The sequence below is a fragment of the Pseudomonas putida genome, assembly GCF_002025705.1.
GTDB classification, from domain to species: domain Bacteria; phylum Pseudomonadota; class Gammaproteobacteria; order Pseudomonadales; family Pseudomonadaceae; genus Aquipseudomonas; species Aquipseudomonas putida_J.
In genome coordinates, this window is the sequence record NZ_CP018846.1 from 487501 (window position 1) to 543940 (window position 56440).

Sequence of the window (56440 nt, forward strand, 5' to 3'; positions counted from 1 at the left end):
AGATGTAACGGGGCTCAAACCATGCACCGAAGCTACGGGTATCACCTTTAGGTGATGCGGTAGAGGAGCGTTCTGTAAGCCTGTGAAGGTGAGTTGAGAAGCTTGCTGGAGGTATCAGAAGTGCGAATGCTGACATGAGTAACGACAATGCGAGTGAAAAACTCGCACGCCGAAAGACCAAGGTTTCCTGCGCAACGTTAATCGACGCAGGGTTAGTCGGTCCCTAAGGCGAGGCTGAAAAGCGTAGTCGATGGAAAACAGGTTAATATTCCTGTACTTCCAGTTATTGCGATGGAGGGACGGAGAAGGCTAGGCCAGCTTGGCGTTGGTTGTCCAAGTTTAAGGTGGTAGGCTGAGATCTTAGGCAAATCCGGGATCTCAAGGCCGAGAGCTGATGACGAGTGCTCATTAGAGCGCGAAGTGGTTGATGCCATGCTTCCAAGAAAAGCTCCTAAGCTTCAGATAACTGGGAACCGTACCCCAAACCGACACAGGTGGTTAGGTAGAGAATACCAAGGCGCTTGAGAGAACTCGGGTGAAGGAACTAGGCAAAATGGCACCGTAACTTCGGGAGAAGGTGCGCCGGCGAGGGTTAAGGACTTGCTCCGTAAGCCCATGCCGGTCGAAGATACCAGGCCGCTGCGACTGTTTATTAAAAACACAGCACTCTGCAAACACGAAAGTGGACGTATAGGGTGTGACGCCTGCCCGGTGCCGGAAGGTTAATTGATGGGGTTAGCGCAAGCGAAGCTCTTGATCGAAGCCCCGGTAAACGGCGGCCGTAACTATAACGGTCCTAAGGTAGCGAAATTCCTTGTCGGGTAAGTTCCGACCTGCACGAATGGCGTAACGATGGCGGCGCTGTCTCCACCCGAGACTCAGTGAAATTGAAATCGCTGTGAAGATGCAGTGTATCCGCGGCTAGACGGAAAGACCCCGTGAACCTTTACTATAGCTTTGCACTGGACTTTGAATTTGCTTGTGTAGGATAGGTGGGAGGCTTTGAAGTGGGGACGCCAGTTCTCATGGAGCCATCCTTGAAATACCACCCTGGCAACTTTGAGGTTCTAACTCAGGTCCGTTATCCGGATCGAGGACAGTGTATGGTGGGTAGTTTGACTGGGGCGGTCTCCTCCCAAAGAGTAACGGAGGAGTACGAAGGTGCGCTCAGACCGGTCGGAAATCGGTCGTAGAGTATAAAGGCAAAAGCGCGCTTGACTGCGAGACAAACACGTCGAGCAGGTACGAAAGTAGGTCTTAGTGATCCGGTGGTTCTGTATGGAAGGGCCATCGCTCAACGGATAAAAGGTACTCCGGGGATAACAGGCTGATACCGCCCAAGAGTTCATATCGACGGCGGTGTTTGGCACCTCGATGTCGGCTCATCACATCCTGGGGCTGAAGCCGGTCCCAAGGGTATGGCTGTTCGCCATTTAAAGTGGTACGCGAGCTGGGTTTAGAACGTCGTGAGACAGTTCGGTCCCTATCTGCCGTGGACGTTTGAGATTTGAGAGGGGCTGCTCCTAGTACGAGAGGACCGGAGTGGACGAACCTCTGGTGTTCCGGTTGTCACGCCAGTGGCATTGCCGGGTAGCTATGTTCGGAAGAGATAACCGCTGAAAGCATCTAAGCGGGAAACTTGCCTCAAGATGAGATCTCACTGGAACCTTGAGTTCCCTAAAGGGCCGTCGAAGACTACGACGTTGATAGGTTGGGTGTGTAAGCGCTGTGAGGCGTTGAGCTAACCAATACTAATTGCCCGTGAGGCTTGACCATATAACACCCAAGCAATTTGAGCGTAAGCGCCAAATTGTGGTGGTGAAGATGATACGAACCGAAAGTTCGCAACGAACCACAACATCACATATCCGGATTCGCTGGGCTGTCCATCTGGACATTCTGGCTACAGAATTTCTTGACGACCATAGAGCATTGGAACCACCTGATCCCATCCCGAACTCAGCAGTGAAACGATGCATCGCCGATGGTAGTGTGGGGTTTCCCCATGTGAGAGTAGGTCATCGTCAAGATTCATTTCGCAAAACCCCTATCTGCGCATGCAGGTAGGGGTTTTGTCTTTTCTGGCTTTTACTTGGGCCAGTACCGGCAGCCAGCCGTGATATCGTTCCCCATTCTTCTTTCAGGGACTTTTCCATGCCCAACACCACCTCACTGCAGCCTGGTTTCATGATCGTCCACGGCAACCGCCTGGACGACCTGCGCAGCCTGGTGGTGAGTTGGATGCGCCGCTACCCGCTGGCACCGCTGGAAAACGAAATCGCCTTGGTACAGAGCAATGGCATTGCCCAATGGCTCAAGCTTGCCCTCGCCGAAGACCCACAAGACGATGACATGGGCGGCTGCGGTATTGCTGCCGCCATCGATGTGCAACTGCCCGGCAGCTTCATGTGGCAGTTGTATCGCAAGGTGCTCGGGCGCGACGAGATCCCCGAAGTATCCCTGCTCGACAAGGCACCGCTGACCTGGCGCCTGATGCGCCTGCTGCCTGCACTGATCGAGCGCCCGCATTTCGAACCGCTGCGTCGTTTCCTCACGGATGACAGTGACCTGCGCAAGCGCTATCAGTTGGCCGAGCGCCTGGCCGACCTGTTCGACCAATACCAGGTCTACCGCGCCGACTGGCTCAAGGATTGGGCAGCCGGCGAGCACATCCTCAATACCGCCCGTAGTGAACGCAAGCCTCTCGCCCCCGGCAACCGCTGGCAGGCCGAACTTTGGCGTGCATTGCTCGAGGATGTCGGTGAGCAAGGCATGGCGCAAAGCCGAGCAGGGGTACACCAGCGCTTCATTGAGCGCATCAACAGCCAGGACGCAGCACCACAAGGGCTGCCTTCGCGGGTGATCGTGTTCGGTATCTCTTCTCTGCCCGCCCAGGCTTTGGAGGCATTAGCAGGCTTGGCCCGCTTCAGTCAGGTGCTGCTCTGCGTTCACAACCCTTGCCGCCACCATTGGGCCGACATCGTTGCCGACAAGGACCTGCTACGCCACCAGTACAAGCGCCAGCAGCGCAAGCAGGGCATGCCCCAGCAACTGGACGACGAGTCGCTGCATCAGCACGCTCACCCGTTGCTGGCTGCCTGGGGCAAGCAAGGCCGCGATTACATCAACCTGCTGGACAGCTACGACGACCCCGGCAGCTATCAAGGCGTATTCAGCGACGGGCGCATCGACCTGTTCAGCGAAGGCCAGCCCACTACGCTGCTGAACCAGCTGCAGGACGATATCCTCGAACTGCGTCCACTGGCAGAAACCCGCGAATGCTGGCCTGAGGTCGACCTGACCAAGGATCGCTCCGTGCGCTTTCACGTGGCGCACAGCCCGCAGCGCGAAGTGGAGATCTTGCACGACCAGTTACTGGCTCGCTTCAGCGCCGACCCCACGCTGCGCCCGCGCGACGTAATCGTCATGCTCCCGGCGATCGACACCTACGCCCCGCATATCCGTGCAGTGTTCGGCCAATTGCAGCGCAACGACCCGCGCTTCATTCCGTTCACCCTGACCGATCAGGGCCAGCGTGGTCGCGACCCCCTGCTGATTGCCCTAGAACATCTGCTCAAGCTGCCAGACAGCCGCTTCGCCGTCAGCGAAGTGCTCGATCTGCTCGACGTCCCGGCAGTACGCGCGCGTTTCGGCATCCGTGAAAGCGACCTGCCCACCCTGCATCGCTGGATCGAAGGTGCAGGCATTCGCTGGGGTCTGAACGCCGATCAGCGCGCCACCCTCGGGTTGCCCCAGGGCCTGGAGCAGAACAGTTGGCGCTTCGGTCTGCGACGCATGCTGCTGGGTTACGCGGTGGGTGTGGGAGAGGGCTGCGACGGCATTGAACCGTACGACGAAATTGGCGGCCTGGATGCCGCCTTGATCGGCCCGCTGGTCGCGCTGCTCGATGCCCTTGATGTGGCTAACCAAACTTTGTCCCAACCTGCCACAGCCAGCGAGTGGGGTGACCGCCTCAACGCATTGTTGCAAGTGTTCTTCCTGGCCGAGGAAGAGCACGATGAATTTCTCTTGATGCAATTGCAGGAGCTGCGCGACAGCTGGCTGGAAGTCTGCGAAACCGTGGGTCTGCAAGATCAGCTGCCACTCACGGTGATCCGCGAGGCCTGGCTGTCGGGCCTCGACGAAGGCAAGTTGTCTCAGCGTTTTCTCGCCGGCTCGGTGAATTTCTGCACCTTGATGCCAATGCGGGCAATTCCCTTCCGTGTGGTGTGCCTGCTGGGCATGAACGATGGCGACTATCCGCGCGCGCAGCCGCCGCTGGACTTCGACCTGATGGCCAGCGATTACCGCCCCGGCGATCGCTCGCGCCGCGAGGACGACCGCTACCTGCTCCTCGAAGCGCTGCTGTCGGCACGTGACCAGCTCTACATCAGCTGGGTTGGCCGCAGCATCCGTGATAACAGTGAGCGACCGGCCTCGGTATTGATCGGCCAGTTGCGCGATCACCTGGCTGCCGGTTGGCGCCTCAAGGGTGATGCTGACGGCCAGCAACTGCTGCACGCCTTGACCCAGGAACATCCCCTGCAGCCTTTCAGTACACGCTACTTCCAGAAGGGCAGTGCGCTGTTCAGCTACGCCCATGAGTGGCAGTTGCTGCACCAGCAGACCATTGACGAGAAGCAGCCCGGCCTCAACCTGCCTCCGTACGTCAACGAAGAAGCGCTGACGCTGACCCAATTGCAGGATTTCTTGCGTCACCCAGTCCGGCACTTCTTCAGCCAGCGCTTGAAAGTGTTCTTCGAAGCCCTGGAGGCGCCTACCCCAGACGAAGAACCATTCGTCCTTGACGCCTTGCAGCGCTACAGCGCCAGCGAAAGCCTGCTGGGCGCAGCCCTGGGCGATCCTGATAACGCCGAACGTGCGCTGCAGGCCCAGGCCCGCCGCCTGCAAGCTTGCGGCATGCTGCCCCTGGCTGGCTTCGGTGAACTGCTGCAAACCGAGTTGATCCAGCCACTGCCCGATCTGCTGCTACGTCATCGTCAACTACTGCAGCGCTGGCCAACGGTGGTCGATGGTGCATTGCCGATTCATTTCGAGCATTCCAATCACCGTCTTGAGGGTTGGCTGGGCCGGGTCTATCAGGCCGACGATCAAAGCCTGTTGAGTATCACCGCGGTTCCCAACACCATCAGCGCCGGGCGCAACAACCTCAAGTGGCATCGCTTGATTGCCAGCTGGGTGATGCACCTGGCCGCGTGCGCCGCTGGCTATCCATTGCACAGTGCGCTGCTGGCCAGCGACGTTACCCTGCTGCTCGGTCCCTTGCCGCAGGATCAGGCTGGCGAGCAACTGGGTCACCTGCTTGTCGCGCGTCAGGCTGCGATGAATGCACCGCTGCCTGTCGCCGCCAAGACAGCCTTTGCCTGGTTGGCTCAAGAAGATCCGGACAAGGCCCGGGCCGCCGCTATCCGTGCCTATGAAGGGGATGGCCGCACCAGTTTCGGCGAGCGCAGCGAAAGTGTTGCGCTGGCCCGGCAGTTCCGCGATTTCGCCGCACTCAGCGCCGACGAGACTTTTGAAGGCTGGTGCGAAACCTTGTACCGCCCCCTGTTCAGCGCTGCCTGGCAGGCCCAGGGTAATCCGGAGAGTGAAGCATGACCCAGGCCCGCCCCCTGGCACTGAGTTTTCCCCTGCATGGCAGCCAGCTGATCGAAGCGAGTGCCGGTACAGGCAAGACGTTCACTATTTCCGCGCTGTACCTGCGCCTGATCCTCGGCCATGGCGCTGAGCAAGGCTTCGGTCGCGAACTGCTGCCGCCGCAGATTCTCGTGGTGACCTTTACCGATGCCGCCACCAAAGAGCTGCGCGAGCGTATCCGCGCCCGCCTGGCCGAGGCAGCGCGCTTCTTCCGCGGCGAGCTGGAAGGCGGCGACCCATTGCTGCACCAACTGCGCGACGATTATGCCGAAGCACACTGGCCACGCTGCGCCAATCGCCTGGAAATCGCTGTGCAGTGGATGGACGAAGCGGCAGTGTCGACCATCCATGGCTGGTGCCAGCGCATGCTCCGTGAACATGCTTTCGACAGTGGCAGTCTATTTACCCAAAGCCTGGAAACCGACCACAGCGACCTGCTCGGCCAAGTCATGCGCGATTACTGGCGGCGCTTTTGCTATGGCATGCACGGCGAAGCGCTGAGCTGGGTGCGCAGCCATTGGGTCAGCCCCGATGCTCTGTTGCCGCGCATCCGCCCGCTGTTCGGCCGCGTGCGTGCGCAACAGGACGAAACGGAACCACAAGCGTTGATTGATGGTGCGCTGCAACAGCGGGGCGAGCAGTTGCGCCAACTCAAGGCACCGTGGGCGCAATGGGCGGATGAGCTGCAGCAGCTCTGCCGCGACGCGGTGGCGGCAAAGCAGGCGGATGGCCGCAAACTGCAAGCGCGCTACTTCGAGCCTTGGTTTGAAAAACTGCGCACTTGGGCCGGTGATGAGCAGGAGGTGGAGCTCGATCTGGGAACCGGCTTTACCCGCCTGACGCCGGCGGGGATGGCCGAAGCCTGGAAAGCTGGCGAGCCCCCCGACCACCCGGCCTTGCATGCCATGCAGAACCTGCAGCAACAGTTGCAGGCTCTGGCCAGCCCGGATGCCCGCTTGCTCGAACATGCCGCCGCCTGGGTGGCGGCGCGTTTCGAAGTGGAAAAACGCCGCCGGGCCGAAATGGGCTTCGACGACATGCTGTTGCGTCTGCAACATGCACTGGGCACCGAGTCGGGTGAACGCCTGGCCGCGCTGATCCGCGAGCAGTTCCCGGTGGCATTGATTGACGAATTTCAGGACACCGACCCGGTCCAGTACGGCATCTTCGAAAGCATCTATCGCATCAGCGAGAACAATGCGCAAACCGGCCTGTTCATGATCGGCGACCCCAAGCAGGCGATCTATGCCTTCCGTGGCGCCGACATCTATACCTACCTGTCGGCCCGACGCGCTACCGCTGGCCGCCTGCATAGCCTGGACACCAACTACCGCTCCAGCCAGGCGATGGTCGCGGCGGTCAACCGGGTGTTCCTGCAGGCCGAGGCGCGCACGCAGGGCAAGGGTGCCTTCCTGTTCCGCGAAGCTGACGATAACCCGCTGCCGTTTGTCGAAGTCCGCGCCAAGGGCCGCAGCGAACGCCTGTTGATTGATGGTCAAGCGTGTGCAGCGCTGCAGTGCTGGCAGCTGGAAAGTGACGAGCCGGTATCCAGCACGCTCTACCGGCAGCAACTGGCCGCCAGCTGTGCGAGCCATATCGTTACCGTGTTGAATGGTGGCCAGCGCGGTGTGACCGGCTTCAGCGATGACCAGGGCGAGCTGCGCCCGTGCCAGCCTTCGGACATCGCCATCCTGGTGCGTGATGGCCATGAAGCGCAGCTGGTGCGCAGCGAGCTTGCCGCCCGCGACGTGCGCAGCGTGTACCTCTCCGACAAGGACTCGGTTTTCGCCGCCCAGGAGGCACATGACTTGCTGGCCTGGCTCAAGGCCTGCGCCGAGCCGGACTCCGAGCGCTTGCTCAAGGCCGCGCTGGCCAGCCTGACCTTGGAGCTGTCGCTGGCTCAACTTGATCAGCTGAACCAGGACGAGCGGGTGTGGGAAGGCTGGGTCATGCGTTTTCGTCGCTACCGCGAAATCTGGCAGCGCCAGGGCGTGCTGCCTATGCTGCGGCACCTGTTGCACGACTTCGGTCTTCCGCGCACGCTGATCGGCCGCACTGACGGCGAGCGTGTGCTGACCAACCTGCTGCACCTGGCCGAACTGCTGCAGCAGGCAGCTGCTGAGCTGGACGGTGAGCAGGCGCTTATCCGTCACCTGGCCGAGCACCTGGCCAATTCCGGCCAAGCGGGGGAGGAGCAGATTCTGCGCCTGGAAAGCGACGAGCAGCTGGTCAAGGTGGTGACGATCCACAAGTCCAAGGGCCTGGAATACCCCTTGGTCTACCTGCCGTTCATCTGCACCAGCAAGCCCGTGGACGGCAGCCGCCTGCCGTTGGCCTGGCACGACAGCCTGGGCAATGTGCAACTGACGCTGACGCCCGATGCAGAGCAGATCGCCCTGGCCGACGAAGAGCGCCTGGCTGAAGACCTGCGCCTGCTCTATGTGGCCCTGACGCGTGCCCAGCATGCCTGCTGGCTGGGCGTCGCCGACCTCAAGCGCGGCAACCAGAAAAGCTCGCAGCTGCACCGCTCGGCGCTCGGCTACCTGCTGGGTGGCGGCCTGGCATTGCCTGGCTCGGAGCACCTCAACGCGTGGCTGCAGAGCTTGCTGGCAGGTAGCGTGGATATTGCCTGCCCGCCGCTGCCAGAGGCCAGCGATGAGCATTATCGTGCGTCCCAGGCCGAGCGCGAGTTGTTACCAGCACGCAAGCCACGCCGGGCCGCCGCCGAACATTGGTGGATCGCGTCCTACAGTGCCTTGCGCGTAGGCGAGCAGACCCTTGGCGCCGACAGCTCACAAGCCCAGCAACTGCTCGATGACGAAGTTGCCGATACTCAGCTGATCCGTGAAGCGCCCGCCGACGGTGGCGATATCCATCGCTTCCCCCGCGGCCCAAACCCGGGCACCTTCCTCCATGGGCTGCTGGAGTGGGCCGGTCGCGAAGGCTTTGGCGAAGTTGCCGGCAACGCCAGGCTCATCGAGCGTACCGTTGGCCAGCGTTGCAACCGCCGCGACTGGACCGGCTGGATTCCCGCACTCAGCCAGTGGTTGCAGTGCCTGCTCAACGAGCCATTGCCGGTCGGCACTGCACAACTGAGACTCGCACAGTTGCAGCGTTACCAGATCGAAATGGAGTTCTGGTTCGCCAGCCACAACGTCGACGCCGAGCAGCTAGACCGTCTGGTGGCCCGGCATACCCACCCGGGCAGCGCACGCCCGGCCGCGCAACCGACACTGCTCAATGGCATGTTCAAAGGTTTCATCGACCTTGCCTACGAGCTTGACGGGCGCTATTACGTGGCGGACTACAAGTCCAACTGGCTCGGCCCGGACATCCAGGCCTACGACACCCAGGCCATGGAAAAGGCCATCCTCGAACACCGCTACGACTTGCAGTACGTGCTTTACCTGCTGGCACTGCATCGCCAGCTGCGCGCACGGCTGCCTGATTACGATTACGACCGCCATGTTGGCGGCGCCCTGTTCATCTTCCTGCGCGGTGCCAGCAGCAGTGGCCACGGTGTGTATTTCGCCAAGCCACCACGCGAGCTGATCGAGGCCCTCGATGCGCTGTTCCGTGGCGTGCACGCGCCCCAGCAGCAGGACCTGTTTGCCGGAGTTGCGCCATGAGCCGAACCCTCGACGATCTCTTGCCAACGCCACTGCACGCTGAGCATCTGTTGGCCCTGGCCCCTCAGCACAACAGTGCAGACCTGCTGCAATTGCTCGATCGCTGGGTGGAACGTGGCTGGCTGCGCGCGCTCGACCGGGCGTTCGTCAGCTTTCTTGAAGAGCGTACCCCCGGCAGTGACCCGTTGCTCTTGCTGGCGGCAGCACTGGCCAGCCATCAGCTGGGCCACGGGCATGTCTGCCTAGACCTGCAACAGACCCTCGCCGAGCCTGATTTCGCGCTGTCGCTGCCGCCGGAAGGCGATGCCCTGACCGGCCCGTTGCTGTTGCCCTCGCAACTGCTGGCCAACCTCGGCTTGCCAACCTGGCTGCAACGCATTGCCGCCAGCCCGTTGGTGGCGGCCGGCGATACGCCAAGCCAGCACTCGCGGCCGCTGGTGCTCAGTGGCCAGCGCCTGTACCTGCGCCGCTACTGGAGCTACGAACGCCAGATTGACCAGACCCTGCGCCAGCGCCTGAACCAGGGCGAGGCTGCCCCGGCCGACTTGTCTGCGCGCCTGGCACAGCTGTTCGACGAAGGCGCCCTGGTGGGCCAGGTGGACTGGCAGAAACTGGCCTGTGCCCTGGCTACCCGTGCGGGTTTCAGCATCATCACTGGCGGCCCCGGTACCGGCAAGACCACCACTGTAGTGCGCTTGCTGGCGCTGTTGCAGGCGCCTGCGGTGGAGCAGGGCAGGCCGTTGCGCATACGCCTGGCTGCGCCGACCGGCAAGGCGGCTGCGCGTCTGACCGAGTCGATCGGCCAGCAGGTTGAACGGTTGCAGGTGAGCGCCGAAGTGCGCGCGCAGATCCCCACCGACGTCAGCACCGTGCACCGCCTGCTCGGCAGCCGCCCAGGCTCGCGGCACTTCCGTCACCACGCTGGCAACCCGCTGCCGCTGGATGTGCTGGTGGTCGACGAAGCGTCGATGATCGACCTGGAGATGATGGCCAACCTGCTCGACGCATTGCCGCCCAAGGCGCGCTTGATTCTGCTTGGCGACAAGGACCAGCTGGCTTCGGTCGAAGCCGGTGCCGTGCTCGGTGACCTGTGTCGGGATGCCGAGGAAGGCTGCTACTCGCCCGCGACCCAGGCCTGGCTGGAGCAGATCGGTGGTCAGTCACTGGCTGCCAGTGGCCTGAAACCGGGTGATGTGCAACGTAATCCGTTGGCCCAGCAAGTGGTGATGTTGCGCTTCTCGCGGCGTTTTGGTGAGGGCAGTGGCATTGGCCAGCTCGCGCGCCTGGTCAACCGCCAAGAGGCCCAGGCGGCACGTGACCTGCTGAGCATGCCGCCAGCAGACGTATTCGGCCTGGCGCTGCGCAGCGAGCAGGACCGGGCCTTCGACCGCCTGATTCTCGACGGCCTCAACCGCGGCAACGAAGGGCCACAGGGGTATCGCAGCTACCTGCGTGCCATTGGCCGCTATCGCCCGGCACCGGGCAGTGCTTTCGATGATCCGCGCTGGGAGCAGTGGGCCGGCAAAGTGCTGCACAGTTTTGAAGACTTCCAGCTGCTGTGCGCCGTGCGCAAGGGGGCTTGGGGCGTTGAAGGCCTCAACGAGCGGGTTGCGCGGGTGCTGCACAACGCCGGCCTGATCGACAGCCAGCAGCCGTGGTATGAAGGCCGCCCGGTGCTGGTGACGCGTAACGACTACGGCTTGGGGTTGATGAACGGTGACATCGGCATCGCCCTGCGCCTGCCGGACGAACATGGTGAAGCACTGCTGCGTGTGGCCTTCCCGCGCAACGATGGCAGTGGAGGCGTGCGCTTCGTCCTGCCCAGTCGCCTCAACGAGGTGGAAACCGTTTACGCCATGACCGTGCACAAGTCCCAGGGCTCCGAATTCAGCCACACCGCGCTGGTGCTGCCGGATGCACTCAACCCGGTGTTGACCAAGGAGCTGGTGTATACCGGCATCACCCGGGCCAAGCATTGCTTCAGCCTGATCGAGCCGCGTCAGGGTATTTTCGAGGAAGCGGTGTTGCGTAAGGTACGGCGTGTTTCCGGGCTGATGCTCTTGTAGGAGCGGCCTTGCCGGGGCGCCGGACCGGTCGGAAAGGGCCGCAACGTGGCCCCGGCAGTTCCGGCCGCGAAGCTGAAACGCTGGGGCCGCTTCGCAGCCCTTTCCGACCGGTCCGGCGCCCCGGCGAGGCCGCTCCTACAGATAGCCAGCGTTGTGCTATCGTTGCGCCGACTTCAGACAGGATTTGAGAGAATTCTCACATGACAGGCGCCAGGGAGCGGTTGACAGGCTGTGTGCTTTCGCTACTGCTATTTGCCCTGTCGCTAATGGCCGGCCCTGCCCAGGCGGACGCATCAGCCACCTCCGCACAGGCCCAGCAGCGCGCCAGGGCGGTGACCCAGGTGGTGTTGGGCATCCTCAGCTATGCACGTTGGCCGAGCGAGCCAGTGCCCTTGCGCCTGTGCCTGGTCGGCCCCACCGAATATGCCGACGACCTGATCAAAGGCAACATGCAGAACTCCGGGCAACCCTTGCAGGTACGTCGCCTGCTGGCCGACGACCGGCAGGTGGCCCAGGCCTGTGACGCCATCTACATCGGCAAGCTCGACGACGCCGAGCGTGATCGCCTGTTCCAGGCGGTCAGCGGCCACCCGGTATTGAGCATCAGCGAAGCCGACGACCCGTGTACGGTCGGTAGCCTGTTCTGCCTGCGCGTCAGCGATCAACAGGTCGCCTTCGAGGTCAACCTGGACTCCGTGGCGCGTTCCGGCGTGCGTATTCACCCCAGCGTGTTGCAGCTGTCACGGCGCCGCGGAGCTCTGCCATGAAGCGCGCAGCCATGAAGGCCGGCAACAAGCAGACCGTTCGCCCGACCCTGCGCTCGGTGCTCGGCCGCGGCCACCTCAGCGTGGCACTGCTGGCGGTGGGCCTGGCCGGTATCTCGCTGACCTTGCTGGGTGTGCTCGCCCTGCGTGTATATGCCAATCACAACTTGCACCTGATTGCCCGCTCGATCAACTACACCGTCGAAGCTGCCGTTGTGTTCGACGACAGTGCCGCAGCCAATGAGGCGCTGGAACTGATCGCCAAGACCGAAGAGGTGGCGGACGCCAAGGTATTCAACAACGACGGTGAGCAGTTGGCGCATTGGCAGCGCAACGATGAGGGCGTGCTCGGGCACCTGGAGGTGCAAGTGGCGACAGCCTTGCTGGATGAGCCGATCAACCTGCCGATCATGCACCAGCAACAGAAGGTCGGGCATATCGAGCTGATCGGCCAGGGCCGCAGCCTGTTGCTGTTCCTGCTCAGTGGCCTTGGCGGCATCCTGTTTTGCACGATCCTCAGTGCCTTCGTCGCCTTGTACCTGTCGCGACGCCTGCTTGGCGATATTGTCCGGCCTTTGCGTGGCCTGGCCAGTGTCGCCCACGCAGCCCGGCGTGAACGCAGTTTCGACCGCCGGGTACCCGAAGCGCCCATTGCCGAGCTCAACGAGTTGGGCAACGACTTCAACGCGTTGCTCGACGAGCTGGAGGTCTGGCACAGCCACCTGCAGAACGAGAACGCCACCCTGGCGCACCAGGCCAGCCACGACAGCCTTACCGGCTTGCCCAACCGCGCGTTCTTCGAGGGCCGCCTCAGTCGCAGCCTGCGCAACGCCGCACGGCAGCAAGACCATCTGGCCTTGCTGTTCCTCGACAGTGACCACTTCAAGCAGATCAACGACAGCCACGGCCATGCCGTGGGCGACGAAGTGCTGATCAATGTTGCCGACCGCGTGCGTGCGCAACTGCGTGAGCACGACCTGGTGGCCCGCCTGGGCGGTGACGAGTTCGCTGTGCTGCTGACCCCGCTGCACTCGCGCGAGGACGCCGAGCGTATTGCCGAGAAGATCATCGCCAGCATGCAACTGCCGATGCTGCTCGAAGGCGGCGAAAGCCTCACCACGTCATTGAGTGTCGGCATCGCTTATTACCCGGATGATGGCAGTGACCCTGCCAGCCTCCTCAATGCCGCGGATGCGGCGATGTACCAGGCCAAGCGCAAGCGCCGTGGCCAGTGGCAAGCGGCGCAGACGGAACGGTCCGCCGCCGATTTCAGGAACAGGAGTTGAACCGTGATACAGCGTTTGCGTTTTTCTTTCTTTGTGATGTTGCTGGCCTTGCTGACGCTGGCAGGGTGCCAGAGCACACCACCCAAAGGTCTCACCGCCGAGCAGATTGCCGTGCTCAAGCGTGAGGGCTTTGCCCCCACTGACGAGGGCTGGGCATTCGACCTGTCGGGCAAGGTGCTGTTCGGCAGCGACCTGGACAGCCTCAACGGCGCGAGCCAGGCGATTGTCGAGCGGATAGGCAAGGCGCTAATGGGGGTTGGCATTCAAGGCGTGCGGGTCGATGGCCATGCCGATGCATCGGGCAAGGCGGCGTACAACCAGCAGTTGTCCGAGCGGCGCGCGCAGAGTGTGGCCAAGGCGTTGATCGACGTTGGCATGCCGGCGCAGAACATCCGGACCCGTGGGCTGGGCAGCTCGCAGCCAGTAGCGGATAACCGCACCAGCGCAGGGCGGACCGAGAACCGGCGGGTGTCGATTGTAGTCGCGTCTTACTGAGCCCCACCGCCCATTCGCGGGTTTGACCCGCGAATGGGCGGCGAAGCAAACCCATCAATCCTGAGCGAAGTGCATCTCGCGCGTCTCACCCATCAACAACGGTGCATTCGCCTCGGTCACCCCACGGATGTAATCCCACAACAGGGTAATCCGCTTCAGCTTGCGCAAGTCCTCCCGGCAGTACATCCAGAATTGCCGCGTCACCTCGATCTCCTCCGGCAGCACCGTCACCAGTCGAGGGTCCTGCGCCGCCAGGAAGCATGGCAAGATCGCCAATCCGCGCCCCTGCAACGCCGCCGTGTACTGGGCGATGACACTGGTGCTGCGCAAATGCGCATTGGCATTGGGGATCAGGTTGGCCAGGTACAGTAATTCCGAACTGAACGCCAGGTCATCCACATAGCTGATGAACGGATGCCCCACCAGGTCGCTCACCTGGCGAATCGGCGCATGGCTGTCGAGGTAGCCCTGGGTCGCATACAGCCGCAGCCGGTAGTCGCACAGCTTGCAGCACACATAGGGCCCATGCTCGGGCCGCTCCAGGGCGATGACGATGTCCGCCTCGCGCTTGGACAGGCTGATGAAGTGCGGCAGCGGCAGGATATCCACCGAAATCGCCGGGTAGGCATCGACGAAATGGCTCAGTTGCGGGGTGACGAAGAAGCTGCCGAAGCCCTCGGTGCAACCCATGCGCACATGCCCCGACAGCGCCACGCCGGAGCCTGAGACCTGCTCGCAGGCCATGTGCAAGGTGCTCTCGATCGATTCTGCATAGCCCAGCAGGCGCTGCCCTTCGGCAGTCAGGACGAAGCCGTTGGTGCGTGACTTCTCGAACAGCAGCGTACCCAACGCCCCCTCCAGCGAACTGATGCGCCGCGACACCGTGGTGTAGTCGACGGCCAGGCGTTTGGCCGCGCTGCTGGCTTTGCGCGTGCGCGCTACTTCAAGGAAGAACTTCAGGTCGTCCCAGTTCAGCGAACTGAGGGAGGTCAGGTCTTTTTGCATGTTGATCCGGTTTTTTTGTGCGTTCTTGTTGGATGTTTGCACATCTATACTCGAAAAAAGCCCCAAGGCGCCACCTCGTGTTTGCCCGGCGCTGGCGATCTCGTCCTGACAATAATTCCAAGGAGAACGCAGATGAACGCACCACAATCCCCTGACAAGACCAAGGTCGAGCAGGTCAAGCTGCTGATCGACGGCCAGTGGGTCGAATCGAAAACCAGCGAATGGCGCGATATCGTCAACCCGGCCACCCAAGAGGTGCTGGCGCGGGTACCGTTCGCCACCGTCGAAGAAGTGGACGCCGCCGTGGCTGCCGGCCAGCGCGCCTTCAAGACCTGGCGTGACACCCCGATCGGTGCACGCATGCGCATCATGCTCAAGCTGCAGGCGCTGATCCGCGAACACACCAAGCGCATCGCCCAGGTGCTCAGCGCCGAGCAGGGCAAGACCCTTGCCGACGCCGAAGGCGACATCTTCCGCGGCCTTGAAGTGGTCGAGCATGCGGCCTCCATCGGCACCCTGCAGATGGGCGAGTTCGCCGAGAACGTCGCCGGTGGCGTTGATACCTACACCCTGCGCCAGCCAATCGGCGTGTGCGCTGGCATCACTCCGTTCAACTTCCCGGCGATGATCCCGCTGTGGATGTTCCCGATGGCCATCGTCTGCGGCAACACCTTCGTCCTCAAACCTTCCGAGCAGGACCCGCTGTCGACCATGCTGCTGGTCGAGCTGGCGCTGGAAGCCGGTGTGCCGGCGGGCGTGCTCAACGTGGTGCACGGTGGCAAGCAAGTGGTGGATGCGATCTGCACCCATCAGGACATCAAGGCGATTTCCTTCGTGGGTTCCACCGAAGTCGGCACCCACGTGTACAACCTGGCCAGCCAGCACGGCAAGCGTGTGCAGTCGATGATGGGCGCGAAGAACCACGCCGTGGTGCTGCCTGACGCCAACCGCACGCAAACCGTCAACGCCCTGGTCGGAGCCGCCTTTGGCGCAGCCGGCCAGCGCTGCATGGCCACTTCGGTGGCAGTGCTGGTGGGCAAGGCGCGTGATTGGCTGCCGGACATCAAGGACGCAGCAAGCAAGCTCAAGGTCAACGCCGGTTGTGAACCGGGCACCGATGTCGGCCCAGTGGTTTCCAAGCGTGCCAAGGAGCGTGTACTGGGCCTGATCGAAAGCGGTATCCAGGAAGGCGCCAAACTCGAACTCGATGGCCGTGGCGTGAAGGTGCCGGGTTACGAGCAAGGCAACTTCGTCGGCCCGACCCTGTTCTCCGGGGTGAAGACCGACATGCAGGTGTACACCCAGGAAATCTTCGGCCCGGTGCTGGTAACCCTGGAAGTCGACACCCTCGACGAAGCCATCGCCCTGGTCAACGCCAACCCGTTCGGCAATGGCACCGGCCTGTTCACCCAGAGCGGCGCGGCGGCGCGCAAGTTCCAGAGCGAGATCGACATTGGCCAGGTCGGCATCAACATCCCGATCCCGGTACCGGTGCCGTTCTTCAGCTTCACAGGCTCGCGCGGCTCCAAGCTCGGCGACCTCGGCCCGTACGGCAAGCAAGTGGTGCAGTTCTACACTCAGACCAAGACCGTCACCGCCCGCTGGTTCGATGACGACAGCGTCAATGACGGTGTGAACACCACCATCAGCCTGCGCTAAGGAGAAAGCCATGCGTATCGCATTCATCGGCCTGGGCAACATGGGCGCACCCATGGCCCGCAACCTGATCAAGGCCGGGCACCAGCTGAACCTGTTCGACCTGAACAAGACCGTGCTGGCCGAGCTCGCCGAACTGGGCGGGCAGGTCAGCGCCTCGCCCCGGGACGCGGCGGCCAGCAGCGAGCTGGTGATCACCATGCTGCCGGCGGCGGCCCATGTGCGCGCCGTGTACCTCAACGAAGACGACGGTGTGCTGGCGGGCATTCGCCCGGGCACGCCAACCCTGGACTGCAGCACCATCGACCCACAGACCGCGCGTGATGTTTCCAAAGCCGCTGCGGCCAAGGGTGTGGACATGGGGGATGCGCCAGTGTCCGGTGGTACCGGCGGCGCGGCGGCGGGCACGCTGACCTTCATGGTCGGTGCCAGCAACGAACTCTTCGCCGCCCTCGAGCCGGTGCTCAAGCAGATGGGCCGCAACATCGTGCACTGCGGTGAAGTGGGTACCGGGCAGATCGCCAAGATCTGCAACAACCTGCTGCTGGGTATCTCGATGGTCGGCGTGTCCGAGGCCATGGCCCTGGGCAATGCGCTGGGCATCGATACCAAGGTGCTGGCGGGGATCATCAACAGCTCGACTGGGCGCTGCTGGAGTTCCGACACCTACAACCCGTGGCCGGGCATCATCGAAACTGCCCCCGCCTCACGTGGCTACACCGGTGGGTTTGGCGCCGAACTGATGCTCAAGGACCTGGGGCTGGCCACCGAGGCCGCGCGCCAGGCCCACCAGCCGGTGATCCTGGGCGCTGTGGCCCAGCAGCTGTATCAGGCCATGAGCCTGCGCGGTGAAGGCGGCAAGGACTTCTCGGCGATCGTCGAGGGTTACCGCAAGAAGGATTGACGAGCGAGGACTTCATCGCGGGCCGGGTGGCCTTTCCTCTGAAACTGCGCACCAGAGGGGAGGGGCCCGCACCGCGATGTTTTTTGAGCATTATTTAGGTAAGGGGGGGTAAGTAATGCATGAAAACTCCCAAACCAAAAAATGCGATAGTCAATATCAAAAGCGAGGAGCCTATGAAGATTAGGAGGGTCTTGATTTTTGAAGGTAGATTATTTATTTCCTTGATGTCAATGAGGTTTTTTCGTGCATAGATTTTAGGAATTAGCAGAATGAATGATATGTTCGTTAGTCGAAAGAATTTTCCCATCATGCCAGCATGTAGCCAGAGTTTTTTTTCGCCGGTTATTGCATTGCAATTTAATAAAAATCCTTCAATGTAATCAATTTTGCGATGAGCAATATATATTGTTAATGCCAGGTTCAAGAGAAGTAGAGTTGTGACTGTCATGCTGTAGACTAAAAAAATCCAATGCATGATTGTCATTTTGCTACTGCCTCGTATAGAAGTTCCCCAGCCCAGGCGCCTGCTTCATTCCCAAGTTTTCCGCCTGCCATTCCCCCCACTGTACCCCCGAATATCCCACAAGCGAGTGCTCCGGTTCCACCTGTCGCTACGCCAAACACCACGCTGCAAGCAGCACCAAGAAGAAGCTTGCCACTGGCTGCCCCAGCAGTAGTACCAACCAAGCCCAAGGTTAATGAACTAACCTCGACATACTGCGCCTTTTTGCATTCCTCCTTGCGTCCGAGCGTACAGGCTTTATGTATCTCCAGTCCGGTAGCAGCGACATCTAACGCCATCCCGACATACGTTCCGTTCTTTATCAAATTAGCAGCTGTCGCCACGCCTGACACTTTGTTGGCATATCCTGCAATCTCGCCTGTATGTAAATAACTCTTTGTGGATATCCCTAGCGTCCTTTTGATCGAGCTTTTGTTCCTTAGACCGGAACCGTACGCAGCCAGCTTGTTCAACTGCTGATCCAACTTCATGAACAAGGCCGAACGCTTTGCATAGAACTGATCGCGAGCCGCCATCGTTCCTGACCCGAGATGCTGTAGATGCAACTTCTCGATTTCCATCAAGGTGGCTTCGATAGCTTTCAGGCGCTTGCTCCACCCTTCACTGACCACTCCAGCGCCCACGGACGCATGTGCGATGAGGCTCTTCAAAGTCTCGAAATTGTCCAGGAAAAAGTTATCCACACCCTGGCCGTTGCGCATCAACCCCAGGTGCGCAATTGTCGCCTGCCTCATCATCCAGGCTTCCTGGCTGGTGCAGGAGGCCGTGGTGGGGTCGCCGATGATGATAAGTTCCCCGCTACGGACCACGGTATTGGCGATGTGTGAATTCAGCACATCAAACTTTTCCAGGGAGTGACCGGTCAGTGCCAGGTCGGATTTCAGCCTGTGATAGTTTTGCAGCTTGAGGTTGAGGTACGCGCGAGCTTCGGACATGGCAGCACCCTCACGCGTATTTTCTGTTGCCGATGCGGTCCCAGCCCCCGGCGATATTACCGCCGCCACTGCCATCCTGGCGGCGCTGCTGGGTGTAAGTGGTCTTGATCCGCCCGTAGTTGAGTTGCACCACTTCCAGTGGTACTCCTGCGTCCACGGCCTGCGAATACTCGGCGATGATCACCTCTTCAAGGATGATTTCAAAGTACCTGAGCTTGTCACCGCCAGCACGACAGAGAGCGAGCTTCACTTCTTTCAGATGCTGGCCTGTGCAACTGGCTTCCATCAGTTTGCAACTGGCACTGTCGAGGTACTTGGTGAAAGTGAAGTTGGTGACGGAGGTCCTGCCCGATGTTGCGCCACCGGCGGAGCTGGCAGTGGCAGATGTACTTTGGCTGACGCCAAAGTCGTAGCCCAGCACTTCAATCCATTTACTGTATTTTTCGTCCAGTGCTTCGCCTGGAATACTGTCGATCTGAATGTAGGCGTCGAAAGCCATGCTTATCTCTCCTTGACATTGTTTTGGATGGGCAATGTTGCCCGGCGATTCGGGCGCCCCGTGCAGGCTAGGTCTGGGAGAGTGCGAGGGCAATACGCTATGGGGCGGTGTGGCGCAATTCAGAAAAGGACTACAAGAAGAGGGAATCAAGCTGAGGGTAAATGTCAGAAGATGTTGCTGAAGTTCAATGGGTATAGGGTTGTTTTGCTTTTTTTGCTACAGGTGTTCAACAGAGTGATAGCCCTGTAGGAAGTTTCACGTTTTCCACAGGGCCCACATCGCTCTGGCAAAAGAAAATCAGGCGAAGACGAAGTACTTGCGTACGGTCTCGACCACTTCCCAGGTACCTTTCATCCCCGGTTCGATCACGAATACATCACCCGCTTTCAGATGCTTCGGTTCTTCGCCTTCCGGGGTGATGATGCAGTAGCCATCGAGGAAGTGGCAGAACTCCCACTTCTCGTAGTTGACCTCGAACTTGCCCGGCGTGCAGATCCAGGTACCCATGATCTTGCTGCCGTCGGCCGACAGGTAGGCATTGAGGTTGACGGTGTGCGGATCGCCGCCGATGCGCTTCCACTTGGTGGCGTCCACGACCGGCGTCGGGCAGGTTTCGCGCAGGACGGTGATGAAATCGGACATGGCACAACTCCTGGTGACTGGCTGAATGACTGGTCACCATAGGGCCAATGGCCGAGCCGCAGTTGCCTGGGCTCGACGTCCAGCTGCCTGCCCGCGCTATGTCAGGGCGTTGACCTCGACGGTGATGTGGGCCAGTTCCTCGTGTACGCCCAGTGCCTGGCGCACGCTGTCGGCGCTCAATGCTGCCTGGGTGGCCAGGCTGAGGATGCAGGCGTACTGGTCCTTGCCCACACGCCACACGTGCAGGTCGGTGATGGTGGCAGGCACAGGCAGCTCGGCGACCACCTCGCGAATCTCCTCGACCACTGGCGCATCCATCTCGGCGTCCAGCAGCACCCTTCCGGTATCGCGCAGCAGGCCGCGGGCCCAGAGCGCCACCAGCACCGCACCGACCAGGCCCATCACCGGGTCGAGCCAGCTCGCGCCCCAGAATTTGCCGGCCAGCAGGGCGACGATCGCCAGTACCGAAGTGGCGGCATCGGCGATCACGTGCAGGTAGGCCGAGCGCAGGTTCAGGTCGTGGTGGTGATGGCCATGGTCGTGATGATGGTCGTGACCATGGTGGTGATCATGATCGTCGCGCAGCAGCCAGGCGCAGATCAGGTTCACGGCCAGGCCGATGACCGCGATGAAGATTGCCTCGTCATAGTGGATCGGCCCTGGCGTCAACAGGCGTTCAGCCGACTGGAAGGCCATGAGCCCGGCCACGCCGAGCAGCAGCAGGGCGCTGGAGTAGCCGCCGAGGATCTCGACCTTCCAGGTGCCGAAGGCGAAGCGTTGGTCCTTGGCATAGCGACGCGCGGCAGCGTAGGCCAGCAATGATAGCCCCAGGGCCAGGGCGTGCGAGCTCATGTGCCAGCCATCGGCGAGCAGCGCCATGGAGTTGAAGAACCAGCCACCGGCGATTTCCGCCACCATCATGATCGCCGTCAGCCACACGGCCAGGCGTGTCTTGCGCTCGGCGCCGAGGTTGCTGGTGTGGAACTGGTGGCTGTGCTGCCAGCGGCCTGAGGTTTGCGTCGCCATGGTTTATCATGCTCCCGGAATGTCGAGAAATATACTATACCCCAGTATACCTAGCATGGTGTGAAAGCGAATGGCACATACCCTCAAGAGCAAGAAGCAATTGCTGACCCGCGTGCGCAAGATCAAAGGCCAGGCCGCGGCCCTGGAAACCGCGCTGGAGCAGGACAAGGACTGCCTGGCGATCCTCCAGCAGATCGCCGCCGTGCGCGGCGCGGTGAACGGGCTGATGACCGAAGTGATGGAAGGGCACATCCGCGAGCACCTGGTGGCGCAAGGGCTGAGTACTGAGGAACGGCAGGAAGAGGCGGACAAGGTGGCGGCGTTGCTGCGGTCTTATCTAAAGTGATACCCCTAGGGGGTATACGGTAGGAATGCAATTTTCCTACAGGGCTATAAGTAGAGACCTACTTGGTGGCCTGAACCATCCGCTGGTCGCCTGAAGTGTGCATGGTGTTTACTGCGCTTCGTTTTGGTCAAGTCGGTGTGTATCATACACATCGACTGCCGAAGGAAGGGCGTATGCGCAGTCGTGAAGTGATCCAGCTCATTGAGGCGGACGGGTGGTACGAGGCCGAGGTCAAGGGCAGCCATCACCAGTTCAGGCACCCGATGAAGAAGGGGAGGGTGACAGTTCCTCATCCCAAGAGCGATCTTCCTAAAGGCACCGTACACAGCATCCTGAAGCAAGCTGGCTTGAAGCAGTCCAGTGGCTTCGATAGCTCGAACATCAGTGGAGACGCGCAATGAAATTCCCGGTCGTATTGCACAAGGACGCCGATTCGGATTATGGCGTGACCGTTCCCGACGTGCCTGGTTGCTTCTCTGCGGGCTCGACTGTCGCCCAGGCGCTGGAGAACGTTCAAGAGGCGCTAGCGCTGCATTTTGAGGGTTTGGTTGCTGATAACGAAGCGCTTCCTCAAGCGCAGGAAGTCGACGTCCATGTGGCGAATTCCGATTATGCTGGCGGGGTCTGGGCTGTCGTTGATTTCGATGTCACGCCTTACTTGGGGAAGGCCGTGCGGTTCAACGCAACATTGCCGGAAAACCTCCTTCAGCGGATCGATGAAAAAGTGAAGCGTGACCATCGGTATGCTTCTCGTTCTGGATTTCTCGCGTCGGCCGCTCTAAGAGAACTGGCGCTCGCACACTGAACGAATCCGTATTGCAACCAGTGCGGGAATCATGCCGGATGCAAGGTCAGCGCAATCCCTGTGGGAGCGGGTTCACCCGCGAATGCGCGAGTACAGGCGACGATGAACCTTCAGGCCTGGATCAATCGCTCGACCAACCCTGCCGCATAGCCTGGTAACCCGGCGAAATCCCGCGCGCACAACAGCAACCGCCGGTTGGCCCAGTCCTCTCGCAGTGCCACCCAGTGCATCGGCAACACCCCCTTCCAGCGCTGCACCGATGCCAGCGGCACCACGCCGATACCGGCGCCACCGGCGACCATGCGTATCACCCCGTCAAACCCTTCGGCCCGCACCCGTACCTGCATGCGCTGGCCTTCGCGCAGAGCCTGTTCTTCCAGGTATAACGCCAAGGCACTGTTCGCCCCCAGCCCGACATGGCCATGGGCAAGGCACTCGACGAAGCTTGGGGTGGGCTCTGCGGCGAGGGGGTGACCCAGCGGTGTCACCAGCACCAGCGGATCATCGCGAAACGGCAAAGTCTGCAAATGCGCGCTGGGCGCTGCGGTGGAAATGATGCCCAGATCAGCCGTGCCCTGGGTTATCGATTGCACGATGCGCAGGCTCGGCAGCTCTTGCACGTCGATGCCGATCCCAGGGTTGTCGGCAAGGTAGCTGGCCAGCAGCTCCGGAAGATACTCGGTCAACGCTGCGGTGTTGCACAGCAGCCGCACCTGCCCTTGCTGGCCCCTGGCATATTGGGCCAGGTCGAACTGCAGGCGCTCGACCTGTTGGGCGATTTGCCGCGCATGTTGCAACAGCGCCTGGCCGGCGGGCGTCGGCTGCACGCCGCGGCGATTGCGCTCAAGCAAAGGTGTGCCGAGCGAGGCCTCCATGGCGCGGATGCGTGCACTGGCCGCTGGCAGCGACAGATGGCTGCGGCGGGCGCCGGCGGTGATGTTGCCGCACTCGGCGGTGTGCTGGAAAAGCCGGAGGTCGATCAGGTCGAAATGCATCTGCCTCTGTCCTGGCGAGAGTCTGGCTGAGTATATGGCAGATTTTCAGTACAACCGCTGCGCGCCATCATGGTGACCATGGATACCTTGATCGCTTTCTACCAGAACATCGGTCCGGCATTGACGCTGCTAGTGGTCATCACCTTCCTGCTGGCCGGTGCCGTCAAGGGTGTGATCGGCCTCGGCCTGCCGACCATCGCCATGGGCCTGCTGGGGCTGGCTATGTCACCGGCGCAGGCTGCGGCGCTGTTGATCGTTCCCTCTACGCTCACCAACCTCTGGCAGCTCGCTGCCGGTGGGCATCTGCCGACGCTGTTGCGCAGGCTCGGACCGATGCTGGTGATGATTTTCGTCGGCACGTTGCTTGGCAGTGCCTGGCTGGGTATCAACAGCGGGCCGTGGGCCGTGCATGCGCTGGGCGCGGCGCTGGTGATCTACGCGCTGTACGGGCTGGCAGGGCCGGCCTTGCGCGTGGCACCGGGGCGGGAAGGGTGGTTGGGCCCGATTTGCGGGCTAGTGACAGGCCTGGTCACTGCGGCCACTGGCGTATTCGTGATGCCTGCGGTGCCTTACCTGCAGAGCCTGGGCCTGAGCCGCGACGAGATGATTCAGGCGTTGGGCCTGTCATTCACGGTCTCGACCCTCGCCCTGGCCCTTGGCCTGGCCGGGCAGGATGCCCTGGGTGGGCAAGCGCTGGGTGCTTCGCTGCTGATGCTGGCGCCGGCACTGCTGGGCATGCTAGCCGGGCAGTGGCTGCGCCAACGCATCAGTGCAACGTTGTTCAAGCGCTGCTTCTTCATCGGCCTGGCCGCGCTGGGCGGCCATTTGCTGATCAACGGTTAGCGGACGAGGCGCTGAGCATCACGATCGGCTGGATGTCGAAATCGCGCTCAAGGTAGTCCATGCGCTTTTCGAAGAACTCGACCATATGCGGCAGTGCCGAGTGCACGTCCAGCGCCGCCTTGTCGGCCCACACCTCATAGAACACGAACAGGCTCGGGTCCTGCTGGTCGCGCAGCATGTGGTATTCGATGCAGCCAGGTTCCTGGCGGCTTGGCTCGACGTAAGCGCGGAACAGGGTTTCGAAGGCTTCGGCCATTTCCGGGCGGGTCTTGGCCTTGAGGATGAAAGCGTGCTGCTCGCTCATGGATCGGTGCTCCCAAGTGGTTGATGAATCGATTCTACGGCAATAATGCGTATCGAATTCTTGACTTGAGATCAATTGTATTTTGCCGCACGCCTGCTGTATCCCGCGCTCGCGAGCCATTAATGTGCCGGTCATCCCTTTATGACCCGAGGCCCAGCATGAAAAACATCCTACTGCTCAACGGCGGCAAACAGTTTGCCCACTCCGACGGCCGTCTCAACCTGACCCTGCACGACGCCGCGCTGGCCCACCTGGACCGTGCCGGTTTCGATGTACAGCAGACCTTCATCGACTGTGGCTACGACGTCCAGGCCGAAGTGGAGAAATTCCTTTGGGCCGATGTGATCATCTACCAGATGCCGGGGTGGTGGATGGGCGCGCCGTGGACCGTGAAGAAGTACATCGACGAAGTTTTCACCGCCGGCCACGGCAGCCTTTATGCCAACGACGGCCGTACCCGTTCCGATCACTCGCAGAAGTACGGCAGCGGTGGCCTGGTGCACGGCAAGCAGTACATGCTGTCGCTGACCTGGAACGCACCGCAGCAGGCGTTCGATGACCCGACCGACTTCTTCGAGGGCAAAGGTGTGGATGCGGTGTACTTCCCGTTCCACAAGGCCAACCAGTTCCTGGGCATGACCGGCCTGCCGACCTTCCTGGCGGTCGATGTGATGAAGCGCCCGGATGTGCCGGCGGCGTTGGCGGCTTATGAAGCGCATCTGGACAAGGTGTTCGGCAAGGCTATCTAATCCCTGCATGGTTCACGCACAGGCGCTCAAGTGAAAACCCGATCCGAAGAACTCCAGGTATTCGTCGCCGTCATCGATTGCGGTTCGATCTCTGCCGCCGCCGAGCAGATGGGCCAGACCCCATCGGCGGTCAGCCGCACGCTGTCACGCCTGGAGGCCAAACTCGGCACCACGCTGGTAAACCGCACCACCCGGCGCATGGACCTCACCGAAGAAGGCCGCTTCTTCCTCGAACGCTCGCGCCTGGTGCTGGAACAGATGGACGAGATGGAAGAGCGCCTGTCGATGAACCGCCAGACCCCATCCGGGCGTCTGCGCATCAACGCCGCCGCGCCGTTCATGCTGCACGCCATCCTGCCGTGGATTGGCGAGTTCCGTCGCCAGTACCCCGGCATCGAGCTGGAACTCAACACCGACGACCTGATCATCGACCTGCTGGAGCAGAGTACCGATGTGGCCATCCGCATTGGTGACCTCGCCGACTCCAGCCTGCATGCCCGCTCGCTCGGTTGCAGCCCGGTACAGGTGCTGGCGAGCCCGCAGTACCTGGACCAACACGGTACACCGGAGAAGGTCGAGGACCTGAACAACCATTGCCTGCTCGGCTTCAGCCAACCTGAGTCGCTCAACCAGTGGCCGCTGCGTCATGCTCAGGGTGACCGCTGGAGCATCCGCCCGGCATTGATCGCCTCCAGCGGCGAGACCCTGCGCCAGCTGGCGCTGGCCGGGGAGGGCATCGTCTCGCTGTCACACTTCATGACCCACGAAGACATCCGCGCCGGCCGCCTCAAGGTGCTGCTGAGCGAGGCCAGCAACGGCTACCGCCAGCCGATCCACGCGGTGTATTACCGCAACACGCAGCTGGCCCTGCGTATCCAGTGTTTCCTCGACTTCATCCAGCGCAAGCTGGCGATGTACGCCTGCTGAGTTGCCTGAACGCGACAGTTCCTGTCCACAGGCGGCGAAACTTCCTCTGTTTGATTGCACAGTCGAAACGCTTCGGCCTTACTGACTGCTCAACAAAAACAACACCAAGGAAGTGTCATGCGTATTGTCCCGTTCCAGTACCTGGCTCTGGCAGCCGCGATCCTGAGCTGTTCCTCGACTTACGCCGCCACGTTGGAAGGTGGCGCTGTAGCTGCGCCCGATCAATATGGTGCACAGGTAGCCGCCGACATTCTCAAGAAGGGCGGCAACGCCGTGGATGCTGCTGTAGCGACGGCGTTCACCCTGGCTGTGACCTACCCCGAGGCGGGCAACATCGGTGGCGGTGGCTTCATGACCCTGTTCGTCGACGGCAAACCGTACTTCCTCGACTACCGCGAAGTGGCGCCCAAGGCCGCCACGCGCAACATGTACCTGGACGACAAGGGCGAGGTGATCGAAAACCTGAGCCTGGTCGGCGTGCGTGCTGCGGGTGTGCCCGGTACGGTGATGGGCCTGTGGGAGGCCCACCAGAAGTTCGGCAAGCTGCCCTGGAGCGAGCTGCTGACTCCGGCCATCGGCTATGCGAAGAACGGCTTCAAGGTCGCCGAAAAGCAGTACCAGTACCGCAACGACGCCCAGGGCATGTTCAAGACGGCGACCAACTTCAACGATTACTTCGGCAACATGAAAGTCGGTGAGCTGTTCAAGCAGCCGGAAATGGCCCAGACCCTCGAGCGCATCGCCGACAAAGGCGTGAGCGAGTTCTACCAGGGCAAGACTGCCGACCTGCTGGTGGCGCAGATGCAGGCCGACAAGGGCCTGATCACCAAGGACGACCTCAAGGACTACAAGGCGGTGTGGCGCGAGCCGATGGCCCTGAGCTGGCGCGGTAACGTGGTCTACACCGCGCCACCGCCAAGCTCCGGCGGTGTGGCCTTGGCCCAGCTGCTGGGCATCAAGGAAGACCGCGCGGCGGACTTCAAGGGCGTGGCGCACAACTCGGCGCAGTACATCCACCTGCTGGCGGAGATCGAGAAGCGAGTGTTCGCCGACCGCGCCGACTACCTCGGTGACCCGGCCTTCACCAAGGTGCCGGTCGACCAGCTGGTTGCCAAGGACTACCTGGCCAAGCGTGCCGCGCAGGTCAACCCGAATGCCATTTCCGAGACTGACAAGGTCAAGCCAGGGCTGGAACCGCACCAGACCACGCACTTCTCGATCGTCGACAAGCAGGGCAACGCGGTCAGCAACACCTACACCCTCAACCTCGATTACGGCAGCGGCGTGGTGGTCAAGGGGGCAGGCTTCCTGCTCAACGACGAGATGGACGACTTCAGCGCCAAACCGGGCGCAGCGAATGCCTTTGGCGTGGTCGGTGGCGACGCCAACGCCATCGAACCGGGCAAGCGCATGCTGTCATCCATGAGCCCGAGCCTGATGACCCGCGACGGCAAGGTCGAGCTGGTGATCGGCACCCCGGGCGGATCGCGGATCTTTACCTCGATCTTCCAGGTGATGAACAACCTGTACGACTACGGCATGCCGCTGGAGAAGGCCGTGGCTGCGCAGCGTGTGCACCATCAATTGTTGCCAAAGGACACCATCTATTTCGACAGCTATGCGCCGCTGACCGGGCCTGTGGCTGATGAGCTTAAGAAGATGGGTTATGTGCTGGAGGACCAGGGTTGGGAGATGGGCGATATCCAGGCGATTCGGGTCAATGGGGCGCAGCTTGAGACCGCTTCGGATCCGCGTGGGCGTGGGGTGGGGATGATCGTCAAGTAATTACATTCGAGGTTGCCGGGAGGGCTTTGCCCTCCTATCCGACCGGTCCGGCGCCCCGGCAAGGCCGCTCCTACAGAGGTCTGCGGATCCCTGTAGGAGCGGCCTTGCCGGGGCGCCGGACCGGTCGGATAGGGCCGCAGGTCAGACGCGGAACTGGCTGACCAGCGTCTGCAGGTGACCACCCAGGCGCGCCAGCTCTACGCTGGACGCCGCTGTCTCATCGCTGGCAGCGGCCGTCTGTTCCGACACATCCCTTACATTCAGAATGCTGCGGCTAATCTCCTCAGCCACCGCACTCTGCTGCTCGGCCGCCGCAGCGATCTGCTGGTTCATGGACTGGATGCTCGACACCGTGCTGGTGATGTTCTCCAGCGAGGTCCCGGCCTTGCGCGCCAGCTCCACACTGCTGTCGGTCAGCGTGCGGCTGCCCTGCATGGCATTGGCCACTTGCTGGGTACCGTGCTGCAGGCTGGCTACCAGCTCTTCGATCTCTTCGGTGGACTTCTGCGTGCGCTGGGCCAGGCCACGCACTTCATCGGCCACTACCGCGAAGCCACGGCCAGCCTCACCGGCACGGGCCGCCTCGATCGCGGCGTTCAGTGCCAGCAGGTTGGTCTGCTCGGCTACCGACTTGATCACGTCCATCACGCTGCCGATCTTCTGGCTTTCCTGCTGCAGCAGGTTCATGGCCTCGGTGGAACGGTGCACTTCTTCGGCCAGGCGCTCGATCTGGCTGATCGCCTCGCCCACTACGCGGTCTCCGGCGCGGGCCTCGTCGTCGGCACCGGTGGCCGCGTGCGACGCTTGCTCAGCGTTGCGCGCCACTTCCTGAACGGTGGCGGCCATTTCGTGCATGGCGGTGGCCACCTGGTCGGTCTCGACCTTCTGGCTGTTGGCGCCAGCGCTGGTCTGCTCGGTCACCGCCGACAGCTCTTCGGCGGCACTGGCGATCTGGGTGACGCCGTCACGGATGCCGCTGATCAGGTCGCGCAGGGTGGTGCCCATGCGCGCGATGCCTTGTTGCAGTACACCAATCTCGTCGCGGCGGGTGACGCGCAGGTCGTGGGTCAGGTCGCCAGCGGCGATGCGTTCGACAGCTTGCAAGGTCTCGCGCAGTGGGCGGGTGATCTGGCGGGTGATGACAACCGCGGCGATCACGCCAGCCAGCAGCGCCAACAGTGTGGCGATAGTTTGCAGGCTGCGTGCCTGGGCGCTTTCGACATCACGGCGGTCAATCTGGATCTTGTACAGCGCGTCGCTGCGCTTGACGATGTCGGCACCCTCCACAGTCATTTCCGCACGGGCAACGTTAATGGCAGCGACCGCGTCGCGGAACTGGCGCACGGCATCGCGGTAGGCCAATACCGCTTGTTCGAACTGCTGCACATGGGGCGCTTCGGCTGGTAGCTGGCGCTTGAGACTGTCGATATCGGCCAGCGAACTGTCCAGCTGACGCAGGGCGGCCTGCTCGTTGCTGGTGCTGTTGTCGGCAATGTAACCGCGCACATCGACGCGCACCTGCAACAGTTGTTGGCGCGCCTTGCTGATCAGTTGGTACTGGGCCAGGCGCACGCTGTCAGCCTCGGGGCGGGACATGACGTCCTGGCTGAGCGTTTCCATGGCGTCATCGGCCTTGGCCGCCGACACGTTCATCGCATCGCGGGCGGCCAGCGAACTCTTGTAACCGGCGCGCATCTTGTTCAGCGACACCTTGTACTCGCTGATGGTCTGCCCCAGCTCCTTGAGCAGCACGACGTTGGCCGGGCTGGTGAAGGTGCTGACCAGGTATTCCTGCTGCTTGCTGAAGGCGTCGAGCTTGGCCTGTGTGTTGGCGGCGGCGGCATCATCGCCGTTGGCGATCATGTATTGCAGGCGCGCCACGCGCAGGTCGGTCAGGTCCTTGTTGAGCTGGCCGATGTCGCCCATCCAGTTGCTGCGGTCGATCAGGCTGCCCAGGCTGGTCCAGCCGGTCAGGGCCAGCAGGCCGGTTAGAAACAGCACCAGGCCGAAGCCCAGGCCGAGTTTGAGGTTGACGCTGATGTTGGCGAACCAGCTGTTCATGCACGCTCTCCAGAAAATTCATTCGCTCACTTGATCATCGATCGCAGGGCGTTGTTGTTCTGGGGGCCTGCTGATTCGTGCAGGTGTTATCGGCACGACGAAGGGAAAGCTGAATCGCTTTTTCAGCAGATTTGTAACTGTGTGAAAACGTTTGCGTTTTGGAGATTGCAGGGGGCTGCTTTGCAGCCCATCGCCGGCAAGCGCGGCTCCCACAGGTTCTGCGCTGGCTTTTGTCTCAAAGGCTACGCGCGCTGAAGGTATCGCAGCTGTTCACATTACCCTGGGCAAACCCGGCCTTGAACCAGCGCACCCGCTGCGCCGAGGTGCCATGGGTGAAAGAGTCGGGCACCACGCGCCCCTGGCCTTGCTGCTGCAGCCGGTCATCGCCAATGGCATTGGCCGCATTCAGCGCCTCTTCAACATCGCCAGGTTCCAGCCAGTTCAGCCGCTTCTGCGCCTGATACGCCCACACCCCGGCCAGGCAGTCAGCCTGCAGCTCCTGGCGCACCAGCAGGCCATTGTCGCCTTCCATGCGCTGGCCACTGCGCCGCGCGGCATCGACCTTGGCCGACACACCCAGCAAGGTCTGCACATGGTGGCCGATCTCGTGGGCGATCACGTAAGCCTGGGCGAAATCACCCGCTGCGGCGAAGCGGGTTTCCATCTCGCGGAAGAACGACATGTCCAGGTAGACACGTTGGTCCGCCGGGCAGTAGAACGGCCCGACCGCCGCAGAAGCAAACCCACAGGCGGAGTTCACCTGGCCGCTGAACAGCACCAGCTTGGGATCGCGGTATTGCTTGCCAGCCTGGGCGAACAGCGCCTTCCAGGTATCCTCGGTGTCACCCAGGATCGAGGCGACGAACTGCGCCTGTTCGTCATTGGCCGGCGGTGCCTTGCCGCCTGCTCCAGCCGGAGCTGCCTGATGTTGCTGCTGGTCCATCTGCCCTGCGAGCTGGCCGAGGATCTGCAGCGGGTCCTGGCCGGTAAGCCACCCGATGCCGACGATCAGCAATATCGCCCCAAGCCCCAGCCCCTTGCCGCCGCCAAAGCGCATGCCGCCGCCACCGCCACCTTCGCCACGGGCATCGACCACATTGTCGCTGCGCCGGCCTTTTCGCCATTCCATGAAGTGCTCTCCAGAGCGTGAAACATGGGGATAAAGATTAGTTCACCCCAGCCAAAGGTACTAATGCATAACCATTTGGTTATGTATTGGGTGGCTGATTTCAATATTCATCTGGCCCGACCTATCTGAAACTGCAAGTCCGCCTGCCGTGTACAGGCGTTTTCATAATTCCAAGAGAGGAATCCGGCATGCCCGCCCAGGACAACAGCCGCTTCGTGATCCGTGATCGCAACTGGCACCCCAAGGCCCTGACGCCTGACTACAAGACGTCCATTGCCCGCTCGCCGCGCCAGGCACTGGTCAGCATCCCGCAGTCGATCAGCGAAACCACCGGCCCGGACTTTTCCCATCTGGGTTTTGGTGCCCACGACCATGACCTGCTGCTGAACTTCAACAACGGCGGCCTGCCGATCGGCGAGCGCATCATCGTTGCCGGCCGCGTCGTCGACCAGTACGGCAAGCCTGTGCCGAATACCTTGGTGGAGATGTGGCAAGCCAACGCCGGCGGCCGTTACCGCCACAAGAACGACCGCTACCTGGCGCCGCTGGACCCGAATTTCGGTGGCGTTGGCCGCTGCCTGACCGACCGCGACGGTTACTACAGTTTCCGCACCATCAAGCCGGGCCCATACCCATGGCGCAATGGCCCGAATGATTGGCGCCCGGCGCACATCCACTTCGCCATCAGCGGCCCGTCGATCGCCACCAAGCTGATCACCCAGCTGTATTTCGAGGGTGACCCGCTGATCCCGATGTGCCCGATCGTCAAGTCGATCGCCAACCCCGAAGCGGTGCAGCAGTTGATTGCCAAGCTCGACATGAGCAACGCCAACCCGATGGACTGCCTGGCGTACCGCTTCGACATCGTGCTGCGCGGCCAGCGCAAGACCCAATTCGAAAACTGCTGAGGACCCCGCCATGCCTATCGAACTGCTGCCGGAAACCCCCTCGCAGACCGCCGGCCCCTACGTGCACATCGGCCTGGCCCTGGAAGCGGCCGGCAACCCGACCCGCGACCAGGAAATCTGGAACCGCCTGGCCAAGCCGGACGCTGCTGGCGAGCACATCCTGCTGATCGGCCAGGTGTATGACGGTAACGGCCACCTGGTTCGTGATTCGTTCCTGGAACTGTGGCAGGCGGATGCCGCTGGCCAGTATCAGGATCAATACAACTTGGAAAATGCCTTCAACAGCTTCGGCCGCACCGCTACCACCTTCGATGCCGGTGAGTGGACCGTACAAACGGTCAAGCCGGGTGTGGTGAAGAACGCTGCCGGTGTGCCGATGGCCCCGCACATCAACATCAGCCTGTTTGCCCGTGGCATCAATATCCACCTGCACACGCGTCTGTATTTCGATGATGAGGCTGAAGCCAACGCCAAGTGCCCGGTGCTCAACCTGATCGAGCAGCCGCAGCGCCGCGAAACGCTGATTGCCAAGCGTTGCGAGGTGGACGGGAAGACGGCGTATCGCTTCGATATCCGTATTCAGGGGGAAGGGGAGACGGTGTTCTTCGACTTCTGATGCAAGCCCTTGGGGCTGCTTTGCAGCCCATCGCGACGCAAGGCCGCTCCTACAGGAATATGCGTTCCCCTGTAGGAGCGGCCTTGCCGGGGCGCCGGACCGGTCGGAAAGGGCTGCAAAGCAGCCCCGGCGATTTGAAAGTCAGCGCCGAACCAACAGGACGCCACTTTCCATGTGGTGGGTGTAGGGGAACTGGTCGAACAACGCACAACGCTCGATGCGGTGCGTGTCCTGCAACTGGGCAATGTTCGCCGCTAGCGTCTCCGGATTGCACGAGATGTACAGGATCCGCTCGAAACGCCGGGTCAGCTCGCAGGTGTCCGGGTCCATGCCGGCACGCGGCGGGTCGACGAACACCGTGCCGAATTCGTAGCTTTTCAGGTCGATCCCTTCCAGCCGACGGAACGGGCGCACGTCATTCAGCGCCTGGGTCAGTTCTTCTGCCGACAGGCGCACCAGCCGCACGTTATCCACAGCGTTCTCGTCGAGGTTGCTCAGCGCGGCATTGACCGAGGTCTTGCTGATCTCGGTGGCCAGCACCTGGCGCACGCGTGTGGCCAGCGGCAGGGTGAAGTTGCCGTTGCCGCAATACAGCTCCAGCAGGTCGTCCTCACGCTCGCCGATGGCCTCGAAGGCCCAGCTCAGCATCTTCTGGTTCACCGCGCCGTTGGGCTGGGTGAACGCACCTTCTGGCTGGCGATAGCTGAACACACGGCCGGCGACATCGAGCTTTTCCACCGCGTAGTCGCGGCCGATCACCAGGCGTTTGCCCTTCGAGCGGCCGATCAGGCTCACGCCGAGGTCTTCGGCCAGCTGCCGGGCAGCCACTTCCCAGGCTTCGTCCAGCGGGCGGTGGTAGCACATCGTGACCATGGCATCGCCGGCCAAGGTGGTGAGGAACTCCACCTGGAACAGGCGGTTGCTCAGCGTTTCGCTAGCCTGCCAGGCGGCTTTCAGGCGCGGCATCAACTCGTTGATGCGCTGGCTGGCGATGGGGAAATCGTCGATCAGGATCGCCTTGTGCTTATCGCCCGGGGCAAACATCGCATAGTGGCGCTGGCCGTCTTCACGCCACAGGCGGAACTCGGCGCGCAGGCGGTAGTGCTCGCGCGGCGAGTCGAAAACGGCCGGTTCCGGCGCGCCAAAGGGCGCCAGCAACTCGCGCAGGCGGGCGACTTTGCCCTCGAGCTGGGTGTCGTAGGCGGAGGGATCGAAGACAGCACTCATGCGTTGAACCAGCCCAGCTTGATGACGAACAGGATGGAAAGGATCACCAGGGCCGGGTTCAGGTCGCGGTGGCGGCCAGAGATCAGCTTGACGGCGGTCCAGGAGATGAAGCCGAAGGCAATGCCGTTGGCGATCGAGTAAGTCAGCGGCATGGCCAGGGCGGTCACCACCACCGGGGCGGCTTCGGTAACGTCGTCCCAGTTGATTTCCGCCAGGCCCGAAGCCATCAGCACGGCAACGAACAGCAGCGCCGGGGCGGTGGCGAAGGCTGGCACGCTACCGGCCAGCGGGGCAAAGAACAGCGCCAGCAGGAACAGGATGGCGACCACGATGGCGGTCAGGCCGGTGCGGCCCCCGGCGCTCACGCCAGCAGCGGATTCGATGTAGCTGGTGGTGGTCGAGGTGCCCAGCAGGGACCCGGCCATGGCTGCGGTGCTGTCGGCGATCAGGGCGCGGCCCATCTTTGGCATGTGGCCATCCTTGCCCATCAGGCCGGCGCGCTTGGCCACACCGATCAGGGTGCCGGAGTTGTCGAACAGGTCGACGAACAGGAAGGCGAAGATCACGCTGACCAGGCCCACGTCGAGTGCGCCCTTGATGTCCAGCTGCAGGAAGGTCGGTGCCAGCGAAGGCGGCATGGATACCACGCCACCGAACGGGGTCACGCCCATCACGATCGAGGCGATGGTCACGGCGAGGATGCCGATCAGCACCGCGCCTCGCACCTTCAGCGACTCGAGGCCGACGATCAGGAAGAAGCCCAGGGTAGCGAGGATCGGTGCCGGCTGCTTGAGGTCGCCCAGGCCAACCAGGGTTGCCGGGTTATCGACGACGATGCCGGCATTATGCAGGGCGATGAACGCCAGGAACAGGCCGATGCCAGCAGCAATCGCCGAACGCAGTGGCAGCGGGATACTGTTCACGATCCATTCGCGGATGCGGAAGATCGACAGCAGGAAGAACATCACCGCCGAGAGGAACACCGCGCCCAGTGCCACCTGCCAGGTGTGGCCCATGTGCAGGACCACTGTATAGGTGAAGAACGCGTTCAGGCCCATGCCCGGCGCCAGGGCGATCGGGTAGTTGGCGATCAGACCCATGGTGGTCGAACCGATGGCGGCGGCCAGGCAGGTGGCGACGAAGATCGCGCCTTTGTCCATGCCGGTCTCGCCGAGAATGCTCGGGTTGACGAACAGGATGTAGGCCATGGCCAGGAAGGTGGTGACGCCCGCAAGAATCTCGGTGCGCACATTGGTGTTGTGTGCTTTTAGTTGAAACAGCCTTTCCAGCATGCCCGCTCCCCAGGGCGCCCTCGCGCCGTGAATGTATCGACCCCATCAGCAAAGCACAGACCGTAGCGGATGCCGTGGTTTTGTGTGGGGCGGAAAAAAGCCGCGCATCATACCAGCATGCTTGGCGGGGGCCTATCGCCGTTGGGGAATGGGTTACCTTTAGCCTGTGCCGGCCTCTTCGCGGGTAAACCCGCGCCCACAGGGATATAGCAAGGGCGGCCCCCTGTGGGAGCGGGTTTACCCGCGAAGAGGCCAGCACAGGAGAGCGAATTATTCGTTGTGCAACCGGTCTCGCTTGGCCAATGTCGGGAACAACTTTATCCACACCCCGGTCACCACCAGCGTGCCGACCCCACCCATCACCACCGCCGGCACCGTGCCGAACCAGTGCGCCGTCACCCCGGACTCGAACTCACCCAGCTGGTTCGAAGCGCCGATGAACAACCCGTTGACCGCGCTCACCCGCCCACGCATCTCATCCGGCGTCTCCAGCTGCACGAAGGCGCCGCGGATGACCATGCTGATCATGTCCGCCGCGCCCAGCACCACCAGCACCGCCAGCGAGAACCAGAACGAGGTCGACAGGCCAAAGGCGATGGTCGCCACGCCGAACAGCCCGACGGCGGTGAACATGGTGCGGCCGACCTTGCGCTCCACCGGGAAGCGCGCCAGCCACAGCGACATCAGCAGTGCCCCCACCGCCGGCGCCGAGCGCAGCAGGCCCAGGCCCCATGGGCCGGTAAGCAGGATGTCCTTGGCAAACACCGGCAGCAAGGCGGTCGCGCCACCGAGCAGCACGGCGAACAGGTCCAGCGAGATGGCCCCGAGAATGTCGGGGCGGCTGCGGATAAAGCGGATCCCGGCCATCAGCGATTCGATACTGGCGCGGCCACGCTGAGGCACCTGCTGGCGCGAGTCGAGGCTGAGCATCAGCAGGCAGGCGATGGCGTACAGTGCGACGGTCGGGCCGTACACCCAGATGCTGCCAAATGCGTACAGGAAGCCGCCCACGGCCGGGGCGACGATGGTGGCGGCCTGGGTCGCCGAGGCCGAAGCGGCCACCGCTCGCGGGAACAGCCCGGCAGGCACCACGTTGGGTAGCAGCGCCTGGGTCGCTGGCATTTCGAACGAGCGGGTGGCACCGAGCAGGAAGGCCAGGACGAAAATCAGTTCGCGGCTGACGTTGTCGGTGGCGCTGCCCACGGCCAGCGCCAGGGCGATCAACCCCTGCAAGGTCTGGCACAGCGCCGCGACCTTGCGTCGGTCATAGCGGTCGGCGACGTGCCCGGTGTGCAGCATGAACAACACCCGTGGGGCGAATTCGACCAGGCCCACCAGGCCCAGGTCGAGCACATTGCCGGTCAGCTGGTAGAGGTGCCAGCCAATGGCCACGGTGAGCATCTGGAAGCCGCTGGCGGTGAACACCCGGGCCAGCCAGAAAGCGATGAACGGGCGGTGATGACGCAACAACTGCGGTGCGGAATCGGACATCGGAAACCTGTTGGCCTCGGCGCAGTAGAGGGGCCCGCAGCGTATCATCTGTTTGTAACAAACGGTTACTGTTTGCCGGGATCGGCACTTTTTCACGTTTCGCGAAAGAGGGTGGGGCAACCGGTCACGCGGCAAACAACCACACGGCCCGGCGGGCCATTCGGGACTATGCTTCCTAGCAATCGTTGACCTGGATCAATCGTTCCAGACCTAACGAATGGGCCCTCGGGCCGGAATCCCTGCGATCGAACAGAACAATTCCAACATGCCGCACTCGACTACCGTGGGGGCAGTGGGCGACGGGGCCACAAGCCCGGACGCCGGATTATCTGAAGAGGAAGCACCATGTTCGGAATAGAGGCCTTAGAGCTCGCCCGAATGCAGTTTGCCTTTACCGTGTCGTTCCACATCCTGTTCCCGGCCATCACCATCGGCCTGGCGAGCTACCTGGCAGTCCTCGAAGGCCTCTGGCTGCGGACCCACAACCAGGTCTACCGTGACCTCTACCACTTCTGGTCGAAGATCTTCGCCGTCAACTTTGGCATGGGCGTGGTCTCCGGCCTGGTCATGGCCTACCAGTTCGGTACCAACTGGAGCCGGTTCTCCGACTTCGCCGGTGCCGTCACCGGCCCATTGCTGACGTATGAAGTGCTGACCGCCTTCTTCCTTGAGGCGGGCTTCCTTGGCGTCATGCTGTTTGGCTGGAACCGTGTCGGCCGTGGTCTGCACTTCTTTTCCACGGTGATGGTCGCGCTCGGCACCCTGGTCTCGACCTTCTGGATTCTGGCCTCCAACAGCTGGATGCAAACCCCCCAAGGCCACGAGATCATCGATGGCCGGGTGGTGCCAGTGGACTGGCTGGCGGTGGTATTCAACCCATCGTTCCCCTATCGCCTGATGCACATGGCCACCGCCGCGTTCGTTTCCACGGCCTTCTTCGTCGGTGCTTCGGCGGCCTGGCACCTGCTGCGCGGGCGTGACAACCCGGCGGTGCGCAAGATGTTGTCGATGGCCATGTGGATGGCCCTCATCGTCGCGCCGATCCAGGCGGTGATCGGTGACTTCCACGGCCTCAACACGCTCAAGCACCAACCGGTGAAGATCGCCGCGATCGAAGGCCACTGGGAGAACGTGCCCGGTGAACCGACCCCGCTGATCTTGTTCGGCATCCCCGACATGAAGGCCGAAACCACCCGCTTCAAGATCGAGATACCGGCGCTCGGCAGCCTGATCCTGACCCACAGCCTGGACAAACAGGTGCCGGCGATGAAGGAGTTCCCGCCTGAAGACCGGCCCAACTCGACCATCGTGTTCTGGTCGTTCCGGATTATGGTCGGGCTCGGCTTCCTGATGATCTTCGTCGGCCTGTGGAGCCTGTGGTTGCGCAAGCGCGGCACACTCTACACCTCGCGGCCGTTCCTGTATGTGGCCCTGTGGATGGGCCCGTCCGGCCTGGTCGCGCTGCTCGCCGGCTGGTTCACCACCGAGATCGGCCGCCAGCCGTGGGTGGTGTATGGCCTGATGCGTACCGCCGATGGCGTGTCCAACCACAGTTATGCACAGCTCGGTTTCACCCTGGTGGCATTCGTGGTGGTGTACTTCGCCCTGTTCGGCACCGGCCTTGGCTACATGATGCGCCTGGTGCGCAAAGGGCCGCAGACTGGCGAGGGTGACGAGCACAACCCCGGAGGCCCTGGCACCACACGCACACCGGCGCGGCCACTGTCCGCCGCCGATGATGGCCGTGAGGCCGAGTCCGCCAGCCTGAGCAAGGGGAACTGAGCCATGGGTATCGACCTTCCGCTGATCTGGGCCGTGATCATCATCTTCGGCGTCATGATGTACGTGGTGATGGATGGCTTCGATCTGGGCATCGGCATGCTCTTCCCCTTCGTCAAGGGTGAGCGTGACCGCGATGTGATGATGAATACCGTTGCCCCCGTGTGGGACGGCAACGAAACCTGGCTGGTGCTGGGCGGCGCCGGGCTGTTCGGGGCGTTCCCGATGGCCTACGCCGTGGTGCTCGAAGCGCTGTACCTGCCGCTGATCCTGATGCTGATAGGCCTGATCTTCCGGGGCGTGGCCTTTGAGTTCCGCTTCAAGGCCAAGGCCGACAAGCGTCACGTGTGGGACAAGGCGTTCATCGGCGGCTCACTGGTCGCCACCTTCTTCCAAGGCGTGGCGCTGGGTGCCTTCCTCGAAGGCTTCAAGGTGGTCGATCGGCATTTTGCCGGTGGCACGCTCGACTGGCTGACACCGTTCAGCCTGTTCTGCGGCCTTGGCCTGATCGTCGCTTACACCTTGCTGGGCTGCACCTGGCTGATCATGAAGACCGAGGGCGACCTGCAACTGAAGATGCACGACCTTGCCAGGCCACTGGCGCTGGTACTGCTGGCAGTGATCGGCATCGTCAGCCTGTGGACCCCGATCGCCTATCCGCAGATTGCCGACCGCTGGTTCAGCATGCCCAACCTGTTCTGGTTCATGCCAGTGCCGCTGCTGGTCCTGGTGACCTTCTACGGCTTGCTCAAGGCGGTGGCACGCAATGCGCACTACACGCCATTCCTGCTCACCCTGGTATTGATCTTCCTGGGTTACAGCGGGCTGGGCATCAGCCTGTGGCCGAACATCATCCCGCCGTCGATCTCGATCTGGGATGCCGCAGCGCCGCCGCAGAGCCAGGGCTTCATGCTGGTGGGCACGTTGTTCATCCTGCCGTTCATCCTCATGTATACCTTCTGGAGCTACTACGTGTTCCGCGGCAAGGTGACCCATGAAGACGGCTATCACTAGGAGGGCGCCATGATGACCGGTAAACATGGCCTGGAAGAGAAGAAACCGCTGTGGCAGCGACTGGGTTGGCTGGTGCTGATCTGGGCGATGAGCGTGGCAGCGCTGGGCGTGGCGGCCTGGGTGATGAGGCTGTTCATGGGGGCAGCGGGCCTGACCACCCATTGATTCAGGCCTTCAGGGCCCTGTCGCCGGCAAGCCGGCGACAGGGCCCTGAAGGTTTACTTGCGGGCTTTGAGGATCACGAACTTCGGCGTCGCGGCCACTTGCTCGACACCGCGGAACAACCGCGCCAGTTTGCTGTGATAGCCCAGGTGACGGTTACCGACGATGTACAGTGCGCCGCCCACCACCAGCGCCTCACGCGCCTGTTGGAACATGCGCCAGGCCAGGAAGTCACCCACCACCTGCTGCTGGTGGAACGGCGGGTTGCACAGCACCACATCCAGCGACTGTTTCTCCACCCCGGCCAGGCCATCCCCCGGCATCACCGTTACCGGCCGCTCACCCAGGGCAGCCTGCCAGTTCTCCTGCGCCGATTGCACCGCCATGTACGATTCATCGACCAGAGTGAAGTGCGCCTCCGGGTTGGCCAGCGCGCTGGCAATGGCCAGCACGCCGTTGCCGCAGCCGAGGTCGGCAACGCGGGCGTTGCCCAGGTTGCGCGGCAAGTGAGGGAGGAAGGCACGGGTGCCGATGTCCAGGCCCTCGCGGCAGAACACATTGGCATGGTTGAGCAGTTCAAGTGCCGGCGTATCGAGCAGGTAGCGGGTCGGGTACGGCGACTTGGCAGCAGGGCGGTCGGCGACCGAGGCGGTCAGCAGGCGGGCCTTTTTCTGCGCCAGTGAGGCTTGCACCGGGCCGATGTACTTTTCCATCAGGTCGCCAGCCGCTCGCGGCAGGTGCTTGATCATGGCACCTGCAATCACCTGGGCGCCGGGTGCCAGGTGGCCTTGCAGGCGGATCAGTTGTTCTTCGAGCAGCGCCAAGGTCTTGGGCACGCGTACCAGCACTCGGTCGAACGGGCCTTGCCAGTGTTCGCTTGCCGGCACGAAGGGCACGCTGTCGAAGGCCTTGTCATTGCGCGCAAGGTTCTTCTCCAGGGCCATGCGCGCCAGGTGCGAGTCGCCGCTGCTGACCACCTGCAGGTGCCCGGCCAGGCTGGCCGCCAGGGCGCCGAAGCTGTCGTTGAGCACCAGCACGCGGCTGCCGGCTTCCAGGCCCTGCGCGTGCAACTGCTCGAGCAGGTATTCATCGGCGGCATCGAAGGCCTGCAGCGGGTCATTGGCCTGGTCCGGCTGGCGGATCAGGTCGAGTTCGGCGTAGGGGGTGGTCAACAGGGGCATGGCGTCTGGCTCGGGTACGGATCTGCCCACGGCGGTTCGCCACGAGCTTTGCTGCGCGATTCTACAGGGCTTTGCCCGAGGCCGCAGGCCTGGCTACTGTTCGATCAGGCCGCGCATCATTGCGATGGCGATGGCACCGGCCTTGTTGGCGGCGTTGGTCTTGGTGATCACGCTGCGGATATGGAAGTTCACTGTGCTCTGCGACAGCGACAGGATGCAGGCCACGTCGGCTGCTGTCTTGCCGGCTGCCGACCACTTGAGCACTTCGATTTCGCGGTCGCTCATCTTCAGCGGCACACTGAGCTTGGCCAGATGGTATTCACTGATGATCGCGTGCAGGGTGTGGCACAGCCACTGCACCTTGCCTGCCTTGTCATACAGCTCGGCGATTTTCACTTCGCCGAGTGGCCGGCACACGCTGACCTGGCTTTCATTGTGCTGCAGGTCATGCAGGGACTGCGTCCAACCATGGCGCAGGCCATGCGCGCAGGCTTGTTCGCGGTAGTGGGGCACGTCACGGTACAGCTCGTCGGTCCATAGCACCGGCATGGTCGAGGAGTGGCTACGGGTGGCAGCAGCGTCCTGTTTGTAGAAGTCGTCGCGCTGATAACGCTCGATCCACTCGACTGGGTAGTTGCTGTAGAGGTACAAGCGGGGAGACTGGGCGGCGAGTTGAATGCGAACCTTCAAACCCATGAAATCCATACCCAGGTCCTGGGCAAGGTGCACCGCAAGGTCGAACACCTTGTGCGGCGTACTCTCGCTGACGAGCTTGTGCAGATGCTCATGGTTCCATTGAAGCATCTCTCGAACTCCTTCCGTTTCCGGGATCCAATCCGTTTGCATACCGGGAAGATTGTAGGAAAAGACTGAGCGTTATGTTGGGATTTTTTGTTATAGCGGTCATGGTTTCATAAAGTAACAATTAGAGCCGTATGCTGTGTCCCTACACTCCGGCGGTTTTTATCCTGCCCGCTTTGCGCGACACTGGGCGCACGCTATCGATGGAGCCCGTCATGACCGCCAGTGCCGACAAATTTACCCGCCAGACCCTGCTCGACGTCCAGCCACTGACGCCGAACCTGTTCAGCCTGCGGGTTACGCGCGACCCAGGGTTTCGCTTTCGGGCCGGCCAGTTTGCCCGGCTGGGCGTGAGCAAGGCTGATGGCAGCGTGGTCTGGCGTGCCTACTCCATGGTCAGTGCTCCCCATGACGAATACCTCGACTTCTTTTCAATCGTGGTACCGGGCGGGGAGTTCACCAGTGAGCTGAGCCGCCTGGGCGAGGGCGATACCCTGTTGATCGACCGTCAGGCGTTCGGCTACCTGACCCTCGACCGCTTTGTCGGCGGCCGCGACCTCTGGCTGCTGGCGACCGGTACCGGCATTGCGCCATTCATGTCGATTCTGCAAGACTTCGAAGCCTGGGAGCGCTTCGACAACATAAAGCTGGTGTATTCGGTCCGTGAGGCGAAAGAGCTGGCGTATGTAGACGACATCGCCGGGTTGGAGCAGCGTGACTATCTGGCCGAGTTCGCTGGCAAGCTGCAGTTCATTCCGGTGGTGACCCGTGAGCAGCACCCAGGGGCATTGAATGCGCGCATCACCACGCTGATCGAGAATGGCGAGCTGGAAAAGGCGGCAGGCCTGGAACTGTCGCCCGAGCATTCGCGAATCATGCTCTGTGGCAACCCGCAGATGATCGACGAGACACGCAAGGTGCTCAAGGCGCGTGACCTGCAACTGAGCCTGAGCAAGCGGCCGGGGCAGGTGGCGGTGGAAAACTACTGGTGATGCAAAGGGGCCGCGATGCGGCCCCCGTTGTTTCAGGGCAGGCGGTTCTGGTTTTGCGCCTTGAGCAGATCGCGGATCTCGGTCAGCAAGGTTTCCTGCGGCGTCGGTACCGGCGGAGTGGTGGGGGCCACGGCTTCTTCACGCTTGAGCTTGTTGATGGCTTTCACGCCCATGAAGATGGCGAAGGCGACGATGATGAAGTCGATCACGGTCTGGATGAACTTGCCGTAGGCCAGCACCACGGCCGGTATATCGCCTTCAGCAGCCTTGAGGGTAATTGCCAGGTCGCTGAAGTCGACACCGCCGATCAGCAGCCCCAGTGGTGGCATGACCACGTCCCCGACGAACGAGGAGACGATCTTGCCGAAGGCCGCGCCGATGATGATACCGACCGCCATGTCGACGACATTACCTTTGACCGCGAAGGCCTTGAACTCACTGAGCATGCCCATGTTTGATTCCTTGTAACAAATGGTGAGGTAAACGCAGTGTAAGCCACTTAAACGCTTCATGCGCTGGCTTCAGGGGTAATGACTGCGGTTAGAACGAATAGTTTTGTCGCATCTCGACGCGTTCGAGACACGTCGCCCTCGGCTATCATGGCGGTTTTTTCCAGGAGACCCTGCACCATGGCCAAGGCCAAGCGTTTGTATGGCTGCACCGAGTGCGGCGCGACCTTTCCCAAATGGGCCGGCCAGTGTGCCGACTGCGGGGCCTGGAACACCCTGGTCGAAACCATGATCGAAAGCGGCGGCGCGGCGGCCCCCAGCGGCCGCGCCGGCTGGACCGGGCAACAGGCGCAGATCAAGACCCTGGCCGAAGTCAGCGTCGAAGAAATCCCGCGCTTCACCACCAGCAGCACCGAACTCGACCGCGTACTCGGTGGCGGCCTGGTCGATGGCTCGGTGGTGTTGATCGGCGGTGACCCGGGGATCGGCAAATCGACCATCCTGCTGCAGACACTGTGCAACATCGCCGTGGGCCTGCCGGCGCTGTACGTCACCGGTGAGGAGTCGCAACAACAGGTGGCCATGCGCTCGCGGCGCCTGGGCTTGCCCCAGGACCAGCTCAAGGTGATGACTGAGACCTGCATCGAAACCATCATCGCCACTGCGCGGGTAGAAAAGCCGCGGGTCATGGTGATCGACTCGATCCAGACCATCTTTACCGAGCAGTTGCAGTCCGCCCCCGGTGGCGTGGCCCAGGTGCGCGAAAGCACGGCCTTGCTGGTGCGTTATGCCAAGCAGAGTGGCACGGCGATCTTCCTGGTCGGCCACGTCACCAAGGAGGGCTCGCTGGCAGGGCCGCGGGTGCTGGAGCACATGGTCGATACCGTGCTGTATTTCGAGGGTGAGTCCGACGGCCGCCTGCGGCTGTTGCGGGCAGTGAAGAACCGCTTCGGCGCGGTCAACGAACTGGGCGTGTTCGGCATGACCGACCGTGGCCTGAAAGAGGTTTCCAACCCCTCTGCGATCTTCCTCAATCGCACCCAGGAAGAAGTGCCGGGGAGTGTGGTCATGGCCACCTGGGAAGGCACCCGGCCAATGCTGGTAGAGGTGCAGGCACTGGTCGATGACAGCCACCTGGCCAACCCTCGGCGGGTCACCCTGGGCCTGGACCAGAATCGCCTGGCCATGCTGCTGGCGGTACTGCACCGCCATGGTGGCATTCCTACCCATGACCAGGACGTGTTTCTTAACGTGGTCGGTGGGGTGAAGGTGCTGGAGACGGCTTCGGACCTGGCGCTGCTGGCAGCGGTGATGTCCAGCCTGCGCAACCGGCCGTTGGCCCATGGGCTGCTGGTGTTTGGCGAGATTGGCTTGTCGGGCGAGGTGCGGCCTGTGCCCAGTGGCCAGGAGCGTCTGAAGGAGGCGGCCAAGCACGGCTTCAAGCGCGCAATCGTGCCCAAGGGCAATGCGCCGAAGGAGCCGCCAGCGGGGTTGCAGGTGATTGCAGTGACCCGGTTGGAGCAGGCTCTGGATGCGCTGTTCGAGTAAATGAAAAAGGGGAGCCGACGATGCGCATCGGCTCCCCCCACCTCACCGCTCAGTCAGCGGTCAATGCTCGGCAACAGCACTGCGCCTGGGCGCCTGGTTGCCGTGCTCGTCCAGCTCCATTACCGGCACTTCATTGCCATCGGCATCGAACAGCTTGCCATCCTTGAAGTAGTCACCATCACGCAGGCACGAGATATCCGAATACTGGATAGTGCGTTCGTAGGCTGCGGCGAATACCGACTGGTTCTCCGAGTTACCCGTCTTGAAGTGGTTGAACAGCAGGTTCAGCAGGATGGCCATGATTGCCGCCGAGCTGATGCCGGAGTGGAAGATGGTCTCGAACCAGTTCGGGAACTGGTGGTAGAAGGTCGGCGCAGCGATCGGGATCATGCCGAAGCCCAGCGAGGCGGCGACGATGATCAGGTTGACGTTGTTCTTGTAGTTGACCTTCGACAGGGTGCGGATGCCGCTGGCGGCCACGGTGCCAAACAGCACGATGCCCGCGCCACCCAGCACCGGAGTCGGTACGGCGGCAATCACCCGGCCCATCACTGGCAGCAGGCCCAGCACCACCAGGATCACGCCACCGGTGGCCACCACATAGCGGCTCTTGACCCCGGTCACGGCCACCAGTCCGACGTTCTGGGCGAAGGCGCTCTGGGTGAACGAGCCGAAGATCGGCGCCAGAATGCTCGACGCCATGTCGGCCCGCAGGCCGTTGCCCAGGCGCTTGGAGTCGACCTTGGTGTCGATGATCTCACCCACGGCGAGGATGTCGGCCGAGGTTTCCACCAAGGTCACCATGATCACGATGCACATCGACAGGATCGCGGCGATGTGGAATTCCGGCATGCCGAAGTGGAACGGGGTAGGGAAGGCGAACATCGGGCCTTGGCTGACCTTGCTGAAGTCGGTCATGCCCAGTGCCCAGGCGATCAGCGTGCCGATCACCATGGCCAGCAGAATCGAAAGGCGCGAGATGGTCGCGCTGCCCAGCTTGCTCAGCACCAGCACGATGGCGAAGGTCAGGCCGGCCAGGCCGATGTTGGCCATGCTACCGAACTCCGGCGAGGCGCTGTTGCCGCCCATCACCCAGCGCGCAGCGACCGGCATCAGGGTCAGGCCGATGGTGGTGATGACGATGCCGGTCACCAGCGGCGGGAAGAACTTGGTGATGCGCGAAAACACTGGGGTGATCAGGAAGCCGATCAACGAAGCGGCCATGACCGCGCCGAGCACGCCCGGCAAGCCGCCACCGCCCTCGCTGCTGAGGATGGCGCCCATGGTTGCAACACCAGCGAACGATACGCCCTGTACCAGCGGCAGCTGGCAACCGAAGAACGGGATGCCCAGCGTCTGCAACAGGGTCGCCAGGCCACCGGCAAACAGCGAAGCGGCAATCAGCATGCCGATCTCGGCACCGTTGAGGCCGGCGGCCTGGCCCAGGATCAGGGGTACCGCGACGATCCCGCCATACATGGTCAGCACATGCTGCAGACCATAGGCCAGGTTGGCACCAAGCCCGAGGTTTTCATCCTCGGGGCGCTTGGCGGGAGACGTGCTAGGGGACGTAGTCATGGAGCAGGCTCTCTGTTTATTGTTGTGGCATTACTGTAGACATTTCCTACAAATGATTGCTACATAAATTGTATACAATATTTTGATCGGAGCGCGGGCAGCTAGCCTTGCAATGTGTGCAAGACGCCAATGCAGATCGCGTACCAAGTCGTCAGAGGCTGTGTTAGAAGGGTGTGTACAAAGCGTCGATGCCCAGGCAGAAAGCTGTCTGGGTAGACAAGAAACAACAGGTGGGGATGATGTTAGCTAGCTAAGAGATTCCATTATTCGATGAGTTCACGCAGCTCACGCATCATTTCGGTGCTGTCGGCTACGTTCAGTTCCACAAGACGGTGCAGGTGGGTCATCGATTCGACGTCTATATAGAGGCAGACGAAACCCAGCCGGGTGGCTTCTTCATGGCGCAGCTCCACCTGCATCTGCACGCGCACATTGCGGTCGAGGTGGATGATCGCGTCGAAATCCTGGGTCAGGTCGGCATCCCAGGGCGAAGGGCATTCGATCAGCAGGCCCTTGAGCGACAGGTCCAGCAGCTTCACCGGCCAACGGCGATCGCCTTGGCGCAATTCGGTAGGGGCGTCGAAATCGATGCGCTGGAAACGGCGGCGTTCGTCGGCAGAAGTGGTCATGGCAGGCCCCTCGTCAGTTGCTCTGACTATAGACCAGGCATGGCCGTTTCTGCCGGGGCGAGGGCGACGAGGTGCATGGATACAAATATCCCGTACTGCAAACAGTAACAACTGGCAGAAATGCTAGGTCCAGGTCGGCCAGGCGGTCCTTGCCGCTCTAGCGTGCCTGCTGGCGGCCTGGCGGTGATCGCAATTCGATATGGTAAAGCTGCCAAGCAGGCCCTAGACTCAAGGGGATGTCTATTCCAACCACTTAGCTGGAAGCATGCCATGAACAACAATAACAGCCTGCTACGCCACATCCCGTGGCTGGCGCTGGCGGTCATAGGGGCCTGCGCGCTGGGTGTCGTCGCCCTGCGTCGCGGCGAGGCGATCAATGCCTTGTGGATCGTGGTCGCTGCGGTGGCTATCTACCTGGTCGCCTATCGTTACTACAGCCTCTTCATCGCCACCAAGGTGATGCAACTCGACCCCCGCCGGGCCACCCCTGCGGTGCTCAACAACGACGGTCTGGACTACGTTCCGACCAACAAACACATTCTCTTCGGTCACCACTTCGCCGCCATCGCTGGCGCCGGCCCGCTGGTCGGCCCGGTACTCGCTGCGCAAATGGGCTACCTGCCCGGTACGTTGTGGCTGATCGCCGGCGTGGTGCTGGCTGGTGCGGTGCAGGACTTCATGGTCCTGTTCCTTTCCACTCGCCGCAACGGTCGCTCGCTGGGCGACATGGTGCGCGAGGAGATGGGCCGCATCCCGGGGACCATCGCCCTGTTCGGCTGCTTCCTGATCATGATCATCATCCTCGCGGTGCTGGCGCTGATCGTGGTCAAGGCCCTGGCCGAGAGCCCATGGGGCATGTTCACGGTGATGGCGACCATCCCGATCGCGATGTTCATGGGCATCTACATGCGCTACATCCGCCCGGGCCGTATCGGCGAAATCTCGGTGGTCGGCGTGGTACTGCTGCTGGCATCGATCTGGCTGGGGGGCCAGATTGCCGCTGATCCGGTCTGGGGCCCGGCATTCACCTTCACTGGCGTGCAGATCACCTGGATGCTGGTGGGTTACGGCTTCGTCGCTGCTGTACTGCCGGTGTGGCTGGTTCTGGCGCCACGTGACTACCTGTCGACCTTCCTCAAGATCGGTACCATCATTGCCCTGGCCATCGGCATCCTGGTGACCATGCCCGAGCTGAAAATGCCGGCGCTGACCCAGTTCACCGACGGTACCGGCCCGGTTTGGAAGGGCACCCTGTTCCCGTTCCTGTTCATCACCATCGCCTGTGGCGCGGTGTCGGGCTTCCATGCGCTGATCTCTTCGGGGACCACGCCAAAGCTGCTGGACAACGAAGCCAACGCCCGTTACATCGGCTACGGCGGCATGCTGATGGAGTCGTTCGTCGCCATCATGGCCATGGTTGCCGCCTCGGTGATCGAGCCGGGCGTGTACTTCGCCATGAACAGCCCGGCCGCCGTGGTTGGCGCCGACGTTGCTTCGGTGGCGCAAACCGTCAGCAGCTGGGGCTTCATGATCACCCCTGAACAGCTCGAAGCGGTTGCCCGCGACATCGGCGAGCACACGGTACTCGCCCGTGCCGGTGGTGCACCGACCTTGGCAGTGGGTATCGCGCAGATCTTGCACCAGGTGCTGCCGGGTGAAAACACCATGGCCTTCTGGTACCACTTCGCGATCCTGTTCGAAGCATTGTTCATCCTCACCGCGGTAGACGCCGGTACCCGTGCCGGTCGCTTCATGCTGCAGGACCTGCTGGGCAGCTTCGTACCAGCCCTCAAGCGTACCGAGTCGTGGACTGCCAACCTGATCGGCACCGCCGGTTGCGTGGCGCTGTGGGGCTACCTGCTGTACCAGGGCGTGATCGACCCGCTGGGTGGCATCAACACCCTGTGGCCGCTGTTCGGTATCTCCAACCAGATGCTCGCGGGTATCGCGTTGATGCTCGGCACCGTGGTGCTGATCAAGATGAAGCGCGAGCGCTACATCTGGGTCACCCTGCTGCCGGCTGCCTGGCTGCTGATCTGCACCACCGCTGCGGGCCTGATCAAGTTGTTCGACCCGAACCCGGCCGTCGGCTTCCTGGCATTGGCCAAGAAGTACAGCACCGCGCTGGACGCCGGTCAGGTGCTGGCCCCGGCCAAGGACATCAACCAGATGCAGCACGTAATCTTCAACGCCTACACCAATGCCGGCCTGACGATTCTGTTCCTGCTGGTGGTGTTCAGCGTGCTGTTCTTCGCCCTCAAGGTCGGCTACGCCGCCCTCGGCCGCAAAGATCGCACCGACAAGGAAACCCCGTTCCAGGCCCTGCCTGACGCTTGAGAGGACTGCAGTGATGTTCAACGACCTGGGTCGACTGGGTAAATACCTGGGGCAGGCAGCCCGCCTGATGGTCGGCATGCCCGACTACGACAACTACGTCGAGCACATGCAGGCCAAGCACCCGGACAAGCCGGTGATGAGCTACGAGGCGTTCTTCCGGGAACGCCAGGAAGCGCGTTATGGTGGCAAGTCCGGGCCCAAGTGCTGTTGAAACCAATGCCGGCGCGGTCCTTGTAGTAGCGGCCTTGTGTCGCGATAGGGCCGCACAGCGGCCCCAGGTTTCAGCTTCGCAGCAGACATTGCCGGGGCCGCTGTGCGGCCCTATCGCGACACAAGGCCGCTCCTACAGGATTGCGGCCTTTCTTTTTTCTACTGTGCAGGAGATGTTCTGCGTGCAGACGCCAATCCCCGTTACTGTCCTCACCGGATTCCTCGGTGCAGGCAAGACCACGCTGCTCAAGCACATGCTCAAGGCCGAGCACGGGCTGAAGATCGCCGTGATCGAGAATGAATTCAGCGAGGCCGGTATCGACAGCCAGCTGCTTGGCGATGAGCCGGTACAGGTCATGACCCTGGCCAATGGCTGCGTGTGCTGCAGCATCCATGGCGACCTTACCCGTGCCCTTTACCTGCTGCTCGAACGCCTGGATGCCGGCGAGATCGCCTTCGACCGCCTGGTGATCGAATGCACAGGCCTGGCCGACCCGGCGCCCGTTGCGCAGACCTTTTTCGTCGACGAAGAACTGCGTGACCGCTACATCCTCGATGGCATCATCACTTTGGTCGATGCCGCCCACGCCGAGGTGCATCTGACCCAGACCATTGCCCAGGCCCAGGTCGGTTTTGCCGATCGCCTGCTGCTGAGCAAAACGGACCTGGTCGAGCCAGCTGCGGTGGAGGCCCTGCGTGAGCGCCTGGCTCGGATCAATGGCCGGGCAGCCATCCGCGTGGTCGAGCATGGCCGCATCGACCTGGCCGAGCTCCTCGATGTGCGCGGCTTCAACCTCAATCCGGACCTGGGCGCCAACCTCAAGCCGAGCCTGCGTCCGCTGCTCAAGCCGGCCACGCCGGACCGGATTTCCACCCTGGTGCTGCGCACCGAGACCGCGCTGGACATCGACCGCCTCAGCGACTTCATGAATGAACTGCTGGAGGAGCATGGCAAGCAGTTGCTGCGCTACAAGGGCGTGCTGAACATTGCCGGCGAGGACCGCCGCCTGGTGTTCCAGGGCGTGCTCAAGCTCTACGGCTTTGACTGGGACGCCGAATGGGCGGCAGGCGAGAACCGCGAGAGCGTGATGGTGTTCATTGCCGATGAACTGCCCGAAGCTAAGATTCGGGCTGGGTTCGAGGCGCTGGCTGCGGGTTGAGCCGGCGTGGCGACTGGGCCTCGAACCACTGCGGCCATGAGCTGCGGTGGCGTGTTTCGACCTCGATGCACGGGATCAGTCGCTCGGTGAGCACAGCGGTTTGCCGCACGGCCTTGGCGGTGCGGTATTTGACGCTGTGAATGCACTCACGGTCGCCAAACTCGCAGCGGTTCAGCGCCGTGCCCCCGCAAGGGCCGTTGGCCAGGCCTTTGGGGCAGGTTTCCGGGCAGGTGTACAGGGTGTCTTCCAGGCGGCAGCGGCCGCAGGTGTCGCAGCCTACCAGAGGGCGTTTGACTGCCCGCTCCAGCCCGTGCAGCACGCGGGCTCCACGCTTGGTTGCCCAGAGTGGCTGACGCACGGCCCAACCGAACGTTTTGCTGAGCCAGTTGGCACGGCTGAACAGCAGCGAATGAGTGGTGTGCAGCAGGTGATAGCGGACTTTTTCCTTGCTTGAGGCACTGACTGTCGATTCGCCCTGGCGCCAGTTGCCCTGTGGCGGATGGAACGCGACGATGGGTAGGCCCGGCATCTGCCAGCTGTCGGCCCAGGCGGGCGCCCAGTGCTCCAGTGAGTGGATTTGCGCTTGCCAGTGGTGCAAACGCTCCTCCAGTGCAAGCAGTTGCTTGAGCTCGTGAATTCCCGACAGGTGCACGCCCGCGTAACCCATCAGCTTTACACCGATGATCTGCAGGGCCAGGCGGTCGACGCTGCGCGCCTGGGCAAAGGCCTTGGACACCTTGCTTTCAGCTTCGAGCATGTCGCACATCGAGGGCGACACGGTTACCCCCGCCACGTGCTCGAGCATCGTCGCGCGGCCATGGGTCAGGCCCATCAGGCAGGCCAGCATCGGTTTGGGCGAGGCCTGGCGTTGCATCCAGAGGATGGCTTCCTGGTGTTTGCCGGCATCGAAGCCGAGTTGCAGGGTGAGGAAGTCGGCGCCAGCGGCGAGCTTTTTTTCGGCCTTGAAGTACTGTGCGCCGCCTTCTTCCTCGTGGTACTTGAACGGGTTCAGTGCCGCGCCGAGCAACCAGTGCGGGCAGGCCTGGCGCGCAATCAGCAAGGCGGCGACCGACTCCAGGTAGCGCACCGGGCGCTCACCGGGTTGGTGGCCGGGCAGGCGGTCGCCGGTGAGCAGCAGCAACTGATCGTGGCCGGCAGCGTCCATGCGCTGCAGCTGAGCCAGAAGATGGTGACGCTCGCGGTCCTTGCCGGAGAAGTGCGGCAGGGCGGGGAGCGGGGTGCTGAAAGAGGCGAGGGCGTCCAGTGGCGACATGTCCAGCGGGCTGCCCACGCGGTCGCCGATGGCGACGGTCATGGGCCAGCCGCACAATTGCCCGCGGGCCATGATCGCCTCCATCGCGGCGAAGCGTTCCGCCGAGGGCTTGGGGACGAATTCCATGACGCAGACGAAGTGCTTTTCGCGTAGCGCGGCTTTCAGCAGGCTCATGGCTCGAGGGCACCTGGAGTATTCAGGTTGGCATTGTGCGGCAGGTTATCGGTTGGGCTCATGTCTGAATACGTAGGCTGCTGCTCTGAACAAGACATTCGGGTTCATCGGCATCATGAGTATTTCTTGAGTTCATCTCAAATTTAATGAGTTTGTCTCAGGCGCTCACTGGTCGGAAAATTCCCCCATTCATTTCGGTACTCTTTTTCGGAACTCTGAGGGACAAGACATGGCACTGGCACACAACCTGGGGTTCCCCCGTATCGGCCGCGACCGCGAGCTGCGTGCCCGCCACTGGCAAATGCAGAAAGACGCTGGCATCGAGCTGCTGCCGGTCGGCGATTCTGCCTGGTACGACCAAGTGCCGCCGCATTCGCTCAGCACTGACGACCAGCAGTTTGCCCAACACTGGGAACAGCTGTTCGAAGAAGTCAAGGAAGCAAAGGCCCTGGGCCATGCGGTCAAGCCGGTGGTGATAGGCCCATTGACCTACCTTTGGCTGGGTAAGAAAAACGGCAGCGACCTCGACGAGCTGGAATTGCTGGAACGCCTTCTGCCGCTGTATGACCAGGCCCTCAACCGCCTGGCTGCCCTGGGTGTGGAATGGGTACAGATCGATGAGCCGATCCTGGCCCAGGACCTGCCTCAGGACTGGAAAAACGCCTACGAACGCGTTTACAACATCCTTCAGCGTGCACCGCTGAAGAAGCTGATCGCCATTTATTCCGGTGGTTTGGAGGGCAACCTCGGCTTGGCCGTCAACCTGCCGGTCGATGGCCTGCATATCGACTTGGTCCAGGCCCCCGACCAGTACCCGACCATCCTCGACCGCCTGCCGGCGTACAAGGTGCTTTCGCTGGGCCTGGTTGACGGCAACAACGCCTCGTCTTGCGATCTGGAAAAGACCCTGGACCTGCTGCGTGACGCTCATGATCGCCTGGGGGAGCGGCTGTGGGTGGCTGCATCCTGCTCATTGCTGCACAGCCCGGTCGAACAGGCCGTGCAGAAATGTCAGGAAGTTGTGCTGCTGGCCAGCGCCATCAATCAAGCGGCCACTTACGAGTTACGCGCCACTGCCTGATGCTGCGCAGTCAGTGCCGCATCAACGCTCTATCGCCAGTGCGACACCCTGGCCACCACCAATGCACAAGGTGGCCAGCCCTTTGCGGGCATCCCGCTTGATCATTTCATGCAGCAAGGTCACCAGCACCCGGCACCCGGAAGCACCAATCGGGTGGCCCAGGGCAATTGCCCCGCCATTGACGTTGACCTTGCTCGCATCCCACTCCAGCGCCTTGCCCACCGCCAGTGCCTGCGCGGCAAAGGCCTCGTTGGCCTCGATCAGGTCAAGGTCAGCCAGCTGCCAGCCGGCCTTGTCCAGGCAGCGCTGGGTCGCCGACACCGGGCCAATGCCCATGATCGCCGGGTCCACCCCCGCGCTGGCATAAGCGGCAATCTTTGCCAGTACAGGCAGCCCCAGGGTCTGGGCCTTGTTGGCGCTCATCAGCAGCACTGCGGCGGCGCCGTCGTTGAGGCTGGAGGCGTTGCCGGCAGTGACGCTGCCGTCCTTCTTGAAGGCCGGGCGCAACTTGGCCAGCGATTCGACGGTGGTGTCCGGGCGTGGTTGTTCATCGCGGGCGAAGACTTTTGGCTCGCCTTTTTTCTGCGGCATCACGATCGGGGTGATTTCATCCTTGAAGCGGCCTGCTTCGATCGCCGCCACGGCCTTGCGCTGCGACTCGGCGGCGAAGGCGTCTTGCTGCTCGCGGCTGAGGCCATATTTGTCTACCAGGTTTTCAGCGGTGATGCCCATGTGGTAGTCGTTGAAGGCATCCCACAGGCCATCGCTGATCATGCTATCGATCAGCTGGCCATGGCCCATGCGCTGGCCGGTACGTGCCGAAGGCATCACGTACGGGGCCAGGCTCATGTTCTCCTGGCCACCGGCGATCACCACCTCGGCGTCACCGCAGCGGATTGCCTGGGCTGCCAGATGCAGTGCCTTCAGGCCCGAACCGCAGACTTTGTTCAGGGTCAGTGCCGGCACGCTGTAGGGCAGGCCGGCCTTGATCGCAGCCTGGCGCGCAGGGTTCTGCCCGGCACCGGCGGTGAGCACCTGGCCGAGGATCACTTCGTCGACCTGGGCCGGGTCCAGCTGGGTCTGCTCCAGCAGCTGTTTGATCACCGCCGCACCGAGGTCCACGGCAGGCACAGTGGCCAGGGCACCTTGGAAGCTGCCGATGGCGGTACGGGTTGCGGCGACGATGACCACGTCGTTCATGTTGTTGTTCTCCGGGCAATGGGCGTAGTGCTGCCAGCATCGGCGGGTTTGGTTGATTTGTTAAGTTTGTTTTTCTTTCTGATTGATGTGAAAAGCCAATCAATGGGCTGCCAGGTGCATGTCGCAAGTGCTTCGGCGCCTGCGAGATCGAGCGCCGCCCGCGCGGCGCATCGCGGATAAATCCGCTCCCACATTTGTTGCAACGTGGCCTTTCCTGTCAGGCCATGGTTTTCAGCCTTGTTGGCATGACGGGATTTTGAGGTGGGCATTGATGCCGCTTCACCTGACTTGAGTCATGCGCCAAGGCGGGCAACCATGGCCTATCAGGTTCGGCACGTTGCAACAAATGTAGGAGCGGATTTATCCGCGATGCGCCGCGCGGGCGGCGCTCGGTCTCGCAGGCTCCGAACTTCTGTCGACATGCACCTGGCGGCCTTCACACAGCCGGGCACTGGTGGGTGACGCAATGAATCCCTCCACCCCCGGCCGCAATCGCATCGATATCCAATTGCACGATATCCCGCCCCGGATACAACACGGCCAACAACGCCCGCGCCTTTTCATCGGCCTGCGCATCACCGAACTGCGGTGCGATGATCGCGCCGTTGATCACGAAGTAGTTGATATACCCTGCCGCGAAGTCGTTGTTGCCCTGGCTGAACCTGTTGCGCCGCCCACGCAGAGGCGGCGAGACGACATGCACCTGCAAACGCCTGCCTTCGGCATCGGTGGCCTTCTTGAGTATCTCCAGGTGCTTGCGGGTTACCGCGTGGTCATAGGAGTCCGGGTCGTTGTCCAGGTTGGCGATCACTACCCCCGGGCGCACGAAGCGGGCATAGAAGTCCACATGCCCGTCAGTGATGTCTTCCCCGGCAATGCCCGGCAGCCAGATGATCTTGCTCAGCCCCAGGCGTGCCTTGAGTTCGGCCTCGACGTCGGCCTTGCTCCAGCCCGGGTTGCGGTTGGCATTGATCCAGCTGCTCTCGGTCATGATGCCGGTGCCATGGCCGTCCACCTCGATGGCGCCACCTTCGCCCACCAGCTCGCTGCGCTGGTAACGGGCGCCGGCCAGGGTGGCAACGCGCTTGGCCAGCTGCGCGTCGTTGCGGTGGCGTTGCTTGTTGCCCCAGCCGTTGAAGTTGAAGTCCACCGCTGCGAGGGCGCCGTCATCGTCGACGACGAAGTTGGCGCTGATGTCGCGCATCCAGATGTCGTCCAGGTCGCAGGTGACGAAGTGGATGTTGCTGCTGCCACAGTGCCGTTCTGCCAGTTCACGCTCGCTGGCGCGGCAGAACACCGTCAGCGGCTGGTAGCGGGCGATGGCCTGGGCGATACGGCCCTGGGCGGCCTGCACGTCAGCGGTGAAGTCCTCCCAGATCGCATCCTGCGCACCAAAGGCGATGAACGCGCGTTGCTGCGGCTCGCCTTCGTCAGGCATGAACCAGCGCCCGGGCTCCTCGGCGCGGGCCAGGCCCAGTGGCAGGCCGAGGCCGGCCCCAAGGCCGGCGGCCAGTGACAGTTGCAGAAAGGTTCTACGGCTTGGCATGGGTCAGTCCTGTGCAGTCTTGAAGCGGGTCCACACGCGCATGCGCGCGCGCATGTCGGCCTGTGGAATGTCGCGGCCCGGGATCAGCCGGGCGTAAGTGGCTTCGTCGAGGTAGATGTCGGGGTTGTCGCGCATGCGCGGGTCCACTGCCTGACGCGCCTTGGCGCTGGCCGTGGGGTAGCCGGTGAAGTTGCTGATGGCAGCCATGTTCGCCGGGCGCATGACGAAGTTGATGAAACGATAGGCGTATTCCGGGTGCTGGGCATCGGCGGGGATGGCCATGGTGTCCATCCACACCGTGGTGCCCTGGCGCGGTACGCGGTACTGGAAATCAAGGTGCTTGCCGGCAGCTTCGGCGGTGCGCTGGGCCTGGATCACGTCGCCGCTGTAGCCCAGCGACAGGCACAGGTTCTCGTTGACCAGCTCGGTCACCGGTTGCGACTGGAACTTGCGGATGTACGGGCGCACCGCCTTGAGCAGCTCGCTGGCGGCAGCCAGGTCTTCACGCTTGGCGCTGCGCGGTTCGCGACCCAGATAATTGAGCACCACGGCCAGCACTTCGTCAGGCGAGTCGATGATCGAGATGCCACAATCGGCGAACTTGGCGGCCAGCTCCGGTTTGAACAGCAGGTCGAGGTTGTCCAGCGGCGCATCGGGCATGCGCTGGCGGACTTTCTCGGCATTCGCGGTCAGGCCGATGGTGCCCCAGGTGTAGGGCACGGTCGCCTGGCTGGCTTTGGGGTATTGATCGTGCAGCTTG

The 56440-nt window shown here is 62.3% G+C and carries 49 protein-coding genes and 2 rRNA genes (2 of these 51 running past the window's edge); 28 read left to right on the forward strand and 23 right to left on the reverse strand.

The features are described from left to right. Positions 1-1776, forward strand: a 23S ribosomal RNA gene (locus BUQ73_RS02295) (it extends 1117 nt beyond the left edge of the window). A 138-nt stretch (positions 1777-1914) separates the two neighbouring features. Then, positions 1915-2030, forward strand: a 5S ribosomal RNA gene (gene rrf, locus BUQ73_RS02300). On the opposite strand, the gene BUQ73_RS28815 is transcribed toward rrf, so the two are convergent. Continuing rightward, on the reverse strand, positions 2025-2156 hold the full coding sequence (locus tag BUQ73_RS28815) for a hypothetical protein (RefSeq protein ID WP_265349608.1): 132 nt from the start codon (positions 2154-2156) through the stop codon (positions 2025-2027). The genes rrf and BUQ73_RS28815 overlap by 6 nt on opposite strands. Here BUQ73_RS28815 and recC point away from each other — a divergent pair. The 6 genes from recC to BUQ73_RS02330 all read left to right on the forward strand — a co-directional run bounded on the left by recC (position 2155) and on the right by BUQ73_RS02330 (position 13898). Further along, positions 2155-5619, forward strand: coding sequence for an exodeoxyribonuclease V subunit gamma (recC, locus tag BUQ73_RS02305; RefSeq protein ID WP_079226503.1), 3465 nt, complete (start codon positions 2155-2157; stop codon positions 5617-5619). The two genes, BUQ73_RS28815 and recC, sit on opposite strands and share 2 nt — an antisense overlap. Beyond that, positions 5616-9287 carry an exodeoxyribonuclease V subunit beta gene (gene recB / locus BUQ73_RS02310; RefSeq protein ID WP_079226504.1) on the forward strand — a complete coding sequence of 1224 codons (3672 nt, stop codon included), beginning with the start codon at positions 5616-5618 and terminating at the stop codon, positions 9285-9287. The genes recC and recB overlap by 4 nt, the downstream gene beginning before the upstream one ends. Next, positions 9284-11353, forward strand: coding sequence for an exodeoxyribonuclease V subunit alpha (gene recD, locus BUQ73_RS02315; protein WP_079226505.1), 2070 nt, complete (start codon positions 9284-9286; stop codon positions 11351-11353). Before recB ends, recD begins: the two co-directional genes overlap by 4 nt. A gap of 200 nt (positions 11354-11553) precedes the next feature. Beyond that, the gene (locus BUQ73_RS02320) at positions 11554-12120 is read left to right on the forward strand and encodes a YfiR family protein (RefSeq protein ID WP_079226506.1); all 567 of its coding nucleotides are present in this window, start codon (positions 11554-11556) and stop codon (positions 12118-12120) included. Between the two features lie 11 nt (positions 12121-12131). Beyond that, a complete protein-coding gene (locus BUQ73_RS02325) occupies positions 12132-13403 on the forward strand; it encodes a diguanylate cyclase domain-containing protein (protein ID WP_079230467.1) in 1272 nt (423 codons plus the stop codon). A gap of 3 nt (positions 13404-13406) precedes the next feature. Further along, positions 13407-13898 carry an OmpA family protein gene (locus BUQ73_RS02330; protein ID WP_079226507.1) on the forward strand — a complete coding sequence of 164 codons (492 nt, stop codon included), beginning with the start codon at positions 13407-13409 and terminating at the stop codon, positions 13896-13898. A 54-nt stretch (positions 13899-13952) separates the two neighbouring features. On the opposite strand, the gene BUQ73_RS02335 is transcribed toward BUQ73_RS02330, so the two are convergent. Beyond that, the gene (locus BUQ73_RS02335) at positions 13953-14903 is read right to left on the reverse strand and encodes a LysR family transcriptional regulator (RefSeq protein WP_079226508.1); all 951 of its coding nucleotides are present in this window, start codon (positions 14901-14903) and stop codon (positions 13953-13955) included. Between the two features lie 132 nt (positions 14904-15035). Here BUQ73_RS02335 and BUQ73_RS02340 point away from each other — a divergent pair, with 132 nt between their 5' ends. Both BUQ73_RS02340 and mmsB read left to right on the forward strand, forming a co-directional pair. Continuing rightward, positions 15036-16562 carry a CoA-acylating methylmalonate-semialdehyde dehydrogenase gene (locus BUQ73_RS02340; RefSeq protein WP_060485581.1) on the forward strand — a complete coding sequence of 509 codons (1527 nt, stop codon included), beginning with the start codon at positions 15036-15038 and terminating at the stop codon, positions 16560-16562. A 10-nt stretch (positions 16563-16572) separates the two neighbouring features. Beyond that, positions 16573-17463 carry a 3-hydroxyisobutyrate dehydrogenase gene (gene mmsB / locus BUQ73_RS02345; protein WP_079226509.1) on the forward strand — a complete coding sequence of 297 codons (891 nt, stop codon included), beginning with the start codon at positions 16573-16575 and terminating at the stop codon, positions 17461-17463. Between the two features lie 480 nt (positions 17464-17943). On the opposite strand, the gene BUQ73_RS02355 is transcribed toward mmsB, so the two are convergent. The 4 genes from BUQ73_RS02355 to dmeF all read right to left on the reverse strand — a co-directional run bounded on the left by BUQ73_RS02355 (position 17944) and on the right by dmeF (position 21088). Beyond that, positions 17944-18921 (reverse strand): hypothetical protein, encoded by a 978-nt coding sequence (locus BUQ73_RS02355; RefSeq protein ID WP_079226511.1) that lies wholly within the window; start codon positions 18919-18921, stop codon positions 17944-17946. 10 nt (positions 18922-18931) lie between these two features. Then, entirely contained in the window at positions 18932-19420 is a 489-nt protein-coding gene (locus BUQ73_RS02360) for an Hcp family type VI secretion system effector (RefSeq protein WP_079226512.1), read from the reverse strand. Positions 19421-19717: 297 nt separating this feature from the next. After that, positions 19718-20062: a cupin domain-containing protein gene (locus BUQ73_RS02365; protein ID WP_003258412.1), complete on the reverse strand. Its 345-nt coding sequence runs from the start codon at positions 20060-20062 to the stop codon at positions 19718-19720. Positions 20063-20158: 96 nt separating this feature from the next. Continuing rightward, entirely contained in the window at positions 20159-21088 is a 930-nt protein-coding gene (gene dmeF, locus BUQ73_RS02370) for a CDF family Co(II)/Ni(II) efflux transporter DmeF (protein WP_079226513.1), read from the reverse strand. A 70-nt stretch (positions 21089-21158) separates the two neighbouring features. On the opposite strand from dmeF, the gene BUQ73_RS02375 reads away from it, so the two are divergent. From BUQ73_RS02375 to BUQ73_RS02385, 3 genes are all read left to right on the forward strand, one after another. Beyond that, entirely contained in the window at positions 21159-21434 is a 276-nt protein-coding gene (locus BUQ73_RS02375; RefSeq protein ID WP_079226514.1) for a metal/formaldehyde-sensitive transcriptional repressor, read from the forward strand. A gap of 173 nt (positions 21435-21607) precedes the next feature. Further along, positions 21608-21835, forward strand: a complete 228-nt coding sequence (locus tag BUQ73_RS02380) for a type II toxin-antitoxin system HicA family toxin (RefSeq protein ID WP_079226515.1) — start codon at positions 21608-21610, stop codon at positions 21833-21835. After that, complete coding sequence (locus BUQ73_RS02385; RefSeq protein ID WP_060485575.1) at positions 21832-22239, forward strand: type II toxin-antitoxin system HicB family antitoxin; 408 nt, start codon at positions 21832-21834, stop codon at positions 22237-22239. Before BUQ73_RS02380 ends, BUQ73_RS02385 begins: the two co-directional genes overlap by 4 nt. Before the next feature lie 110 nt (positions 22240-22349). On the opposite strand, the gene BUQ73_RS02390 is transcribed toward BUQ73_RS02385, so the two are convergent. Continuing rightward, positions 22350-23234 carry a LysR substrate-binding domain-containing protein gene (locus BUQ73_RS02390; RefSeq protein WP_079226516.1) on the reverse strand — a complete coding sequence of 295 codons (885 nt, stop codon included), beginning with the start codon at positions 23232-23234 and terminating at the stop codon, positions 22350-22352. A gap of 78 nt (positions 23235-23312) precedes the next feature. On the opposite strand from BUQ73_RS02390, the gene BUQ73_RS02395 reads away from it, so the two are divergent. Then, positions 23313-24077 carry a sulfite exporter TauE/SafE family protein gene (locus BUQ73_RS02395; RefSeq protein ID WP_079230468.1) on the forward strand — a complete coding sequence of 255 codons (765 nt, stop codon included), beginning with the start codon at positions 23313-23315 and terminating at the stop codon, positions 24075-24077. Here the strand turns inward: BUQ73_RS02395 and BUQ73_RS02400 are convergent. Next, positions 24067-24381, reverse strand: coding sequence for a putative quinol monooxygenase (locus BUQ73_RS02400; RefSeq protein ID WP_027918390.1), 315 nt, complete (start codon positions 24379-24381; stop codon positions 24067-24069). The two genes, BUQ73_RS02395 and BUQ73_RS02400, sit on opposite strands and share 11 nt — an antisense overlap. 158 nt (positions 24382-24539) lie before the next feature. Here BUQ73_RS02400 and BUQ73_RS02405 point away from each other — a divergent pair, with 158 nt between their 5' ends. The 3 genes from BUQ73_RS02405 to ggt all read left to right on the forward strand — a co-directional run bounded on the left by BUQ73_RS02405 (position 24540) and on the right by ggt (position 27842). Then, positions 24540-25130, forward strand: a complete 591-nt coding sequence (locus BUQ73_RS02405) for an NAD(P)H-dependent oxidoreductase (RefSeq protein WP_079226517.1) — start codon at positions 24540-24542, stop codon at positions 25128-25130. Positions 25131-25160: 30 nt separating this feature from the next. Next, a complete protein-coding gene (locus BUQ73_RS02410) occupies positions 25161-26057 on the forward strand; it encodes a LysR family transcriptional regulator (protein ID WP_079226518.1) in 897 nt (298 codons plus the stop codon). Between the two features lie 117 nt (positions 26058-26174). After that, a complete protein-coding gene (gene ggt, locus BUQ73_RS02415; protein WP_079226519.1) occupies positions 26175-27842 on the forward strand; it encodes a gamma-glutamyltransferase in 1668 nt (555 codons plus the stop codon). A 141-nt stretch (positions 27843-27983) separates the two neighbouring features. On the opposite strand, the gene BUQ73_RS02420 is transcribed toward ggt, so the two are convergent. Further along, positions 27984-29903, reverse strand: a complete 1920-nt coding sequence (locus BUQ73_RS02420; RefSeq protein ID WP_079226520.1) for a methyl-accepting chemotaxis protein — start codon at positions 29901-29903, stop codon at positions 27984-27986. Positions 29904-30138: 235 nt separating this feature from the next. Then, positions 30139-31032: a neutral zinc metallopeptidase gene (locus BUQ73_RS02425; RefSeq protein WP_079226521.1), complete on the reverse strand. Its 894-nt coding sequence runs from the start codon at positions 31030-31032 to the stop codon at positions 30139-30141. Positions 31033-31220: 188 nt separating this feature from the next. Here BUQ73_RS02425 and pcaH point away from each other — a divergent pair, with 188 nt between their 5' ends. Then, positions 31221-31940 (forward strand): protocatechuate 3,4-dioxygenase subunit beta, encoded by a 720-nt coding sequence (gene pcaH, locus BUQ73_RS02430; protein ID WP_079226522.1) that lies wholly within the window; start codon positions 31221-31223, stop codon positions 31938-31940. Positions 31941-31950: 10 nt separating this feature from the next. Next, entirely contained in the window at positions 31951-32556 is a 606-nt protein-coding gene (gene pcaG / locus BUQ73_RS02435; protein ID WP_079226523.1) for a protocatechuate 3,4-dioxygenase subunit alpha, read from the forward strand. Positions 32557-32697: 141 nt separating this feature from the next. Here the strand turns inward: pcaG and trmA are convergent, their stop codons facing one another. The 3 genes from trmA to BUQ73_RS02450 form a co-directional block, all read right to left on the reverse strand. Further along, positions 32698-33783, reverse strand: coding sequence for a tRNA (uridine(54)-C5)-methyltransferase TrmA (trmA, locus tag BUQ73_RS02440; protein WP_079226524.1), 1086 nt, complete (start codon positions 33781-33783; stop codon positions 32698-32700). Beyond that, positions 33780-35075, reverse strand: a complete 1296-nt coding sequence (locus BUQ73_RS02445; protein WP_027918399.1) for an NCS2 family permease — start codon at positions 35073-35075, stop codon at positions 33780-33782. The genes trmA and BUQ73_RS02445 overlap by 4 nt, the downstream gene beginning before the upstream one ends. Before the next feature lie 270 nt (positions 35076-35345). Further along, positions 35346-36566 (reverse strand): MFS transporter, encoded by a 1221-nt coding sequence (locus BUQ73_RS02450; RefSeq protein ID WP_027918400.1) that lies wholly within the window; start codon positions 36564-36566, stop codon positions 35346-35348. A gap of 345 nt (positions 36567-36911) precedes the next feature. Here BUQ73_RS02450 and BUQ73_RS02455 point away from each other — a divergent pair, with 345 nt between their 5' ends. The 3 genes from BUQ73_RS02455 to BUQ73_RS02465 are packed head-to-tail and all read left to right on the forward strand — an operon-like array spanning position 36912 to position 39524. Beyond that, a complete protein-coding gene (locus BUQ73_RS02455) occupies positions 36912-38348 on the forward strand; it encodes a cytochrome ubiquinol oxidase subunit I (protein ID WP_079226525.1) in 1437 nt (478 codons plus the stop codon). 3 nt (positions 38349-38351) lie between these two features. Next, positions 38352-39359, forward strand: coding sequence for a cytochrome d ubiquinol oxidase subunit II (gene cydB, locus BUQ73_RS02460; RefSeq protein ID WP_079226526.1), 1008 nt, complete (start codon positions 38352-38354; stop codon positions 39357-39359). 9 nt (positions 39360-39368) lie between these two features. Continuing rightward, positions 39369-39524, forward strand: coding sequence for a DUF2474 domain-containing protein (locus BUQ73_RS02465; RefSeq protein WP_016489104.1), 156 nt, complete (start codon positions 39369-39371; stop codon positions 39522-39524). Between the two features lie 53 nt (positions 39525-39577). On the opposite strand, the gene BUQ73_RS02470 is transcribed toward BUQ73_RS02465, so the two are convergent. Both BUQ73_RS02470 and BUQ73_RS02475 read right to left on the reverse strand, forming a co-directional pair. Further along, entirely contained in the window at positions 39578-40702 is a 1125-nt protein-coding gene (locus tag BUQ73_RS02470; protein WP_079226527.1) for a methyltransferase, read from the reverse strand. Between the two features lie 93 nt (positions 40703-40795). After that, complete coding sequence (locus tag BUQ73_RS02475; RefSeq protein ID WP_079226528.1) at positions 40796-41506, reverse strand: autoinducer binding domain-containing protein; 711 nt, start codon at positions 41504-41506, stop codon at positions 40796-40798. Between the two features lie 212 nt (positions 41507-41718). Here BUQ73_RS02475 and BUQ73_RS02480 point away from each other — a divergent pair, with 212 nt between their 5' ends. Beyond that, the gene (locus BUQ73_RS02480) at positions 41719-42495 is read left to right on the forward strand and encodes a ferredoxin--NADP reductase (protein WP_079226529.1); all 777 of its coding nucleotides are present in this window, start codon (positions 41719-41721) and stop codon (positions 42493-42495) included. 32 nt (positions 42496-42527) lie between these two features. On the opposite strand, the gene mscL is transcribed toward BUQ73_RS02480, so the two are convergent. Further along, a complete protein-coding gene (gene mscL / locus BUQ73_RS02485; RefSeq protein WP_079226530.1) occupies positions 42528-42947 on the reverse strand; it encodes a large-conductance mechanosensitive channel protein MscL in 420 nt (139 codons plus the stop codon). Positions 42948-43124: 177 nt separating this feature from the next. On the opposite strand from mscL, the gene radA reads away from it, so the two are divergent. After that, on the forward strand, positions 43125-44492 hold the full coding sequence (radA, locus tag BUQ73_RS02490) for a DNA repair protein RadA (RefSeq protein ID WP_060485566.1): 1368 nt from the start codon (positions 43125-43127) through the stop codon (positions 44490-44492). Between the two features lie 60 nt (positions 44493-44552). On the opposite strand, the gene BUQ73_RS02495 is transcribed toward radA, so the two are convergent. Then, positions 44553-46070, reverse strand: coding sequence for a nucleobase:cation symporter-2 family protein (locus BUQ73_RS02495; RefSeq protein ID WP_027918408.1), 1518 nt, complete (start codon positions 46068-46070; stop codon positions 44553-44555). A 263-nt stretch (positions 46071-46333) separates the two neighbouring features. Beyond that, positions 46334-46699 (reverse strand): PilZ domain-containing protein, encoded by a 366-nt coding sequence (locus tag BUQ73_RS02500; RefSeq protein ID WP_060485564.1) that lies wholly within the window; start codon positions 46697-46699, stop codon positions 46334-46336. Positions 46700-46969: 270 nt separating this feature from the next. Between BUQ73_RS02500 and BUQ73_RS02505 the strand changes: the two genes are divergently transcribed. The 3 genes from BUQ73_RS02505 to yjiA all read left to right on the forward strand — a co-directional run bounded on the left by BUQ73_RS02505 (position 46970) and on the right by yjiA (position 50406). Further along, on the forward strand, positions 46970-49036 hold the full coding sequence (locus BUQ73_RS02505; RefSeq protein WP_079226531.1) for a carbon starvation CstA family protein: 2067 nt from the start codon (positions 46970-46972) through the stop codon (positions 49034-49036). Positions 49037-49049: 13 nt separating this feature from the next. Further along, positions 49050-49247 carry a YbdD/YjiX family protein gene (locus BUQ73_RS02510; RefSeq protein ID WP_027918412.1) on the forward strand — a complete coding sequence of 66 codons (198 nt, stop codon included), beginning with the start codon at positions 49050-49052 and terminating at the stop codon, positions 49245-49247. 181 nt (positions 49248-49428) lie between these two features. Beyond that, positions 49429-50406: a GTPase gene (gene yjiA / locus BUQ73_RS02515; RefSeq protein WP_079230469.1), complete on the forward strand. Its 978-nt coding sequence runs from the start codon at positions 49429-49431 to the stop codon at positions 50404-50406. On the opposite strand, the gene BUQ73_RS02520 is transcribed toward yjiA, so the two are convergent. After that, entirely contained in the window at positions 50366-51853 is a 1488-nt protein-coding gene (locus BUQ73_RS02520; protein WP_079226532.1) for a methylenetetrahydrofolate reductase C-terminal domain-containing protein, read from the reverse strand. The two genes, yjiA and BUQ73_RS02520, sit on opposite strands and share 41 nt — an antisense overlap. Positions 51854-52082: 229 nt before the next feature. Between BUQ73_RS02520 and BUQ73_RS02525 the strand changes: the two genes are divergently transcribed. After that, positions 52083-52934: a 5-methyltetrahydropteroyltriglutamate--homocysteine methyltransferase gene (locus BUQ73_RS02525; RefSeq protein WP_079226533.1), complete on the forward strand. Its 852-nt coding sequence runs from the start codon at positions 52083-52085 to the stop codon at positions 52932-52934. A 21-nt stretch (positions 52935-52955) separates the two neighbouring features. On the opposite strand, the gene BUQ73_RS02530 is transcribed toward BUQ73_RS02525, so the two are convergent. The 4 genes from BUQ73_RS02530 to BUQ73_RS02540 all read right to left on the reverse strand — a co-directional run. After that, positions 52956-54134 carry an acetyl-CoA C-acetyltransferase gene (locus tag BUQ73_RS02530; RefSeq protein WP_079226534.1) on the reverse strand — a complete coding sequence of 393 codons (1179 nt, stop codon included), beginning with the start codon at positions 54132-54134 and terminating at the stop codon, positions 52956-52958. Next, a complete protein-coding gene (locus tag BUQ73_RS27800; protein ID WP_152031499.1) occupies positions 54131-54403 on the reverse strand; it encodes a hypothetical protein in 273 nt (90 codons plus the stop codon). The genes BUQ73_RS02530 and BUQ73_RS27800 overlap by 4 nt, the downstream gene beginning before the upstream one ends. A 167-nt stretch (positions 54404-54570) precedes the next feature. Then, positions 54571-55680 carry an agmatine deiminase family protein gene (locus BUQ73_RS02535; RefSeq protein ID WP_079226535.1) on the reverse strand — a complete coding sequence of 370 codons (1110 nt, stop codon included), beginning with the start codon at positions 55678-55680 and terminating at the stop codon, positions 54571-54573. A 3-nt stretch (positions 55681-55683) separates the two neighbouring features. Beyond that, positions 55684-56440: the 3' portion of an extracellular solute-binding protein gene (locus tag BUQ73_RS02540; RefSeq protein WP_079226536.1), read on the reverse strand. Its footprint extends 329 nt past the window's final position; only the last 757 of its 1086 coding nucleotides appear in the window; its start codon lies off the right edge, out of view — the gene reads right to left on this strand; the stop codon is at positions 55684-55686.

Coding starts and splice junctions, on each gene's coding strand:
- recC (WP_079226503.1), top strand. CDS start 2,155: ATGCCCAACACCACCTCACTGCAGCCTGGTTTCATGATCGTCCACGGC.
- BUQ73_RS28815 (WP_265349608.1), bottom strand. CDS start 2,156: ATGGAAAAGTCCCTGAAAGAAGAATGGGGAACGATATCACGGCTGGCT.
- recB (WP_079226504.1), top strand. CDS start 5,616: ATGACCCAGGCCCGCCCCCTGGCACTGAGTTTTCCCCTGCATGGCAGC.
- recD (WP_079226505.1), top strand. CDS start 9,284: ATGAGCCGAACCCTCGACGATCTCTTGCCAACGCCACTGCACGCTGAG.
- BUQ73_RS02320 (WP_079226506.1), top strand. CDS start 11,554: ATGACAGGCGCCAGGGAGCGGTTGACAGGCTGTGTGCTTTCGCTACTG.
- BUQ73_RS02325 (WP_079230467.1), top strand. CDS start 12,132: ATGAAGGCCGGCAACAAGCAGACCGTTCGCCCGACCCTGCGCTCGGTG.
- BUQ73_RS02335 (WP_079226508.1), bottom strand. CDS start 14,903: ATGCAAAAAGACCTGACCTCCCTCAGTTCGCTGAACTGGGACGACCTG.
- BUQ73_RS02340 (WP_060485581.1), top strand. CDS start 15,036: ATGAACGCACCACAATCCCCTGACAAGACCAAGGTCGAGCAGGTCAAG.
- mmsB (WP_079226509.1), top strand. CDS start 16,573: ATGCGTATCGCATTCATCGGCCTGGGCAACATGGGCGCACCCATGGCC.
- BUQ73_RS02355 (WP_079226511.1), bottom strand. CDS start 18,921: ATGTCCGAAGCTCGCGCGTACCTCAACCTCAAGCTGCAAAACTATCAC.
- BUQ73_RS02360 (WP_079226512.1), bottom strand. CDS start 19,420: ATGGCTTTCGACGCCTACATTCAGATCGACAGTATTCCAGGCGAAGCA.
- BUQ73_RS02365 (WP_003258412.1), bottom strand. CDS start 20,062: ATGTCCGATTTCATCACCGTCCTGCGCGAAACCTGCCCGACGCCGGTC.
- dmeF (WP_079226513.1), bottom strand. CDS start 21,088: ATGGCGACGCAAACCTCAGGCCGCTGGCAGCACAGCCACCAGTTCCAC.
- BUQ73_RS02375 (WP_079226514.1), top strand. CDS start 21,159: ATGGCACATACCCTCAAGAGCAAGAAGCAATTGCTGACCCGCGTGCGC.
- BUQ73_RS02380 (WP_079226515.1), top strand. CDS start 21,608: ATGCGCAGTCGTGAAGTGATCCAGCTCATTGAGGCGGACGGGTGGTAC.
- BUQ73_RS02385 (WP_060485575.1), top strand. CDS start 21,832: ATGAAATTCCCGGTCGTATTGCACAAGGACGCCGATTCGGATTATGGC.
- BUQ73_RS02390 (WP_079226516.1), bottom strand. CDS start 23,234: ATGCATTTCGACCTGATCGACCTCCGGCTTTTCCAGCACACCGCCGAG.
- BUQ73_RS02395 (WP_079230468.1), top strand. CDS start 23,313: ATGGATACCTTGATCGCTTTCTACCAGAACATCGGTCCGGCATTGACG.
- BUQ73_RS02400 (WP_027918390.1), bottom strand. CDS start 24,381: ATGAGCGAGCAGCACGCTTTCATCCTCAAGGCCAAGACCCGCCCGGAA.
- BUQ73_RS02405 (WP_079226517.1), top strand. CDS start 24,540: ATGAAAAACATCCTACTGCTCAACGGCGGCAAACAGTTTGCCCACTCC.
- ggt (WP_079226519.1), top strand. CDS start 26,175: ATGCGTATTGTCCCGTTCCAGTACCTGGCTCTGGCAGCCGCGATCCTG.
- BUQ73_RS02420 (WP_079226520.1), bottom strand. CDS start 29,903: ATGAACAGCTGGTTCGCCAACATCAGCGTCAACCTCAAACTCGGCCTG.
- BUQ73_RS02425 (WP_079226521.1), bottom strand. CDS start 31,032: ATGGAATGGCGAAAAGGCCGGCGCAGCGACAATGTGGTCGATGCCCGT.
- pcaH (WP_079226522.1), top strand. CDS start 31,221: ATGCCCGCCCAGGACAACAGCCGCTTCGTGATCCGTGATCGCAACTGG.
- pcaG (WP_079226523.1), top strand. CDS start 31,951: ATGCCTATCGAACTGCTGCCGGAAACCCCCTCGCAGACCGCCGGCCCC.
- trmA (WP_079226524.1), bottom strand. CDS start 33,783: ATGAGTGCTGTCTTCGATCCCTCCGCCTACGACACCCAGCTCGAGGGC.
- BUQ73_RS02445 (WP_027918399.1), bottom strand. CDS start 35,075: ATGCTGGAAAGGCTGTTTCAACTAAAAGCACACAACACCAATGTGCGC.
- BUQ73_RS02450 (WP_027918400.1), bottom strand. CDS start 36,566: ATGTCCGATTCCGCACCGCAGTTGTTGCGTCATCACCGCCCGTTCATC.
- BUQ73_RS02455 (WP_079226525.1), top strand. CDS start 36,912: ATGTTCGGAATAGAGGCCTTAGAGCTCGCCCGAATGCAGTTTGCCTTT.
- cydB (WP_079226526.1), top strand. CDS start 38,352: ATGGGTATCGACCTTCCGCTGATCTGGGCCGTGATCATCATCTTCGGC.
- BUQ73_RS02465 (WP_016489104.1), top strand. CDS start 39,369: ATGATGACCGGTAAACATGGCCTGGAAGAGAAGAAACCGCTGTGGCAG.
- BUQ73_RS02470 (WP_079226527.1), bottom strand. CDS start 40,702: ATGCCCCTGTTGACCACCCCCTACGCCGAACTCGACCTGATCCGCCAG.
- BUQ73_RS02475 (WP_079226528.1), bottom strand. CDS start 41,506: ATGCTTCAATGGAACCATGAGCATCTGCACAAGCTCGTCAGCGAGAGT.
- BUQ73_RS02480 (WP_079226529.1), top strand. CDS start 41,719: ATGACCGCCAGTGCCGACAAATTTACCCGCCAGACCCTGCTCGACGTC.
- mscL (WP_079226530.1), bottom strand. CDS start 42,947: ATGGGCATGCTCAGTGAGTTCAAGGCCTTCGCGGTCAAAGGTAATGTC.
- radA (WP_060485566.1), top strand. CDS start 43,125: ATGGCCAAGGCCAAGCGTTTGTATGGCTGCACCGAGTGCGGCGCGACC.
- BUQ73_RS02495 (WP_027918408.1), bottom strand. CDS start 46,070: ATGACTACGTCCCCTAGCACGTCTCCCGCCAAGCGCCCCGAGGATGAA.
- BUQ73_RS02500 (WP_060485564.1), bottom strand. CDS start 46,699: ATGACCACTTCTGCCGACGAACGCCGCCGTTTCCAGCGCATCGATTTC.
- BUQ73_RS02505 (WP_079226531.1), top strand. CDS start 46,970: ATGAACAACAATAACAGCCTGCTACGCCACATCCCGTGGCTGGCGCTG.
- BUQ73_RS02510 (WP_027918412.1), top strand. CDS start 49,050: ATGTTCAACGACCTGGGTCGACTGGGTAAATACCTGGGGCAGGCAGCC.
- BUQ73_RS02520 (WP_079226532.1), bottom strand. CDS start 51,853: ATGAGCCTGCTGAAAGCCGCGCTACGCGAAAAGCACTTCGTCTGCGTC.
- BUQ73_RS02525 (WP_079226533.1), top strand. CDS start 52,083: ATGGCACTGGCACACAACCTGGGGTTCCCCCGTATCGGCCGCGACCGC.
- BUQ73_RS02530 (WP_079226534.1), bottom strand. CDS start 54,134: ATGAACGACGTGGTCATCGTCGCCGCAACCCGTACCGCCATCGGCAGC.
- BUQ73_RS27800 (WP_152031499.1), bottom strand. CDS start 54,403: ATGCCCACCTCAAAATCCCGTCATGCCAACAAGGCTGAAAACCATGGC.
- BUQ73_RS02535 (WP_079226535.1), bottom strand. CDS start 55,680: ATGCCAAGCCGTAGAACCTTTCTGCAACTGTCACTGGCCGCCGGCCTT.